Origin of the sequence: Streptomyces sp. JJ66 (assembly GCF_019303495.1) — a bacterium.
In the GTDB taxonomy this organism is placed as follows: domain Bacteria; phylum Actinomycetota; class Actinomycetes; order Streptomycetales; family Streptomycetaceae; genus Streptomyces.
Genome location: NZ_JAEVFI010000001.1, coordinates 54,965 through 112,635 on the forward strand (window position 1 = coordinate 54,965; position 57,671 = coordinate 112,635).

49 protein-coding genes (2 of these 49 running past the window's edge) are annotated in these 57,671 nt (G+C 72.9%); 31 read left to right on the forward strand and 18 right to left on the reverse strand.

Features of this window, described 5'->3' with window-relative positions; all coding sequences use genetic code 11:
- The 6 genes from JJV70_RS00275 to pssA form a co-directional block, all read left to right on the forward strand.
- Positions 1 to 1,900 carry the 3' portion of a protein meaA gene (locus tag JJV70_RS00275; protein WP_219045431.1) on the forward strand. The gene continues 131 nt to the left of window position 1, outside the view, so the window shows 1,900 of its 2,031 coding nt (coding positions 132-2,031); its start codon lies beyond the left edge, outside the window; the stop codon is at positions 1,898 to 1,900.
- Entirely contained in the window at positions 1,897 to 2,862 is a 966-nt protein-coding gene (locus JJV70_RS00280; RefSeq protein ID WP_219045432.1) for a CoA ester lyase, read from the forward strand. The genes JJV70_RS00275 and JJV70_RS00280 overlap by 4 nt, the downstream gene beginning before the upstream one ends.
- 3 nt (positions 2,863 to 2,865) lie before the next feature.
- On the forward strand, positions 2,866 to 3,387 hold the full coding sequence (locus JJV70_RS00285; RefSeq protein ID WP_219045433.1) for a MaoC family dehydratase: 522 nt from the start codon (positions 2,866 to 2,868) through the stop codon (positions 3,385 to 3,387).
- Position 3,388: 1 nt separating this feature from the next.
- On the forward strand, positions 3,389 to 4,594 hold the full coding sequence (locus tag JJV70_RS00290; RefSeq protein ID WP_219045434.1) for an acyl-CoA dehydrogenase family protein: 1,206 nt from the start codon (positions 3,389 to 3,391) through the stop codon (positions 4,592 to 4,594).
- 178 nt (positions 4,595 to 4,772) lie between these two features.
- The gene (locus JJV70_RS00295) at positions 4,773 to 5,420 is read left to right on the forward strand and encodes a phosphatidylserine decarboxylase (protein WP_219045435.1); all 648 of its coding nucleotides are present in this window, start codon (positions 4,773 to 4,775) and stop codon (positions 5,418 to 5,420) included.
- Positions 5,407 to 6,267 carry a CDP-diacylglycerol--serine O-phosphatidyltransferase gene (gene pssA / locus JJV70_RS00300; RefSeq protein ID WP_374227219.1) on the forward strand — a complete coding sequence of 287 codons (861 nt, stop codon included), beginning with the start codon at positions 5,407 to 5,409 and terminating at the stop codon, positions 6,265 to 6,267. Before JJV70_RS00295 ends, pssA begins: the two co-directional genes overlap by 14 nt.
- Before the next feature lie 69 nt (positions 6,268 to 6,336).
- Here pssA and JJV70_RS00305 read toward each other — a convergent pair whose 3' ends face one another.
- The 4 genes from JJV70_RS00305 to JJV70_RS00320 form a co-directional block, all read right to left on the reverse strand.
- A complete protein-coding gene (locus JJV70_RS00305; RefSeq protein WP_219045436.1) occupies positions 6,337 to 7,473 on the reverse strand; it encodes a glycerate kinase in 1,137 nt (378 codons plus the stop codon).
- A 298-nt stretch (positions 7,474 to 7,771) separates the two neighbouring features.
- Entirely contained in the window at positions 7,772 to 9,193 is a 1,422-nt protein-coding gene (locus JJV70_RS00310) for an NAD(P)/FAD-dependent oxidoreductase (protein WP_219045437.1), read from the reverse strand.
- A gap of 12 nt (positions 9,194 to 9,205) precedes the next feature.
- Positions 9,206 to 10,033 carry an inositol monophosphatase family protein gene (locus JJV70_RS00315; protein ID WP_219045438.1) on the reverse strand — a complete coding sequence of 276 codons (828 nt, stop codon included), beginning with the start codon at positions 10,031 to 10,033 and terminating at the stop codon, positions 9,206 to 9,208.
- A 289-nt stretch (positions 10,034 to 10,322) separates the two neighbouring features.
- A complete protein-coding gene (locus JJV70_RS00320) occupies positions 10,323 to 11,144 on the reverse strand; it encodes an SDR family oxidoreductase (protein ID WP_219045439.1) in 822 nt (273 codons plus the stop codon).
- A gap of 517 nt (positions 11,145 to 11,661) precedes the next feature.
- Between JJV70_RS00320 and JJV70_RS00325 the strand changes: the two genes are divergently transcribed.
- From JJV70_RS00325 to JJV70_RS00345, 5 genes are all read left to right on the forward strand, one after another.
- On the forward strand, positions 11,662 to 12,165 hold the full coding sequence (locus JJV70_RS00325; protein ID WP_219045440.1) for a VOC family protein: 504 nt from the start codon (positions 11,662 to 11,664) through the stop codon (positions 12,163 to 12,165).
- Positions 12,162 to 13,118, forward strand: coding sequence for an L-tyrosine 3-hydroxylase (locus JJV70_RS00330; RefSeq protein ID WP_219045441.1), 957 nt, complete (start codon positions 12,162 to 12,164; stop codon positions 13,116 to 13,118). Before JJV70_RS00325 ends, JJV70_RS00330 begins: the two co-directional genes overlap by 4 nt.
- 55 nt (positions 13,119 to 13,173) lie before the next feature.
- Positions 13,174 to 14,061 carry an LLM class flavin-dependent oxidoreductase gene (locus JJV70_RS00335; RefSeq protein ID WP_219045442.1) on the forward strand — a complete coding sequence of 296 codons (888 nt, stop codon included), beginning with the start codon at positions 13,174 to 13,176 and terminating at the stop codon, positions 14,059 to 14,061.
- Positions 14,058 to 14,927: a PhzF family phenazine biosynthesis protein gene (locus JJV70_RS00340; protein ID WP_219045443.1), complete on the forward strand. Its 870-nt coding sequence runs from the start codon at positions 14,058 to 14,060 to the stop codon at positions 14,925 to 14,927. Before JJV70_RS00335 ends, JJV70_RS00340 begins: the two co-directional genes overlap by 4 nt.
- A gap of 197 nt (positions 14,928 to 15,124) precedes the next feature.
- Complete coding sequence (locus tag JJV70_RS00345) at positions 15,125 to 16,840, forward strand: gamma-glutamyltransferase family protein (RefSeq protein WP_219045706.1); 1,716 nt, start codon at positions 15,125 to 15,127, stop codon at positions 16,838 to 16,840.
- Between the two features lie 71 nt (positions 16,841 to 16,911).
- On the opposite strand, the gene JJV70_RS00350 is transcribed toward JJV70_RS00345, so the two are convergent.
- On the reverse strand, positions 16,912 to 17,781 hold the full coding sequence (locus JJV70_RS00350; protein WP_219045444.1) for a hypothetical protein: 870 nt from the start codon (positions 17,779 to 17,781) through the stop codon (positions 16,912 to 16,914).
- A 339-nt stretch (positions 17,782 to 18,120) separates the two neighbouring features.
- Between JJV70_RS00350 and kynU the strand changes: the two genes are divergently transcribed.
- From kynU to JJV70_RS00425, 15 genes are all read left to right on the forward strand, one after another.
- Positions 18,121 to 19,338 carry a kynureninase gene (gene kynU, locus JJV70_RS00355; RefSeq protein ID WP_219045445.1) on the forward strand — a complete coding sequence of 406 codons (1,218 nt, stop codon included), beginning with the start codon at positions 18,121 to 18,123 and terminating at the stop codon, positions 19,336 to 19,338.
- Positions 19,335 to 20,156, forward strand: coding sequence for a tryptophan 2,3-dioxygenase family protein (locus tag JJV70_RS23340; RefSeq protein WP_308294613.1), 822 nt, complete (start codon positions 19,335 to 19,337; stop codon positions 20,154 to 20,156). Before kynU ends, JJV70_RS23340 begins: the two co-directional genes overlap by 4 nt.
- A 135-nt stretch (positions 20,157 to 20,291) precedes the next feature.
- Positions 20,292 to 21,032: a methyltransferase gene (locus JJV70_RS00365; protein WP_219045446.1), complete on the forward strand. Its 741-nt coding sequence runs from the start codon at positions 20,292 to 20,294 to the stop codon at positions 21,030 to 21,032.
- On the forward strand, positions 21,029 to 22,222 hold the full coding sequence (rffA, locus tag JJV70_RS00370; protein WP_219045447.1) for a dTDP-4-amino-4,6-dideoxygalactose transaminase: 1,194 nt from the start codon (positions 21,029 to 21,031) through the stop codon (positions 22,220 to 22,222). The genes JJV70_RS00365 and rffA overlap by 4 nt, the downstream gene beginning before the upstream one ends.
- Positions 22,219 to 23,484, forward strand: a complete 1,266-nt coding sequence (locus tag JJV70_RS00375; protein WP_219045448.1) for a class I SAM-dependent methyltransferase — start codon at positions 22,219 to 22,221, stop codon at positions 23,482 to 23,484. Before rffA ends, JJV70_RS00375 begins: the two co-directional genes overlap by 4 nt.
- On the forward strand, positions 23,481 to 24,593 hold the full coding sequence (locus JJV70_RS00380; protein ID WP_219045449.1) for a methyltransferase: 1,113 nt from the start codon (positions 23,481 to 23,483) through the stop codon (positions 24,591 to 24,593). The genes JJV70_RS00375 and JJV70_RS00380 overlap by 4 nt, the downstream gene beginning before the upstream one ends.
- Entirely contained in the window at positions 24,590 to 25,444 is an 855-nt protein-coding gene (locus JJV70_RS00385; protein WP_219045450.1) for an alpha/beta hydrolase, read from the forward strand. Before JJV70_RS00380 ends, JJV70_RS00385 begins: the two co-directional genes overlap by 4 nt.
- Positions 25,445 to 25,539: 95 nt before the next feature.
- The gene (locus JJV70_RS00390) at positions 25,540 to 26,181 is read left to right on the forward strand and encodes a dTDP-4-dehydrorhamnose 3,5-epimerase family protein (RefSeq protein ID WP_219045451.1); all 642 of its coding nucleotides are present in this window, start codon (positions 25,540 to 25,542) and stop codon (positions 26,179 to 26,181) included.
- Complete coding sequence (rfbA, locus tag JJV70_RS00395; protein ID WP_219045452.1) at positions 26,178 to 27,143, forward strand: glucose-1-phosphate thymidylyltransferase RfbA; 966 nt, start codon at positions 26,178 to 26,180, stop codon at positions 27,141 to 27,143. Before JJV70_RS00390 ends, rfbA begins: the two co-directional genes overlap by 4 nt.
- A gap of 51 nt (positions 27,144 to 27,194) precedes the next feature.
- Positions 27,195 to 28,379: a glycosyltransferase gene (locus JJV70_RS00400; protein ID WP_219045453.1), complete on the forward strand. Its 1,185-nt coding sequence runs from the start codon at positions 27,195 to 27,197 to the stop codon at positions 28,377 to 28,379.
- Between the two features lie 48 nt (positions 28,380 to 28,427).
- Positions 28,428 to 29,519, forward strand: a complete 1,092-nt coding sequence (locus JJV70_RS00405) for an FAD-dependent monooxygenase (RefSeq protein ID WP_219045454.1) — start codon at positions 28,428 to 28,430, stop codon at positions 29,517 to 29,519.
- 123 nt (positions 29,520 to 29,642) lie between these two features.
- Positions 29,643 to 31,976, forward strand: a complete 2,334-nt coding sequence (locus JJV70_RS00410) for an excinuclease ABC subunit UvrA (RefSeq protein WP_219045455.1) — start codon at positions 29,643 to 29,645, stop codon at positions 31,974 to 31,976.
- 166 nt (positions 31,977 to 32,142) lie between these two features.
- Positions 32,143 to 33,957: a non-ribosomal peptide synthetase gene (locus tag JJV70_RS00415; protein ID WP_219045456.1), complete on the forward strand. Its 1,815-nt coding sequence runs from the start codon at positions 32,143 to 32,145 to the stop codon at positions 33,955 to 33,957.
- A complete protein-coding gene (locus JJV70_RS00420) occupies positions 33,950 to 38,626 on the forward strand; it encodes a non-ribosomal peptide synthetase (RefSeq protein ID WP_219045457.1) in 4,677 nt (1,558 codons plus the stop codon). Before JJV70_RS00415 ends, JJV70_RS00420 begins: the two co-directional genes overlap by 8 nt.
- 64 nt (positions 38,627 to 38,690) lie before the next feature.
- Positions 38,691 to 40,133 (forward strand): NAD(P)/FAD-dependent oxidoreductase, encoded by a 1,443-nt coding sequence (locus tag JJV70_RS00425; protein WP_308294614.1) that lies wholly within the window; start codon positions 38,691 to 38,693, stop codon positions 40,131 to 40,133.
- 171 nt (positions 40,134 to 40,304) lie between these two features.
- On the opposite strand, the gene JJV70_RS00430 is transcribed toward JJV70_RS00425, so the two are convergent.
- Positions 40,305 to 41,198 (reverse strand): response regulator transcription factor, encoded by an 894-nt coding sequence (locus JJV70_RS00430; RefSeq protein ID WP_219045459.1) that lies wholly within the window; start codon positions 41,196 to 41,198, stop codon positions 40,305 to 40,307.
- A 291-nt stretch (positions 41,199 to 41,489) separates the two neighbouring features.
- Here JJV70_RS00430 and rfbB point away from each other — a divergent pair, with 291 nt between their 5' ends.
- Together rfbB and JJV70_RS00440 are read left to right on the forward strand one after the other, a co-directional pair.
- Positions 41,490 to 42,503, forward strand: a complete 1,014-nt coding sequence (gene rfbB, locus JJV70_RS00435; protein WP_219045460.1) for a dTDP-glucose 4,6-dehydratase — start codon at positions 41,490 to 41,492, stop codon at positions 42,501 to 42,503.
- 169 nt (positions 42,504 to 42,672) lie between these two features.
- Positions 42,673 to 44,211 carry an MFS transporter gene (locus JJV70_RS00440; protein ID WP_374227227.1) on the forward strand — a complete coding sequence of 513 codons (1,539 nt, stop codon included), beginning with the start codon at positions 42,673 to 42,675 and terminating at the stop codon, positions 44,209 to 44,211.
- Here the strand turns inward: JJV70_RS00440 and JJV70_RS00445 are convergent.
- The 10 genes from JJV70_RS00445 to allB form a co-directional block, all read right to left on the reverse strand.
- Positions 44,187 to 44,627, reverse strand: a complete 441-nt coding sequence (locus tag JJV70_RS00445) for a DUF6278 family protein (protein WP_219045462.1) — start codon at positions 44,625 to 44,627, stop codon at positions 44,187 to 44,189. The two genes, JJV70_RS00440 and JJV70_RS00445, sit on opposite strands and share 25 nt — an antisense overlap.
- Before the next feature lie 149 nt (positions 44,628 to 44,776).
- Positions 44,777 to 45,562 (reverse strand): exodeoxyribonuclease III, encoded by a 786-nt coding sequence (locus tag JJV70_RS00450; RefSeq protein WP_219045463.1) that lies wholly within the window; start codon positions 45,560 to 45,562, stop codon positions 44,777 to 44,779.
- 87 nt (positions 45,563 to 45,649) lie between these two features.
- Entirely contained in the window at positions 45,650 to 46,312 is a 663-nt protein-coding gene (locus tag JJV70_RS00455) for an MBL fold metallo-hydrolase (RefSeq protein ID WP_219045708.1), read from the reverse strand.
- Between the two features lie 107 nt (positions 46,313 to 46,419).
- Positions 46,420 to 46,962: a hypothetical protein gene (locus tag JJV70_RS00460; RefSeq protein ID WP_219045464.1), complete on the reverse strand. Its 543-nt coding sequence runs from the start codon at positions 46,960 to 46,962 to the stop codon at positions 46,420 to 46,422.
- On the reverse strand, positions 46,959 to 48,146 hold the full coding sequence (locus JJV70_RS00465; protein ID WP_219045465.1) for an ROK family glucokinase: 1,188 nt from the start codon (positions 48,144 to 48,146) through the stop codon (positions 46,959 to 46,961). Before JJV70_RS00465 ends, JJV70_RS00460 begins: the two co-directional genes overlap by 4 nt.
- On the reverse strand, positions 48,146 to 48,955 hold the full coding sequence (locus tag JJV70_RS00470) for an ATP-binding cassette domain-containing protein (protein ID WP_219045466.1): 810 nt from the start codon (positions 48,953 to 48,955) through the stop codon (positions 48,146 to 48,148). The genes JJV70_RS00465 and JJV70_RS00470 overlap by 1 nt, the downstream gene beginning before the upstream one ends.
- Positions 48,952 to 50,025, reverse strand: coding sequence for an ABC transporter permease (locus JJV70_RS00475; protein ID WP_219045467.1), 1,074 nt, complete (start codon positions 50,023 to 50,025; stop codon positions 48,952 to 48,954). The genes JJV70_RS00470 and JJV70_RS00475 overlap by 4 nt, the downstream gene beginning before the upstream one ends.
- Complete coding sequence (locus tag JJV70_RS00480) at positions 50,022 to 51,008, reverse strand: substrate-binding domain-containing protein (protein WP_219045468.1); 987 nt, start codon at positions 51,006 to 51,008, stop codon at positions 50,022 to 50,024. Before JJV70_RS00480 ends, JJV70_RS00475 begins: the two co-directional genes overlap by 4 nt.
- Positions 51,009 to 51,162: 154 nt before the next feature.
- Positions 51,163 to 52,278: an allantoicase gene (gene alc / locus JJV70_RS00485; protein ID WP_219045469.1), complete on the reverse strand. Its 1,116-nt coding sequence runs from the start codon at positions 52,276 to 52,278 to the stop codon at positions 51,163 to 51,165.
- Positions 52,275 to 53,633, reverse strand: coding sequence for an allantoinase AllB (allB, locus tag JJV70_RS00490; protein WP_219045470.1), 1,359 nt, complete (start codon positions 53,631 to 53,633; stop codon positions 52,275 to 52,277). The genes alc and allB overlap by 4 nt, the downstream gene beginning before the upstream one ends.
- Before the next feature lie 307 nt (positions 53,634 to 53,940).
- Here allB and JJV70_RS00495 point away from each other — a divergent pair, with 307 nt between their 5' ends.
- Both JJV70_RS00495 and JJV70_RS23345 read left to right on the forward strand, forming a co-directional pair.
- The gene (locus JJV70_RS00495) at positions 53,941 to 54,759 is read left to right on the forward strand and encodes an IclR family transcriptional regulator (RefSeq protein ID WP_219045471.1); all 819 of its coding nucleotides are present in this window, start codon (positions 53,941 to 53,943) and stop codon (positions 54,757 to 54,759) included.
- A 57-nt stretch (positions 54,760 to 54,816) separates the two neighbouring features.
- Positions 54,817 to 55,299 carry an SSI family serine proteinase inhibitor gene (locus JJV70_RS23345; protein ID WP_308294615.1) on the forward strand — a complete coding sequence of 161 codons (483 nt, stop codon included), beginning with the start codon at positions 54,817 to 54,819 and terminating at the stop codon, positions 55,297 to 55,299.
- A 12-nt stretch (positions 55,300 to 55,311) separates the two neighbouring features.
- Here the strand turns inward: JJV70_RS23345 and JJV70_RS00505 are convergent, their stop codons facing one another.
- Together JJV70_RS00505 and JJV70_RS00510 are read right to left on the reverse strand one after the other, a co-directional pair.
- Positions 55,312 to 55,644 carry a DUF5955 family protein gene (locus JJV70_RS00505; protein WP_219045472.1) on the reverse strand — a complete coding sequence of 111 codons (333 nt, stop codon included), beginning with the start codon at positions 55,642 to 55,644 and terminating at the stop codon, positions 55,312 to 55,314.
- 340 nt (positions 55,645 to 55,984) lie between these two features.
- Positions 55,985 to 57,298: a cytochrome P450 gene (locus tag JJV70_RS00510; RefSeq protein ID WP_257573114.1), complete on the reverse strand. Its 1,314-nt coding sequence runs from the start codon at positions 57,296 to 57,298 to the stop codon at positions 55,985 to 55,987.
- A gap of 62 nt (positions 57,299 to 57,360) precedes the next feature.
- Here JJV70_RS00510 and JJV70_RS00515 point away from each other — a divergent pair, with 62 nt between their 5' ends.
- Positions 57,361 to 57,671: the 5' portion of an NTP transferase domain-containing protein gene (locus tag JJV70_RS00515; RefSeq protein WP_219045473.1), read on the forward strand. The gene runs 301 nt beyond the window's last position; only the first 311 of its 612 coding nucleotides appear in the window; its start codon is at positions 57,361 to 57,363; its stop codon lies off the right edge, out of view.

Consider the following 57,671-nt stretch of genomic DNA (forward strand, 5'->3'; position numbering starts at 1 on the left):
GGGTCTGTCGGTCGCCTTCGACCTGCCGACGCAGACGGGGTACGACCCCGACCACGTGCTGGCCCGCGGCGAGGTGGGCCGGGTCGGCGTGCCCGTCTCCCACCTGGGCGACATGCGGCGGCTGTTCCAGGACATTCCGCTGGAGCAGATGAACACCTCGATGACCATCAACGCCACCGCCATGTGGCTGCTGGCGCTCTACCAGGTGGTCGCCGAGGAGCAGGGCGCCGACATCGGCGCCCTGCAGGGCACCACGCAGAACGACATCGTCAAGGAGTACCTCTCGCGCGGGACGCACGTCTTCCCGCCGGGACCCTCCCTGCGGCTGACCACCGACATGATCGCCTACACGGTGAACCACATCCCCAAGTGGAACCCGATCAACATCTGCAGCTACCACCTGCAGGAGGCCGGGGCCACGCCGGTGCAGGAGATCTCGTACGCGATGTCCACCGCGATCGCGGTGCTGGACGCGGTGCGCGACTCCGGGCAGGTGCCGGCCGAGCGGATGGGTGACGTCGTCGCGCGGATCTCGTTCTTCGTCAACGCCGGGGTGCGGTTCGTGGAGGAGATGTGCAAGATGCGGGCGTTCACCCGCATCTGGGACCGCGTCACCCGCGAGCGGTACGGCATCGAGAGCGCCAAGCAGCGCCGGTTCCGCTACGGCGTGCAGGTCAACTCGCTGGGGCTGACCGAGGCGCAGCCGGAGAACAACGTCCAGCGCATCGTGCTGGAGATGCTGGCGGTGACGCTGTCCAAGGACGCCCGCGCCCGCGCCGTGCAGCTCCCGGCCTGGAACGAGGCGCTGGGGCTGCCGCGGCCGTGGGACCAGCAGTGGAGTCTGCGCATCCAGCAGGTGCTGGCGCTGGAGAGCGACCTGCTGGAGTACGACGACATCTTCGCCGGATCGCACGTGATCGAGGCGAAGGTGGACGCCCTGGTGGCCGAGTGCTGGAGCGAGATCGAGCGCATCCAGGAGATGGGCGGGGTCATGGCCGCCGTCGAGTCCGGTTACCTCAAGTCGCAGCTCGTCGCCTCGCACGCGGAGCGGCGGGCGCGGATCGAGGCGGGCGAGGAGAAGATCGTCGGCGTCAACTGCTACGAGGCCACCGAGCCGAGCCCGCTGACAGCGGACCTGGACACCGCCATCATGACGGTGGACCCGGCCAACGAGGCGAACGTCGTGCGGGCGCTGGACCGGTGGCGCGACCAGCGGGACGAGCCGCGGGCCCAGGAGGCGCTGGCCGCGCTGAAGAAGGCCGCCGCCGGGGAGGCGAACCTGATGCCCCCCACCGTGGAGTGCGCCCGCGCGGGCGTGACCACCGGCGAGTGGGCGTGGGCGCTGCGCGACGTGTTCGGCGAGTTCCGCGCGCCGACGGGCGTGAGCAGCGCCCCGGTGGCGGTCGCCGCCGAGCAGGGCAGCGCGCTGGCCGAGGTGCGGCGCAAGGTCGCCGTCACCGCCGGGGAGCTGGGCGGCAAGCTGCGGCTGCTGGTCGGCAAGCCGGGCCTGGACGGCCACTCCAACGGCGCCGAGCAGATCGCCGTGAGGGCCCGCGACGCCGGGTTCGAGGTGGTCTACCAGGGCATCCGGCTCACCCCGGAACAGATCGTCTCGGCGGCCGTCGCCGAGGACGTGCACTGCGTGGGCCTGTCCATCCTGTCCGGCTCGCACGCCGAGCTGGTGCCGGACGTGCTGGACCGGCTGCGCCAGGCGGGGGCGGCGGACATGCCCGTCATCGTCGGCGGCATCATCCCCTCCGCCGACGCCGACGCCCTGAAGGCCGCCGGTGTCGCGGCGGTCTTCACGCCGAAGGACTTCGGCATCACGGAGATCATCGGCCGTATCGTCGATGCGATCCGCACCGCGAACCAGCTCGACCCCCTGGAGGTCCCCGCATGAGCACCCCCGTCAACCGCCTGCGCCCGCGTCGTTCCTGCCTCGCGGTACCGGGCAGCAACCCGCGCTTCCTGGAGAAGGCGCAGGGCCTCCCGGCTGACCAGGTGTTCCTGGACCTGGAGGACGCCTGCGCGCCGCTGGCCAAGGAGGGCGCGCGGCACACCATCGTGGACGCGCTGAACAACGGCGACTGGAGCGGCAAGACCCGCGTCGTGCGGGTGAATGACTGGACCACACACTGGACCTACCGCGACGTGGTGACCGTCGTGGAGGGTGCCGGGCCGAACCTGGACTGCGTCATGCTGCCGAAGGTGCAGGACGCCACCCAGGTACAGGCGCTGGACCTGCTGCTGACGCAGATCGAGAAGACGATGGGCTTCGAGGTCGGCCGCATCGGCATCGAGGCGCAGATCGAGAACGCCAAGGGCCTGGTGAACGTGGACGCGATCGCCGCCGCCTCACCGCGCCTGGAGACGATCATCTTCGGCCCGGCCGACTTCATGGCGTCGATCAACATGAAGTCGCTGGTCGTGGGCGAGCAGCCGCCCGGCTACCCGGCCGACGCCTACCACTACATCCTCATGCGCATCCTGATGGCCGCCCGCACCCACGACCTGCAGGCCATCGACGGCCCCTACCTGCAGATCAAGAACGTGGACGGCTACCGCGAGGTGGCCGGGCGTTCGGCGGCGCTGGGCTTTGACGGCAAGTGGGTGCTGCACCCGGGCCAGGTGGACGCGGCCAACGAGGTGTACTCGCCCTCCCAGGAGGACTACGACCACGCCGAGCTGATCCTGGACGCGTACGAGTACTACACCTCCGAGGCGGGCGGCAAGAAGGGTTCGGCGATGCTCGGCGACGAGATGATCGACGAGGCCAGCCGCAAGATGGCGCTCGTCGTCGCGGGCAAGGGCCGCGCCGCCGGCATGACCCGTACCAGCAAGTTCGAGGCCCCGGAGGCGTAAGCGATGCAGTTCGGCCGCACCTATGAGGAGTTCGAGGTCGGTGCCGTCTACAAGCACTGGCCGGGCAAGACGGTCACCGAGTACGACGACCACCTGTTCTGCCTGCTGACGATGAACCACCACCCCTTGCACATGGACGTCAACTACGCCGAGAAGACGACGGACTTCGGCAAGAACGTGGTGGTGGGCAACTACATCTACTCGCTGCTGCTGGGCATGTCGGTGCCGGACGTCTCGGGCAAGGCGATCGCCAACCTGGAGATCGAGTCGCTGCGGCACGTGGCACCGACCTTCCACGGCGACACGATCTACGGCGAGACGACGGTGCTGGACAAGACGCCGTCGAAGTCCAAGTCGGACCGGGGCATCGTCTACGTGGAGACCAAGGGCTACAAGCAGGACGGGACGCTGGTGTGCGTCTTCCGCCGCAAGGTCATGGTGCCCACCGAGGAGTACATCACGCAGCGGGGCGGCGAGCAGCCGGGGCGGCCACAGCTGGCCGAGCACCCGAAGGGCGGTAAGTGACATGGGACGTCTGGCGCAGACCGAGGGGCTGACCGACATCCAGCGGGAGATCGTCAGCACCGTCCGTGGTTTTGTCGACAAGGAGATCTTGCCGGTCGCCACGGAGCTGGAGCACAAGGACGAGTACCCGACTGAGATCGTCGAGGGCCTGAAGGAACTCGGCGTCTTCGGGCTGATGATCCCCGAGGAGTACGGCGGGCTGGGTGAGTCGCTGCTGACCTACGCGCTGTGCGTGGAGGAGATCGCCCGCGGCTGGATGAGCGTGTCCGGCATCATCAACACCCACTTCATCGTCGCCTACATGCTCAAGCAGCACGGCACGCGGGAGCAGAAGGACTACTTTCTGCCGAAGATGGCGGCCGGTGACGTCCGGGGCGCGTTCTCCATGTCCGAGCCGGCGCTTGGCTCGGACGTGTCGGCCATCTCCTCCAAGGGCGTGCGGGACGGGGAAGAGTTCGTCCTGACGGGCCAGAAGATGTGGCTGACCAACGGCGGTTCGTCCTCCCTGGTCGCGGTGCTGTGCCGCACCGACGAGGGACACCCCGAGGGGACCGCGCCGCACAAGTCGATGACCACGTTCCTGGTGGAGAAGGAGCCCGGTTTCGGCCAGGTCAAGCCGGGGCTGACGATCCCCGGCAAGATCGACAAGATGGGCTACAAGGGCGTGGACACCACCGAGCTCATCATGGACGGCCTGCGCGTCCCCGCCGACCGGGTCCTGGGCGGCCAGACCGGGCGCGGCTTCTACCAGATGATGGACGGCGTCGAGGTCGGCCGGGTCAACGTGGCCGCGCGCGGCTGCGGAGTGGCCCAGCGGGCCTTCGAGTTGGGCGTCTCCTACGCCCAGCAGCGCAGCACCTTCGGCAAGCCCATCGCCCAGCACCAGGCGATCCAGTTCAAGCTGGCCGAGATGGGCACCAAGGTGGAGGCCGCGCACGCCCTGATGGTCGGCGCCGCCCGCAAGAAGGACTCCGGGCAGCGCAATGACCTGGAGGCGGGCATGGCCAAGTACCTGGCGTCCGAGTACTGCAAGGAGGTCGTGGAAGACGCCTTCCGCATCCACGGCGGCTACGGCTTCTCCAAGGAGTACGAGATCGAGCGCCTGTACCGGGAAGCCCCGATGCTGCTCATCGGTGAAGGTACGGCGGAGATCCAGCGCATGATCATTGGGCGGCGCCTGCTGGAGGAGTACCGACTCCAGGACTGAGTGACGTTATATCCGGTTTCGGGGTGTTTCCTTCGAGGGGAAGGTCACACCCCGAACCGCGCTTCCCGGGGCCGACGAGGGCGCTGGCTTTCCCAGTTGCCGTCCGCAGCCGATATCATGCGGGGAAAAGCCGTGGTCCACCGAATCCGCGCGGCACCCTCCGCTACGAAGGTCTTCCATGCCCCACCGCTCATCTCCCGCACCCCGTGGTCGCGTCCGCATCGCTCGCGGAGCCACACCGTGGTTCCTCCCGACGCTCGCCACCGCGGCCGTCAGCCTCGCCGCCTCCCGGCGTTCCGGCGCGGCCCGGGTGCTCGCCGTGCCGGCCACCGCGCTCGCCGCCGGCATGCTGTGGTTCTTCCGGGACCCCGAGCGGGACATCGCCGAGGGCCGGGTCATCTCCCCGGCCGACGGCGTCGTGCAGTCCATCATGCCGTGGCAGGACGGCCGCACCCGCGTAGCGATCTTCATGAGCCCGCTGAACGTCCACGTCAACCGCGCGCCGATGGCCGGCACCGTGAGGTCCGTGGAGCACATTCCCGGTGGATACGTTCCGGCTTTCAACAAGGAGAGCGAGCACAACGAGCGGGTCGTCTGGCACTTCGACACCGAACTCGGCGACATCGAGATGGTGCAGATCGCCGGCGCCGTGGCACGGCGGATCGTCCCGTACGTGCCACGGAGCACCAAGGTCGAGCAGGGCGAGCGGATCGGCCTGATCCGCTTCGGCTCCCGCGTCGACGTGTATCTGCCCGAGGGCGTCGAGGCGGCGGTCGAGGTCGGCCAGACGACGACCGCGGGGGTGACACGCCTTGACCGTGACTGATCCCGACAGTCCCCGTACTTCCCCGGCGTCCTCGGCCTGGGGCCTGGAGGACGACGACGACGAGATGCCGCTGTCGATGCGCCTGTCGATCGCGGACACCCTGACCCTGGGCAACGCGACCTGCGGGTTCATGGCGGTGTACTTCACTACCACCGGGGTGCTGATCCCACACCTGACCGGCAGCGGCGACGGCGGCATGGCCCGCTCCAGCGCGGCCACGGCCGTCATGCTGATGCTGCTGGCCTCGGTCTTCGACCTGTTCGACGGCATCGTGGCCCGCAAGCTGCGCGCGTCCGCGATGGGCGCCGAGCTGGACAACCTGTCCGACCTCATCAGCTTCGGGCTGGCACCGGCGTACTTCGTGCTGGTGTGGGGCATGGTCGCCACCGACGCCAACCAGCATGTCTCGGCGCTGGCCGCGATCGTGGTGCTGCTGGCGGTGGTGCTGCGCCTGGCCCGGTTCTCCTGCGTCACCCTGCGTGACGGCATCTTTCAGGGCATGCCAAGCCCGTTCGGTGCACTGACCGTGGTGTCGATCGTGCTGCTGGAGCTGCCGTTCGTGCCGACGCTGCTGGCGATCATCGGCACGGCGTGGCTCATGGTCAGCCGTGTGGAGTACCCCAAGCCGCGCGGGCTGCTCGCCGTCGGGATGCTGACGTGGATTCTGCTGTCCATGGGCATGCTGGCCGCGTGGGCGCTCGGCACCCCGGGCGGCGAACTGCTGCTCCAGACCGGGTGCGCGCTGCAGCTGGTGCTCGGTGCGGTGATCCCGCTGTTCGCCACGGCCCGGCGCGTCAACACCTTCCGGGTGGACCGGCGGGCAGCGCGGACCGCCGCGCAGGGCTAGCACCTGGGGCTTTCCGCCCGCTCATCCGCGACACTGGGTCGCGGGTGAGCGGGCGTTTCGCTGGCCGGGTTACAGGTGGGTCTCAGCGAGCTGGACGGCGATCTCTTCCAGCAGGGGACCCGCGCCCGCCATGGACTTCTCCGGGTCCGGTTCCAGGGAGGACAGGGCGTAGACGGCCTCGATGCCCGCCTCCGCGACCCGCGACTCCTCGATCGCCAGACGGCCGCAGACAGCCACCACGGGCTTGCCCGCGGCCCGTGCCGCCGACGCGACACCCGCGGGCGCCTTGCCGTGCAGCGTCTGGGCGTCCATCGAGCCCTCCCCCGTGATGACCAGGTCCGCCCGCTCCAGCGCGGGAGCGAAGCCCAGCACCTCCAGCAGCACCTCGATGCCCGGCCGGAAGGTGGCGTCCAGGCCGACCAGCGCGCCGTAGCCGATGCCGCCAGCCGCACCGGCGCCCGGAGCCTGGGCACACTCGGTGGCCCTCGGCCCGATCGCCTCGGCCAGCGCGGAGGCGTAGTGGGCCAGCGCGGCGTCCAGCGTCGCGACGTCCTCCTCGGAGGCCCCCTTCTGCGGCCCGTAGACGGCCGGAGCGCCCTGCGGGCCGGTGAGCGGGTTGTTCACATCGCTGGCGAGCACGATCTCGACGTCCTTCAGGCGGGGATCCAGGCCCGAGAGGTCGGCGGTGGCCAGCTCGCTCAGCGGGCCGCCGCCGGGGGCGAGCGGCTGTCCGTCAGCGTCCAGGAAGCGGGCACCCAGCGCCGCCAGCATGCCCGCACCGCCATCGGTGGTGGCCGAGCCGCCGACGCCGAAGACGACCGTCTTCGCGCCCGCCTCGACTGCGGCGAGCAGCAGCTCGCCGCTGCCGTAGGTGGTGGCGGTGAGCGGGGCGAAGCGGCCCTCGGGCAGCAGTTGCAGACCCGACGCCTCGGCCATCTCGACGATCGCGGTGTCCCCGCGCAGCGCGTACGCCGCCGTCACCGGGGTGCCGAGCGGACCCGTGACGGTGACCTCGCGGCGCTCGAAACCGCCCGCCACCGCCGCGACGACCGTGCCGTCACCGCCGTCGGCCACGGGCAGGGCCTCGACCTCGACATCCGGGCGGGCACGCCGCAGCCCGGCCGTCACGTGCTCGGCGACCTGCACGGCCGTCAGCGAGCCCTTGAACTTGTCCGCGGCGATCAGCACGCGCCCTGTGTGCGTCATGTAGGTCGTCCCTTGCTTTCGAACGGGCAGTCGCGCCGCGTCCGACTTTATCCGAGGCCGGGTTCCGGTGCGGTGTGCCCCTGTCCCCTCCCCAGCCCCCGGCCGGGGACCGTGCCTTCCCGGAACCCGGGTCGGACGGCCCCGGTCCCCGGCTGCCGCGCCGCCGGGCGGCACGGCCTGCGGCCAGGTCCTGGGGCTCCCCGGCTCGCGGACCGGAGCCGGGGGCCACACCCTCGCACAGCGGGAAAGCCACAGGGGAGCCGGGCGCAGCGTCCGCCGGTTTCCGGGAGCGGGGAGTTCAGGGGGTGGCGCGCAGGCGGCGCCAGATGGCCTTGGCGGCGTTGTGGCCGGACATGCCGTGGACGCCGGGGCCCGGCCACGTGGCCGCGGAGCACAGGTACACCGCGGGGTGCCCGGTGGCGTAGGGGACGCGGGCCAGGCGCGGGCGCAGCACGGTCTGCAGGCCGGTGAAGGCGCCGCAGGCGATGTCGCCGCCGACGTAGTTGGGGTTGCGCGCGGCCAGCTGCGGCGGCCCGGCCACCGCACGGGCCAGCACGAGGTCGCGGAAGCCGGGGGCGAAGCGTTCGATCTGCCGCTCGATCGCGTCGGTGAGGTCGCCGTCCCAGCCGCCCGGGACGTGGCCGTAGGCCCAGTAGACGTGCTTGCCGTCCGGGGCGCGGCCGGGGTCGGTGAGGGTGGGCTGCGCGGTGATGAGGAACGGCACCTCGGGCGCGTGGCGGCTGCCGGAAGCGGCGGTGAGCGCGGCGCTGATCTCGGCGGTGTTCGCGCCGAGGTGGACGGTACCGGCACGGCGGACCTCGGGCGCGGTCCACGGGACGGGGCCGTCCAGCGCGTAGTCGATCTTGAACGCGGCCGCGCCGTGCCGGAAGCGGGAGAAGGCGTCTGAGAGCCCGGCGATGCGGGCGAGAGCCAAGGGCGCGGTGTCGAAGACGTAGGCGCGGGCGGGCGGGAGTTCGTCGAGCCGCTTGACCTCCACGCCGGTGTGCACGGCGCCGCCCAGGTCCCGCAGGTAGGCGGTGAGCGCGTCGGAGATGGCCTGGGAGCCGCCGCGCGCGAGCGGCCAGCCGTGCTCGTGCGCGGCGAGGGCGAACACCAGGGCCAGACCGGAGGTGGCGGGTGTGCTGAGGGGGGCCATGACGTGCGCGGCCAGTCCGGCGAACAGCGCGCGGGCCCGGTCGTCGCGGAAGCGGCGCAGCAGCCAGGAGACGGGCGGCAGACCGACGGCCCCGAACCGGGCGAGGGTAACCGGGTCGCGGGGGAAGCCGTCCCAGGGGACGGTGAGGAAGTCCGCCGCGAGCGTGTCCCAGCGGCCGGTGTAGGGGGCGAGCAGCCTGCGGTACGTCCCGGCGTCCCGTGGCCCCAGCGAGGCGGCCGTCTCCCCCACCGAGTGCGCCAGGACGGCGGCCGTGCCGTCGGTGAAGGGCTGGGCCATCGCCAGCTCGGGGTGGAGCCAGGTGAGGCCGTAGCGTTCCAGCGGCATGGCCCGGAACGCGGGCGAGCCCACCCCCAGGGGGTGGACGGCCGAGCAGGGGTCGTGCCGGAAGCCGGGCAGCGTCAGCTCCTCGGTACGGGCGCCGCCGCCGACGGTGTCTTTCGCCTCGAACACCTCGACCGTGAAGCCCCGGCGGGCCAGCTCGACGGCCGCGGTGAGCCCGTTCGGCCCGGCTCCCACGACCACCGCATCGCGCATGGACGGCACGTCAGCTCTCCCTCATCGCCCGGGGTGCGCTCCTGACAGCACCGAGAGGATACGCCCCTGGGTGGCCGCGTCCCGGGCGGCGACGAACGGCAGGGCGTTGCCGCCGGTCAGGGTGAACGCGGTGCCGTCGCTGGTGGCATGGGTGCCGCCCGCCTCGGCGACGAGCAGCAGCCCGGCGGCGTGATCCCACGGGTTCTCCCATCCGTAGGCCGTGGCGTCGAGTTCGCCGGTGGCGACCTTCAGGTACTCCAGGCCCGCCGAGCCGCTGGGGCGCGGGGCGATGCCTTCGACGCGCAGCCGCAGCAGGGCGCGGCGACGGTCCTCGTCGATGAAGTCGGGGTGGTCGGTGGCGACCCGCAGCGGGGCCCCGGCTTCGGGCGAGCCGCAGGTCAGCGCGCGGCCGTCCAGCGCGGCGCCGCCGCCGCGCCAGGCGGTGGCCAGCTGGTCCCGGGCGGGCGCGTACGTCCAGGAGGCCAGCAGCTCACCACGGTGGGCGAGGGCGACCAGGGTGCAAAAGCCCTCCTCGCCGCGCACGAACTGGCGGGTGCCGTCCACCGGGTCCACGATCCACACCGGCGCGTCGCCGTGCAGGGCGTGCAGGGCGGACGGGTCGGCGTGCACGCCTTCCTCGCCGACGAACGCCGAGCCCGGCAGCAGCGCGGGCAGCGACTCCTCCAAGTGGGCCTCCGCGCGCCGGTCGGCGATGGTGACCAGGTCGTGCGGGCCCGCTTTTTGCAGCACGTCGTCGTCCGCGAGCTGCCGCCAGCGCGGCATGATCTCTTCGGCGGAGGCCTTGCGGACGGCCGCTTCGACCCCGGCGGTGAGCGCGTCGTCGATCATGTGCCTATCCAACCACGCCCCCAGGACACCGGGCGGGGCGGGCGAGGGGCGTCCGGTGCTCAGGGCTCAGCTCACCTTGGCGCCGTGGGCATCGAGCGCGGCCTTTGGGGCGCCGACGACGGGCGTGCTGACCGGGCCGGTCCTTCCGCCGCTTCGTCACGGGGCACCGGCTGAAGCCGCAGACGGTGGAGTGGTCCGTCGCCTGCTGGGTCCTCCTGCCCGCGTGGGCCCGGAGCAACGGACCCACGCGGGCAGAAGGACGCGTGGCGCGTGGGCGGGGTGGAGGGCTTCAGCCGGTCCAGCTGCCCGCTGCCGCGGCTGCGGCCGCGTACTCCTCGAACGGCCGCGCGGGACGCCCCGCCACCCGCACCACGGTGTCCTGCGGTTCGGCGTCGCCCAGGGCCCGCAGGGCGGCGAACGCCGCGAGGTCCTCGGCGGCGTCCTGCGGCGAGCGCCCGATCTCGGCCTGCTGGGCGAGGTAGGCGTCCTCCTCGCCGTGGAACGTGACCGGCCGCCCCGAAGCCCGGGTGATCGTGGCACACGCCTCGGCGAAGGACAGCGCGCGCGGCCCAGTGACCTCGTAGGTGCGCCCGGCGTGTTCCTCGGGCGCCGTCAGTACGGCGGCACAGACGGCGGCGACGTCGTCGAGGTCTACGAAGGTCTGCTTGCACGAACCGACCGGGACCGCCAGCTCGCCCCCGAGCACCGCGGCGCGGAAGGCTCCCTCGTCGAAGTTCTGGTCGAACCAGTCCGACCGCACCACCGTCCACTCGGCGCCGCTGTCGCGCACGGCCCGCTCCGCGGCGAGCAGCCGCTCGTCGTGTATCACCTCAATGGCGCGGCTGGACAGCAGCACCAGATGGCGGACTTTGCTGTCCACGGCCTGGGCGACGAAACGCGGGTTCAGCCCGACGCCGTCAGGGGCGAGCAGAAAGGCGCCGCGCACGCCGTCCAGTGCCGGTTCCCAGGTGGCCTCGTCGGTCCAGTCGAACGGTGTGGGGCCACGCCGCGAGGCGGCTCTGACCGGCGCCCCCAGGCCGCGCAGCTGGGCGGCGACCCGGCGGCCGACCGAGCCCGTGGCTCCCGTGACGAGAACAGGTGCAGTATCCATATAGTCGGCAACGATAGCCGGGTGGGAGGCCCGAAGGGCCGCGACAACGCCCCGCTCCACGCCGACTTCGCGCCAATTTCCGCCAGCACCTCCGCTGAGCAGGACGCACAGCACTGTCTGTAGCTCCCTTCACCAACACCTGAAGCTGTTCTGATGGTTCTGCGTTGACGGCCCAAAAGCGGCGAAGATATGTTCCGGTAATCTCACCAGCGCCGTGTACGCGGAGCGCGAAGCCCGTGCCTGCGTCAACAAGCGGAAAACGCAGGGGCCGCAGCACATTTCCCTGGTCGCGCGGGGCCTGCTTTTGTGTGGTACCGCTCTTCGCACCGCCCGCGTCGTGCGTCCTGCCGGAGGGCACGGCCAGGGCTCCCGCACGGCGTTCGCCGTTCCCGGCGGAAAGCCGTGGCATCCGCATTCGGCCCCGTGATTACCGCGCGCCGCCGCGAGCGGGCCCCGTGATCCACCGCGACGCAGCGCGGCGTTCACCCTCCCGCAGCATCCCGGAAGGACGAAAGCCATGTCCCAGCCAGAGCACGCCACGACGACGCGGCCAGCCCCGGCGGGCCTGCGGCCGGCCATCCACCACGTCGGTGTGCAGACCGCCGACCTGGAGAACTCCATCACCTGGTACCAGGAGTTCTTCGGGGCCGAGAAGCGGTGGGAACTCGACCACTTCTCCGACCTCACCCTGAGTCGGCTGCCGGGCATCGGCCGCCTGGTCGAACTGGCCGTCGGTGACCTGCGCTTCCACCTGTTCGACCGGGCCGGGCACACGCGCCGCGTACCGCCCGCCGAGTCGTTCCAGTTCCAGCACGTGTGCCTGCGCGTGGACACGCCCGCGGAGCTGGAGACGGCCCGGGACCGCTGGCTGAGGCTGTACCGGTCGGGCCGGTTCACCTTCGCCAGCTCCGAGCAACCGACCGACATCGTCATCGACGACGACGGCGTGCGCAGCCTGTACGTGCTCGACGTCAACGGCCTGGAGTACGAGTTCGCCCACGTGCCGGAAGGAAGCCGATGAGTGCGCTCACCTCACCGCCCCGCACGACCGCGCAGCCAGTCGCGGCCTGGGACTTCGGGGACTTTCCCTACGGTCTGGAGCCGTTGGTGATGCCCCCCGTCGGCCAAGCCCCCGCCGACGCGGAACACCAGCCCCTGACCGTACCCCCGTGCGATCCGGAACGGGTGTGCGTGGAGCTGTCGGTGCTCTCCGGCCAGGAGCCTGCCGGCCCTGCCCTGCTCGCGGCACCGCCCATCGCCGCCTACGACCAGCTGTTCTGGTTCCGGTGGATCACCGGCCACCAGGTGACCTTCGCACTGTGGCACCTGACGGGCCGCCTGATCGCCGAGGCATCCGCGCACGGGGCTCCCCAGCCGGGTGTACTGGAACGGCTGGAAACCTACACCCACGCGTACTGCGCCATGCTGCTGTACAGCGGATCGTGTCCACGCGGCGTCTACCAGAGTCTGATCCGGCCGGTGATGTTCCTCCAGCACCGGGCGTTCAGTGGCACCTGGGCTCCCGACTTCGCGCCAGTGCGCGCCCTGTACCGCGGTCGGCCGCTACCGTGGCTGAACGACGAGCGGGCCGCCGGGCTGCGGGCCGCGATCGACACCCACCGCGCGGTCCATGACAGCGTCGCCGCCCGCCTGGTGCCCAGCGGGCACTCGCTGCTCCAGCAGACGATGGCCCAGACGCCGGTCCGTCCCTCCGAGCGGACCGCCGCGCTCTACGACAACTTCTTCATGACCCTGCGCGGCCCGGTGTCCGACGCCGCCGTGGCCGCCCAGCTGCTGCGCAGACTGCGGGCGGTAGCCCTCGACCTGGCCGGCAACGGTCTGTACCCGCTGGGCCGGGACGACGACGCCGAGGTCTGGCACGGCTCGGTGGCCGCCTGCGAACGCCGCATCGGAGCGATCCTGCCCGAGGCCGCGCGCCACGCCGCCCGGCTGGTGGACGGGCCGAAGCGCTGAGCCGCCTGCCGCCTGCCCGACGCCGGGCAACCGAACGGAAAGGAGAGCGGGGCACATGCGCCACGGAGTGCTGCTGCTGCCCGAACACCGCTGGTCACGAGCCCGGGAGCGCTGGCTGCTGGCCGAGGAGCTCGGTTACGACCACGCCTGGACCTACGACCACCTGATGTGGCGCTGGTTCCACGACCGGCCCTGGTTCTCGGCCGTCCCCACCCTGGCCGCCGCTGCCGAGGCCACCTCCCGCATCGGCCTGGGCACGCTGGTGGCCAGCCCGAACTTCCGGCACCCCGTGGACTTCGCCAAGGAGCTGGTCACCCTCGACGACGTCTCGGGCGGCCGGATCGTGTGCGGGGTGGGCGCCGGGGCCGACGGCTACGACGCCCGGCTGCGCGGTGACCGCCCCCTGAGCCAAAAGCAGCGCGCCGCCCGGTTCGGGGAGTTCGTCGAGCTGCTGGACCTGCTGTTGAGCCACCGGCACACCAGCTTCGCCGGCCAGTGGTACACGGCCACCGACGTGGTGGTGGAACCCGCGTGCGTCGCCCGGCCGCGCCTGCCGCTCGCGGTGGCCGCCGCCGGGCCCCGGGGCATGGCGCTCGCGGCCCGGCACGCCGACATCTGGGTCACCAGCGGGCCGCCGAACGTCTTCGAACCCGAGCGCTACGACCGGCTGGTGCCGCTGCTCAAGGATCAGCTGGCCGCATTGGACGCGGCGTGCGCGGCCCAGGGACGGAACCCGGACACACTGCGCCGCCTGCTGCTGACCGACGCCGCGGTGGGCGGCGTCCTGGAGTCCACCGGGTCCTACCAGGACGCGGCCGGGACCTTCGCGGACCTCGGCTTCACCGATCTCGTCGTGCACTGGCCCCGCCCGGACTTCCCGTACGCGGGAAGCGAAGAGGTGCTGACGGAGTTCGCCGCCGCCGAGCTGGGAGGTAACCGATGACGTGCCCGTTCGAGGTGGTCGGGATGTTCGGCACCCGGCCGGGCGGGGGCAGCCCGCTGGCCGTGGTCCACGACGCCGACGGGCTGGATGACACCACCCTGCGCCGGATGAGCGGCCTGCTGCGCACCGACGAGACCGTGTTCGTCCTGCCACCCACCACGGCGGACGCCACCCACCGGGTCCGGGTCTTCACCGCGCGCGGGGAGTCGCCCCACGGCGGCCACTCGGCGGTGGGCACGGCGGTGGCGCTGGTCCGCTCCAGACGGCTGGCGCCCGGACGCGTCGTCCAGCAGTGCGGGGAAAGCCTGCTGGAGCTGGAGGCGGACGCCCGGCAGGCGACGGTCACCGCTGCCGGGCCATGGCCGAGTCGCGCGCTGGAGGCCGGGCCGCTGCTGGACGCCGTCGGACTGCGCGAGCGGGACCGCGCGCCGGGTTCGGTGCTGGCCGCCGGGTTCGGCCCGCTGTTTCACCTGCTGCCCGTGCGCGCCGACGCGGTGTCCGCCGCCCGGCCCGACGAGGCGGCCATGGCGGAAGGCGGACTGCCGGACGTCTTCGTCTTCCACTGGGACGAGGGCTCGCGCACCGCCACCGCGCGGCTCTTCGCCCCCGGGTACGCCATCGGGGAGGACCCGGCGTGCGCGTCGGTCGCGCTGGCGCTCGGGGTGTGGCTGGCGGACCGCGAGCTGACCAGCGCGCAGGGCGCGTTCCGCATCGAGCAGGGAGCCGAGCTGGGACGCCCCGCCGTGCTGGAGGGCACGATCAGCGGCGGGAGCGCGGGCGGTCTCACCGTGACCGTCACCGGCCAGGCGCCCCGGGAACTGGCCGGTCACCTCGCTGTACCGGCCCCGGACCCCACCGCGGCCTGACAGCGGCCCCCGGCCCCGGCCCCCCGGCTCGCTGTCGCTGCCGCCGGTCCCATCCCCGCGTCCGCGTCCAGCATGGCGGCGCGTCGTAACGCTGCCCGCCGATCCGCAGGAGGTTCGCCTTGTCGCGTCCCGAACTCCACGGCACCCGAGGTGCCGTGTCCACCACCCACTGGCTGGCGTCCGCCTCGGGCGCCGCCATGTTCGATGAGGGCGGGAACGCCTTCGACGCCGCGGTCGCCGCGGCGTTCGTCATCCAGGTCGTCGAGCCGCACCTGAACGGTCCGGCCGGGGACGTGCCGATCCTCGTGCACGACGGGCGGCGCGGCACCGTGGATGTCATCTGCGGGCAGGGCCCGATGCCTGCGGGCGCGACGGTCGAACACTTCCGCGGCCTCGGGCTGCGGGCCGTCCCCGGGGCCGGGCTGCTGGCGGCATGCGTGCCGGGGGCTTTCGGCGCGTGGCTCACGCTGCTGCGCGACCACGGGCGGCTGCCGCTGGCGACCGTCCTGGCCCCCGCCGTGCACTACGCGCGCGAGGGGTTCCCGCTGCTGCCGAAGGCCGCGGCGATGATCGAGGTCATGGCTCCGCTGTTCCGCGCCGAGTGGCCCGAGTCCGGCGCGGCGTACCTGCGGCCGGACGGCAGCGCCCCGCGTGCCGGGGAGCTGCTGCGGAACCCGGCGCTGGCCGCCACCTACGAACGGCTGCTGGCCGAGGCCGCGACGGCGCGCGGAGGCCGGGAAGCAGGCATCGAGGCGGCGCTGCGCGGCTTCTACGAGGGATTCGTGGCCGAGGCGATCGACCGGTACGCCCCCCGTACTGCGGTGCTCGACGCCACCGGGCACCGCAACCAGGGGGTGCTCAGCGGCGCCGACCTGGCTGGCTGGCGGCCCCCGGTGGAGGCTCCGGTGGCACGCGAGTACCGGGGACACCTGGTACACAAACCGGGGCCGTGGTCGCAGGGGCCGGTGTTTCTCCAGCAGCTCGCGCTGCTGGAGGGTGCCGGGCTGGATACCGTTCGGTTCGGCTCGGCCGACCACCTGCACACCGTGGTGGAGGCCGCCAAGCTGGCCTTCGCCGACCGGGAGGCGTGGTACGGCGACCCCGCGTTCACCGACGTCCCGCTGGAAGGTCTGCTGGATGCCGGCTACGCCGCCGAACGGCGTGCGCTGATCGGGCGGGAGGCGTCCGCCGAACTGCGGCCCGGCTCCCCCGCCGGGCGCCCGCCCCGTCTGCCGGACCTGGCCGGGGACCCGGACGTGCGACGCGGCCATGGCTGGCGCGACCAGCTCGCCGACGGCATCCCGGCTGTCGTCCTGCTCTCCCAGGCCAAGGGCGACACCTGCTGCGTGACGGCCTCGGACCGGGAGGGCAACATGGTCGCGGCCACACCCAGCGGCGGCTGGCTGAAGAGTTCACCGGTGGTCCCGGGGCTCGGCTTTCCCCTCGGCACCCGGGGACAGATGGCCTGGCTGGACCCCGGACACCCCAACGCCCTGGCCCCGGGCAAGCGACCGCGCACGACCCTCAGCCCCTCGCTCGTGCTGCGCGACGGGGCGCCGTACCTGGCCTTCGGCACACCCGGCGGCGATCAGCAGGACCAGTGGACGCTCAACGCGTTCCTCGCCCACGTCGACTTCGGCCTCGGCCCGCAGGAAGCGGTGGAGGCCCGCACGTTCCACACCGATCACGTCCCGTCGTCGTTCACGCCCCGCACGTTCCGGCCCGGCACGCTGGTGGCCGAGCGGGGGTTCGACGCCGCGGTGCTCGCCGAGCTGCGCGCCCGTGGACACGAGGTGCGCGAGGTGGAAGCCTGGTCCCTGGGCAAGGTGTGCATGTCCGGGGCCCGGGCCGACGGCGGCGTGCTGGCTGCCGCCAGCCCACGGGGCCGGCAGGCGTACGCCGTGGTCCGGTAGGGCGAGTCGGCGCGCGACGGGCACGGGGGAGGTCACCGCCGCTGCCCGTCACGGCTCAGGCCCCTCGCGGGTCAGACTCCTGTGCCCGCCAGGGCGCGGCGGACGTCTTCGGCGGCGTAGTACGTGCGTCCGGCCAGACGGCGCCGGTCCCAGTTGCGTTCGCTGGCCAGCCGGTACACGCTGCCCCGCGGTATGCCCCACAGGGCGGTGACGTCGGCGGAGCTGAGCCAGCGCGGCGCCCGGCGGGTGTGTGCGGTGTCCTGCGCCGACGCTGGTCCGCCCCGGGCGTCAGCGGCCCGGGACGCGGCCGCTAGCCGGTCCGCTCCGCTCCAGTTGTGCTCCGGGTCGGCGTCGCAGGTGGCGTGGGCTGGACGGTGCCGTCCACGGGCCCCGCGCGCGGTGAGCCGTCCGTCGCAGCCGGGCGCGGGGCAGGGGCCCAGGACGCCCCGCGCGGGGCTCTCCTCGGGGCGGGCGACGCGCCGCGTCTGCTCGACCAGCCGGGCCGTCTCCTCGGCGAACTCCCCGGCGGCCGGGTGGCGGACGACGAAGCCGAGCCGCTCGTGCAGGAAGGCGCACAGGTCCGGCACACAGCGCCGGGGCGGCCGCGTGCCCGTGCCCTGCACGACCAGCCCGGCCCAGGAGGACAGGACAGCGAGCACGCCGTGGCGCACGTCCGCCGCACCGGCGTGCAGCAGCGACGCGGGGCCGCGTCCCGGAGCCGGGGGCCTGGTCCACGCCGGGGCGGCGCCGCGCAGGTGGCGCTCGCCGCACTCGCGGTAGAGCGACGGCAGCCGGGTCAGATCGGCGGCCAGACGGCTCCGGCATTCCAGGCACAGCCGGGTCCCGAGAACGGCCCGGCCGCCGCCCACGGCGGAGTCCGCGCACCGCGGACCCGCGCAGCGCTCTCCGTCCTGACAGCCGGTCACCTGCGCCATGGTCATTTCTTCTCCCTTGCCGCCGTCGGATTCCCGCGCGCGGATTCCCCCGCGGGCGATTTCGCGTTCGCTCCCGCATCTTTCCCGAAGCCGGGCGCCTTCCGCAGGCGAAAGCGACACTGGGCAGCCTCGTGAGGAGATCCTGAGAAGCCCGTGCAGATTCTCTGACACAGCCCTGAAAATCCCTTGACCGAGCCACTGTTGACGCGTTCCGCGCGGCGAAGATAGACATCTCTACAGTGCGCTTCGACTGTGCCCACCAGCCGTCCGGCGGGGTCCCCCAGCGGTACCCGTCAGCCCTCGGTACGGCGGGGGCACCACCACGCAAGACGAGGAGCACCACCAGTGGAATTCACTCGCGAGTGGGCGGAAAAACGCGACGCTGAGGACCAGCTCTCCGGATTCCGGGAAGAATTCGCGCTGCCCGCAGGTGTCATCCAGCTGAACGGCAACTCACTGGGACCGCTGCCGCGTGCGGTGCCCGGTGCGCTGGACCAAGTGGTGCGGCGGGAGTGGGGCGAGCACCTCATCCGCGGCTGGTTCGAGGACGGTTGGTGGGACGCGCCGGAACGGGTCGGAGACCGCGTCGGGCGGCTCGTGGGCGCCGCGCCCGGACAGACCGTCGTCGGTGAGTCGACATCGGTGCAGCTGTTCAACGCGCTGACGGCCGCGGCCCGGCTGCGGCCGGAGCGCACCGTGCTCGTCTCGGACGCGGGCAACTTTCCCACCGACCGCTACCTGGCCGTCTCCGTCGCCCGGATGCTGGGGCTCCGGCTGGTCCAGACGCCGGTCGCCGCCCTGCCAAAGGTGCTGGAGCGGCACCGCGGCGAGGTGGGGGCGGTGCTCGCCGGGGCGGTGGACTTCCGCACCGGCGAGCTGTGGGACGTCGCGGCGCTGACCGCGCGGGTGCGGGACGCCGGCGCGGTGACGGTGTGGGACCTCAGCCACGCGGCCGGCGCGGTACCGCTCCACCTCGACGAGGCGGGCGTGGACCTGGCGGTGGGCTGCGGCTACAAGTACCTGTGCGGCGGACCCGGAGCACCAGCGTTCCTGTACGCGGCGGCCCGGCACCACGAGGCGCTGGACCTGCCCGTCACCGGCTGGCACGGCCACGCGCGGCCCTTCGAGATGGCCGACACCTTCGTCCCCGCCCCCGGCATCGCGCGGGCCCGGACCGGCACGCCGCACCTGCTGTCCCTGCTCGCGCTGGAGGCCGCCCTCACTCCGCTGGAGGCCGCCGGGGTTGCCGCTGTCCGCGAGAAGAGCCTGCGGCTGGGCGACTACCTGATGAGCCTGGTGGACGGGGCGGGCACCACCACGCGGACGCGGGAACGCACCGGTGCGTGGCCGGAGGTGGTCACGCCGCGGGCACCCGCACGGCGCGGCAACCAGGTCACGCTGCGGCATCCCCGCGCCCCGCGCCTGTCGGCCGAGCTGATGGCGCGCGGGGTGGTGACCGACGCGCGCCCGCCGGACCTGATCCGGCTGTGCCTGAACGGACTGTACGTCTCCTACACGGACGTCTTCGACGCCGTGACGCACCTGCGGGAGGTGACCCGGTGAACCAGCACAACCGGCACGACCAGCACGGCCAGCACGACCAGCCCAACCAGTATGTCGCCTACGCCCGCATGGACGCGCTGCACGCACTCCAGGAACCGCGCACCTCCTCGCCGTTCGAGATGTCGTTCATCTTGATCAGCCAGGTCAAGGAGCTGCTGTTCCGGATGGTGCACCTGGAGGCCGACCAGGCCCGCGCCCGCCTGGCCGAGGACCGCCCCGAGGCCGCCTGCCGGGCACTGACCCGCACGGTGCGCAACCAGCGCGTCCTGACCGGGTGCTGGGAAAGCATGAACGCGATGCCCGCCGATGAGTTCCTCGGCTTCCGGGACACCCTCGGCCAGGCGTCCGGCACGCAGTCGTTCATGTACCGGCTGCTGGAGTTCACCCTCGGCAACCGGGCGACGGCCGTGGTGCGTTCCGCGGACCTCACCGCCTTCCCGGTCCTGCGTGCAGAGCTGGGGCGCCCGAGCCTGTACGACGAGGTACTGCGCTTCCTCGCCCGCCGCGGGCTGCCCGTACCCGAGTCCGTGGTCGCACGCGATCCGGCCGTCCCGTACACACCTCACGACGCGGTCGAGAAGGTCTGGCTGAGCGTGTACCACGATCCGGACGGACATCGCGCGGCCTACGACCTCGCCGAACAGCTCCTGGAGGTCGCCTACCAGTTCTCCCGCTGGCGGGCCACCCACCTGCTGGTGGTGGAGCGGATGCTCGGCGGCAAGCGCGGCAGCGGCGGCAGCGACGGCGCGGCGTGGCTGCGCACCGTCAACGAGCACCGGTTCTTCCCCGAACTGTGGACCATGCGCTCTCTGCTGTGAGCCACCCCCGGACCCACCGTGTGCACCGGTAACGGACGCCCGGCACCGGACGGCCTCCACCGCCGCGATAGCCGCCGCGAAACCAGACCCACGACCCCACCGGCCCGACCGGCCCGACCCGAAGGGACCCGCGCGATGAACGAACTCGGCCTCGTCATGGGGCAGGAAGCCTACGCGGCCGCCGTGGCCCAGCAGGACCGCGAGCTGGAGTTCACGCTGCTGGGCCGTCAGTGGCACCAGCTCAGCGGGGTGCTGGGCGGCGAGTACAACCACGCCACCGGCCTGTTCGCGTCCTGGCTGCCGCACGCGGGCGTGCGGCGCATGCTGGAGATGGGCTGCGGCTGCGGCGTCGCCTCCGTCGTCGCGGCGCTGGAGGGCGTGCCGGAGGTGACCGCGCTGGACATCAACCCGGCGGCCGTGCGGACGACCGAGCTGAACGCCCGCCGCCACGGGGTGGCCGACCGTGTCCGTGCCCGCGTCAGCGACCTGTTCGCGGCCGTGCCGCCCACGGACTCCTTCGACCTGATTTTCTGGAACTCGCCGTTCATCGAGACGCCACCGGGCCAGGCGCACGACTCCGACCTCGCCTACCACTTCTTCGACCCGGGCTACACCCTGCACCAGCGGTTCCTCACCGAGTCGGCCCGCCGGCTCACCCCCGGGGGCCGGCTGTTCCTGGGGTTCAGCCACGCGATGGGCAACGCCGGCCGGCTCCGCGAGGTGGCCGGTGCGGCCGGGTTCACGGTGCGGACCTACCGGCAAGAGGCGTTCGACGTCCCCGCCGCGGAACTCGGCTCGTCGCCGGTGTACGCCACGCACGCCGACGCGGCCGGACAGATCCGGATCGACTTCACCCTGCTGGAGCTGCGCCGATGACCACCACACCCGTGACGGCACCCACCGTGCCGTTCCACGTGCCGCACGTCGCCGAGCGCCAGGACGCCTACCTGCGCCACGTCCTGGAGACCGGGGAGCTGGACGGGGACGGCCCCTACACCGCTCGCGCCACCGAACTGCTGGAGCGGCTGACGGGCTCCCCGCACGCCCTGCTGACGCCCTCGTGCACCCACGCACTGGAGATCGCGGCGCTCCTGCTGGACCTCGCCCCGGGCGACGAGGTGGTGATGCCCTCGTTCACGTTCGCCCCCACCGCGAGCGCCTTCGCCCTGCGCGGCGCCGTGCCCGTCTTCGTTGACTGCCGACCCGACACGCTCAACCTCGACGAGACGCTCCTGGAGGCGGCCATCACCGACCGCACCCGGGCGATCGTCGCCGTGCACTACGCGGGCGTGGCCTGCGAGATGACAGCGATCGAACGCGTCGCACGGGATAGGGGCCTGCCCGTGATCGAGGACAACGCCCACGGCCTGGGCAGCAGTTACCACGGCAGACCGCTGGGCGGCCTGGGGACGCTTGCGGCGCTGAGCTTCCACGCCACGAAGAACGCGCACTGCGGCAAGGGCGGGGCGCTGCTGGTCAACGACGAGACGCTTGCCGACCGGGCCACCATCATCCGGGACCGGGGCACCAACCGGCGGCAGTACTTCCAGGGACGGGTGGACAAGTACCGCTGGGTGGACCTGGGTTCGAGTTACATCCTGCCGGAGCTGCTGGCCGCGCTGCTGGCGGCCCAGCTGGAGGAGTTCGAGGTGATCCAGCGACACCGGCACGCGGTGTGGCACCACTACCAGACGCGGCTGGCCGACTGGGCCGGGCGGGAAGGCGTCGCGCTGCCCACCGTACCGCCCGGCCGCACCCACTCGGCACACCTGTACCACCTGGTGCTGCCGTCCGCGGCGGACCGCGCGGCGCTGCTGTCCCACCTGGCCGAGCGCGGGGTGCGGGCCACGTTCCACTTCCAGCCGCTGCACACCTCGCCCGCCGGGCTGCGGCACGGGCGCACAGCTCCGGGCGGCTGCCCGGTCTCCGAGCGGGTGGCCGACCGGCTGGTGCGGCTGCCGCTGCATACGGGGCTCGACGAGGCCCAGGCCGAGCGGGTCGTCGCGGCCCTGCGTTCCTTCCGCACCGGCGCGACGGGCGCCGCCGACCGAGAGGACTGGTCATGACCGAGGACGCCGTCCGGTTCGTCACCCGCTGCCGGGTCTGCGGGGCCGGGGAGTGGCAGGAGGTGATCTCGTTCGGCCGGGTGCCGCTGGCCAACGGCTTCCTGGAGCCCGCCGCCACCTATCCCGACGAGCCCGCCTACCCGCTGGAGGTCGTCTCGTGCCGGTCGTGCCGCCTGCTGAGTCTGACCGCCGTGGTGGACCCGCAGGTGCTCTACCGCACCTACTCCTATGTCACCTCCGACTCCGAAACGATGGCCCGGCATCTGCGCGAGGTCGTGCGCCTGCTGCGGGACCGTTTCGCGCTGCCCGCCAACGCGCTGGTCGTCGAACTCGGCAGCAACACCGGGGACCAGCTGCTGGCGTTCCGTGCCGCCGGGGCCCGGGTGGTGGGGGTGGACCCCGCCCGCAACCTGGCGGCGATCGCGGAGGACCGCGGGGTGCCTACCGTCCCGGAGTACTTCGACTCGGCCACGGCGCGCGCCGTCGCCGACGAACACGGGAAGGCCGCGCTGATCCTGGGCCGTCACGTCTTCGCCCACATCGACGACCTGGCCGACGTACTGGCCGGGGTGCGTGAACTGCTCGCCGAGGACGGGGTGTTCACCGTCGAGGTCCCCTACGCGGTCGATCTGCTGGAGGGACTGGCGTTCGACACCATCTACCACGAGCATCTGTCGTACTTCCTGATCAGCACACTCGACACGCTGTTCGCCCGGCACGGGCTGCGTACGCTGCACGTCGAGCGCCTGGCGGTGCACGGCGGCTCGGTTCTGGTGTCGGCGGGACACGCCGAGGGGCCGTGGCCCACCGGACGCGGCGTCGGCGAGCTCATCGAGCGGGAGCGCTCCGGCGGCCTCTTCGACGACGCGGCCTACACCGAGTTCGCCGCCCGGGTGCGCGACACCTGCGCGCGGCTGTCCAACCTGGTGCGGCGGCTGACCTCCGACGGGCGCACCGTGGCCGCGTACGGGGCGTCGGCCAAAGGCACCACCCTGCTGAACGTGTGTGGGCTGAGCAGCGAGGAGATCGCCTTCTGTACCGACACCACCCCGCAGAAGCAGGGCCGTGTCACGCCCGGCACGCACATCCCCGTCCTGGCGCCCGAGGCGGTCACCGCCCCGCCGGACTACTACCTGCTGCTGGCCTGGAACTACGCCGAGGAGATCATGCGCAAGGAATCCGACTACCTGCGGGCGGGGGGCGGCTTCGTCGTCCCCGTACCCGAACCCGTGGTCCACGCGTGGACGGAGGCGGGGCGATGACCTCCGTCACGACGACGGGCGACGACGCGAGCCGGGACCCGGACCGCACGCCTGAGGCGGCCGGGCACGACGCGGCGGAGAACCTGGGCCAGCTCGTGCCCGTGCTGTTCGGCTACGCGGCGTTCCAGCAGCTCAACGCGGGCTGCGCACTGGGGCTGTTCGACCTGCTGGAAACCGAAGGACCGCTCCCGGCCGCCAAGGTGGCCGACTCGCTCGGCCTGACGCCCCGGGCGGCCGACACCCTGCTGCTGGGCACCACGGCGCTCGGACTGACCAGTGTCACCGAGAGCGGCTACCGCAACGGACCGCCGGTGGCCGCGGCGTTCGCGGCACACCTGTGGCCGGTGCTGCGCGACATCGTGGAGTTCCAGGACCGGGTGTCCTACCTGCCGGCCGCGGACTACGCCGAGTCCCTGCGCACGGGCGAGAACGCCGGCATCCGCCACTTCCCCGGCGAGTCCCGCGACCTGTACACGCGGCTTGCGGGCGTGCCCGGTCTGGAGGAGCTGTTCTACCGCTGCATGCACTCCTGGTCGCGGCTGTCGAACCCGGTACTCATCGAGGACACCGACTTCTCGGGCGCCACCCGGGTGCTGGACGTGGGCGGCGGTGACGCGGTCAACGCCCTCGCCCTCGCCCGCGCCCACCCCGAGCTGCGCATCACCGTACTCGACCGGCCCGGCGCGCTGGAGGTGGCCGATCGCAACATCCGCGAGGCCGGTCTGGCCGACCGCGTCACCACCAGCGCCGCCGACATCTTCGGTGACCCCTACCCGGGCGGGCACGACTGTGTGCTGTTCGCCCACCAGCTGGTGATCTGGTCGCCCGAGCAGAACCGCACCCTGCTGAAGAAGGCGTACGACGCCGTGGAACCGGGCGGGCGGGTGCTGGTGTTCAACGCCTTCAGCGACGACGACGGGGCCGGGCCGCTGTACGCGGCGCTGGACAACGTGTACTTCACCACCCTGCCGTTCCGGCACTCCACCATCTACCGCTGGGCGGAGCACGAGGGCTGGCTGCGGGACGCGGGGTTCACCGACATCACCCGCACCCGCGGACACGGCTGGACCCCGCACGGCGTGGTCAGCGGACGCCGTCCGACGCCGTGACCGCCTCGCACCGTATCGGGGCCCGCCGTCAGGCGTGGGACGCGGAGCTGTCCCCCAGCACCCGGGCGCGCGACGCCCGGGGCACGCTGGCGCGGTACCGGACGCGGAGCCTGGCCGCGCTGCGCGAGCTACGCCACCGTGCGAACGTGCCCTACGGACCCCACCCGGCGGAGCGGCTGCACCACTTCCCACCGCACCAGCCGGGGGCGCCGCTGGTGGTGTTCGTCCACGGCGGGCACTGGCAGGAGTCCAGCAAGGACGACGCCTGCTTCGCCGCGCCCGCGCTGCTGGCCGCGGGCGCGGGGTACGTGGCGCTCGGCTACGGCCTGGCGCCCGCCCGCCGCCTGCCGGAGATGACCGCGTCCGTGTACCGCGGCCTGAGGTGGGTGCGGGAGAACGCCGCGCGGCTCGGCGGCCGCGCGGACGCCGTGTACGCGGCGGGAAGTTCGGCCGGAGCGCACCTGGTGGCGATGGCCACCGCAGACCGCGACGGTGTGCCCCTCGCCGGGACAGTACTGCTGAGCGGCCTGTACGACCTGCTGCCGGTGGTTGACAGCTACGTCAACGACGCGCTGGGGCTGGATGCCGCCACGGCCCGGCAGCTCAGCCCGCTGTACCGCCGGGCGCCGCGCGCCGGGCACGTACTGCTGGCCCGCGGGCAGCACGAGACCGACGAGTACGCCCGGCAGCAGGACCGGTTCGCTTCGGCGCTACTGGCCCGGGGACACCCGGCCCGCGTCCTGGTCGCCGAAGACCGCGACCACTTCGACCTGCCGCTGGACCTCGGCGACCCCGCGACGGTGCTGGGCCGCACGGTGCTGGACCTGCTGGCGCACGGCCCCGGCCGCTGACCGGAAGCGCTGCGGCCCGGCGCCCCGGGCGGGGTGGTGCTCGGCGGAATCCGCCTCGGTCACGTCCCTCAGCAGCACCCCGACAGGAGGCACGCATGCGGACACGGGAACTCGCCGTCGCCGGGGCCGTGGAAGTCACACCCCCGGCGTTCGAGGACGAGCGCGGCCTGTTCAGCCCGCTGTACCAGGAGGGTGACACCCCATGGGCGGGGGGCGCGGCGCGGGAACCGTTCCGCGTCGCCCGCACGGCGCTGAGTGTCAACCGGGCGGGTGTAGTGCGCGGCGTGCACTACACCCGCCCGGAGGCGGTGGGCACCGCCAAGGTGGTCTTCTGCCCCGCGGGTGAGGTGCTGGACCTGGTGGTGGACGTGCGCGAGGGCTCGCCCACCTTCGGCCACTGGGACTCCCTGCACCTCGCCTCCGGCCGGCCACGCGCCCTGTACTGCCCGCCAGGGGTGGGGCACGCCTTCGTGTCGCTGGCCGAGGAAAGCGTCCTGGTGTATCTGCTCTCCACCCCCTACCGACCCGAGGACGACCTGGCCGTCACGGTGTACGACCCCGTGCTGGAGCTGCCCGTACCGAGGCGTCGGGACGCGCTGATGTCGCCACGGGACCGGGCCGCGCCGACGCTCGCCGAGGCCCGCGCGCGCGGGCTGCTGCCGCCGTACCGGGAGACCGGCGCGACGAAGACCGCGCCCACCTCCGAAACCGCCGACCGAAGGAGGACGCAGGCATGAAGGGCATCATCATGGCCGGCGGGTCCGGCACCCGGCTCAAACCACTGACCGGGGTGCTCTCCAAGCAACTGCTGCCCGTCTACAACAAGCCGATGGTCTACTACCCGCTGTCGGTGCTCATGCTGGCCGGGATCAGGGACATCCTGATCATCTCCTCCCCCGCCCACCTCCCGCTCTTCCGTGCGTTGCTGGGCGACGGCAGCCACCTGGGGCTGCGGCTGGACTACGCCGAGCAGGCCCACCCCGGCGGCATCGCCGAGGCGTTCCTCATCGGCGCCGACCACATCGGCGCCGACGCGGTCACCCTGGTGCTGGGCGACAACCTCTTTCACGGCCCCGGATTCTCCGCGCTGCTGCGCGAGCGGGCGCGGCGGCTGGAGGGCTGCACGCTGTTCGGCTACCCGGTGCGCGACCCGCAGCGCTACGGCGTCGCGGAGATCGACGCGGCGGGGCGGCTGATCGGCGTCGAGGAGAAACCGCGCAAGCCACGGTCCGAACTGGCCGTCACCGGCCTGTACATGTACGACCGGCACGTGGTGGACATCGCCCGGGGTCTGACCCCCTCGGCGCGGGGAGAGCTGGAGGTCACCGACATCAACCAGGCGTATCTGGAGCGCGGCCAGGCCGAACTGGTGCAGCTCGGACGCGGTTTCGTGTGGCTGGACACCGGGACGCACGACGCGCTGCTGGAGGCCGGGCAGTACGTCCAGATCCTGGAGCAGCGCCAGAGCGTGCGTATCGCCTGCGTCGAGGAGATCGCCTACCGGATGGGCTTCATCGGGGCGGGCCGCCTGCTGCGGCTGGGCCGGGAACACGCCGACACCGATTACGGCACCTACCTCGTGGAGCTCGCCGAACGCTCCGCGCGGGACCAACAGGTGCCCCACGCTCCGCCACCCGGCCTCGTCGCCGACCCCACAGGCCTGCCCCCGTTCGCGGCGACCCGCTCGCCGGGACCCTGACCAGCTCTGCCCGGGACCGACGTCCCTGACCGGGACAGTAAGGAGCCCACCGTGCGTTTCCTGTTCACCTCCATGCCCGTCTCCTCGCACCTGATGCCGCTGGTGCCGCTGGCGCACGCCGCCCAGGCGGCCGGTCACGAGGTGCTGGTGGCTACCTGCGGCCCCGGCACGCGCACCGCCGTGGCCGCGGGCCTGGTCACCGCCGACGCCGGTGCCGCCCAGGACGCGCGGGAGCCGTACGACGAGCTGCTGCGTACCCTGGAGCGCGGCCAGGCCGGTTCCGCTCCCGATGACGCCACCTCCCTGGCCGTGCACGGCGCCGCCTTCGGGGAAGTCGGGGCCCGCATGCTGGACGACCTGGTGTCCCTCGCCCGCGACTGGGACGCCGGCGCCGTGGTCTACCCCGGCATCCACTCCGCCGCGCTGGTCGCCGCCCGCGCCGCCAACATACCCGCCGTCCTGCACGGGTACGGGACGCCGCTGCCCACCTTCGGCCCGGCCCTTGAGTACCTGGCGCCGCACGCCGAGCGCTTGGGCGTGGAGAAGGTGACCGAGGCGGAGATCGAAATCGACGTCCTGCCCGGGTCGCTGGCGAACTTCACCGACGTGCCCAGTGCCATTGGCCGCCCGGGGCACCGGCTGCCGATGCGGTACGGCTGCTTCAACAACGGCGGCACGCTGCCGCACTGGGCGCTGCGCCGCGGTGAGCGCCCGCGGGTGGTGGCCACCTGCGGCTCGTCGGCCAGCATGACCCGCGACGGCGCCCTCTACCGCGACATCATGCTGGCCACCGAACGGCTGGGGGCGGAGATGGTGCTGCTCACCGCGGACGCCGACCTGCCCGAGCTGCCCGCCACGCTGCCACCGCACGTGCGGCCGGAGCGCTGGCTGCCGCTGCGGCCCCTGCTGGACCGCTGCGACGCGATCGTCCATCACGGCGGTTCGGGCACCGTGCTGAGCGCGTTCGCCGCGGGCCTGCCACAGGTGGCGCTGCCGATGCCGGGCACGGTGAACGTCAGCAACGCGCAGACCGTCTCCGCCCGGGGCGCGGGGCCGACGCTCGACATCGACGCGGACGCCGGTCCCGAGGCGGTCACCGACGCGCTGGAGCGGGTGCTGCACGACGCGGCGCCCCGTCGTGCCGCCGCCGAGGTGGCGCGCGAGATGGCCGCCATGCCCGCCCCGGCCACCGTCGTCCACCAGGTCACCGAACGCATCGGCGCGGCACGGGCCTGACACCGCGGCGCCGCCGCCATGACGCGTCCAAAGAGCGAGGAGGAGCACGTGAGGATCGCCGTCGTCGGCGGTGGCCCGGCCGGGCTGGCGTTCGCCGCCTTCGCCCGGCGCACCGCCAGAGCGCACCAGGTCACCGTCTGGGAACGCCGCCACGGGGAGGACACGTACGGGTTCGGCGTCGTCCTGCCCCCCGCCGCGCTGGACACGCTGGAGCAGGGCGACCCGTGCCTGGCCGACGGCCTGCGCCCGCACCTGGCGGACCTGTCCCGGGTGACCGTGCACCGGCACGGCCGCTCCCACACCCTGCGCGGCCCGGCCCTGGGCGCCGTGGACCGCAGGACCCTGCTGGGACTGCTGCGCGGGCGCTGCGCCGACCTCGGAGTACGCCTGCGGTACGGGGAGTTGGCCCCGCCTGCGGCGTCGCTGACCACTGGGTACGACCTGGTGGTGGCCGCTGACGGGGCCCGCTCAGCCGTACGCGGCGAGCTGGCCGCCCACTTCGGCACCGGCGTGGACCGCCTGGCACCTCACTACACCTGGCTCGGCGCGCAGCGAGCGTTCGACGGGCTCACCTTCCTGGTGGCCGACTGCCCGCACGGCCTGGTGACCGCCCACGCCTACCCCTACGCACCGGGCCGCAGCACCTTCCTGGTGGAGGCGGCCCACCGGCCGGATACCGCGGAAGTGGAGCGCCTGTTCCGCCGCGAGCTGGAGGGGACCCGGCTATTGGAGAACCGCTCCCGGTGGCAGCGGTTCCCCCTCGTGCGCAACGACAGGTGGTCACACGGGAACGTGGTGCTGCTGGGCGACGCGGCCCACACCGCGCACTACTCGGTGGGCTCCGGGACCCGGCTCGCCCTGGACGACGCGCTGGCCCTGATCACCGCGGTGCGGGACGCGCCCTCCGTCCCAGCCGCGCTGAAAGCCTACGAGGTCGCGCGCCGCCCGGTGGTGGAGCACACCCAGTGGATGGGCCGGGCCAGCGCCGCGTGGTTCGCCGGGCTCGGTGACGCACCGGACACCTCCCCCGAGCGGTTCGTCACCGACCTGCTCACCCGGGGCGGCCGGATTTCGCTGGCCGACCTGGCGGCGGATGGCGCGGGGCGGGTACCGGCGGGCACAGTGGGAAACCGCTCGTGACCGCGCGGTGAGGGCTCCGGGCGAGGTCGGCGCTCCGGCGCCCGCACTTTTGGCAGCACCAGGTGCCCCGGCACGACAGCACCAGTACGAGACCAGTACGAGATCAGCAGGAGGACGGCCCCCATGGGCAAGGACAGGCAGCACATCGTGGTGACGGGGGCCCGGGCCAACAACCTCAAGGGGCTGACGCTGCGCATCCCGCTGGGCGCGCTGACGGTGGTGACTGGCGTCTCCGGCTCGGGCAAGTCCTCGATCGTCTTCGACACCATCGCCAAGGAGTCCCAGCGGCAGCTGAACGAGGTGTTTCCGGCCTTCATCCGCAACCGGCTGCCGCGCCACGAACGGCCGGAGTTCGACCTGATCGAGAACCTCTCCCCCGCCATCGTCGTCGACCAGAAGCCGGTCGGCGGGGGCAGCCGTTCGACGGTGGGCACCATGACGGAGGTCCACCCGGTGCTGCGGGTGCTGTTCTCCCGTTACGGCGAGCCCAGCGCCGGACCGTCGAATCTGTACTCGTTCAACGACCCGCACGGCATGTGCCCGGACTGCGAGGGGCTGGGCACCACGCTGCAGCTGGACCTCGACCGGCTGCTGGACCGTGAGAAGTCCCTGAACGAGGGCGCGATCCGGCACAGCGCGTTCGCCGTGGGCACCAACTACTGGAAGCGCTACGCGCAGATCAGCCGGTACGAGAAGGGACGCGCCCGGGACAAGGACCTCAAGCCGGTGTTCGATCCGGACAAGCCGCTGGCCCGGTACACCGAGCGGGAGATGGACCTGCTGCTGTACGGCGAGGGTTTCCAGACCACGCGTCCGGACGACTTCAACAACGTGGCCATCAACGACTACGAGGGGCTGGTACCGCGGTTCACCCGCCGCTTCGTCAAGCCCGGCCTGGAGTCGCTGAAGGACAAGGAGCGCCGCGCCACCGAGGAGGTCGTCAGCGAGCGGACCTGCCGGGCGTGCGGCGGGGCCCGGCTGGCGAAGGCCGCCCGTGAGTCGCGCATCGACGGCCGCAACATCGCCGACTTCTGCGCGATGGAGGTCGGTGACCTCATCGCCGAACTGGAACGGGTCGCCGACCGGTGGCCGGGGCCGGTGGTGCCCGCCGCGCTGGCCGCGCTGCGGCGCATCGAGTCGGTGGGCCTGGGCTACCTGACCCTCGACCGGCCCACGCGAACCCTCTCCGGCGGCGAGGGCCAGCGGCTGAAGACGGTGCGTCACCTGGGCTCGGCGCTGACCGGGATGACGTACATCATGGACGAGCCCAGCGTCGGGCTGCACGCACACGACGTGGACCGCCTCAACCGGCTGCTGCTGGACCTGCGCGACAAGGGCAACACCGTACTGATCGTCGAACACGACCGCGACGTCATCGCCATCGCCGACCACGTCATCGACGTCGGCCCCGGCGCGGGCACGCACGGCGGCGAGATCGTGTTCACCGGTACCGTGGCGCAGCTGGCGGACAGCGACACCCTCACCGGCCGGCACTACCGCGCCCTGCCCGGCCTGAAACCCAGCCCGCGCACCCCCACCGGCAAGCTGCCGGTGCGCGGGGCACACCTGCACAACCTGCGCGGGGTGGACGTGGACTTCCCCACCGGCGTGCTGACCGCCGTCACCGGGGTGGCCGGATCGGGCAAGTCCACGCTGGTGTCCGAGGTGTTCACCGCCGAGCACCCGGAGGCGATCGTGCTCGACCAGTCCGGTGTCGGCATCAACCCGCGCTCGACTCCGGCTACCTACACCGGTATCTGGGACCCGGTGCGCAAGATGTTCGCCAAGGCCCATGGCGTGGACGTGGGCCTGTTCAGCTTCAACGCCAAGGGCGCCTGTCCCCAGTGCCGGGGACGCGGCACGATCACCACCGACCTGGCCTTCATGGACCCGGTCACCACCGTCTGCGAGGTCTGCGCGGGACGCCGGTACCGGGCGGAGGTGCTGGAGTACCGGCTGGGCGGCCGCAACATCGCCGAGGTACTGGACCTGACGGTGGAGGAGGCCGGCGCCTTCTTCGACGACCCGGCGATCGTGCGCCGGCTGCGACCGCTCGCCGATGTCGGCCTGTCCTACCTGACGCTGGGCCGGCCGCTGTCGATGCTCTCCGGGGGTGAGCGGCAGCGCATCAAGCTCGCCGCCCGGCTGCACGAGAGCGGCAGCGTGTACGTCTTCGACGAGCCCACCACCGGCCTGCACATGGCAGACGTCGGCAACCTGCTGGCGCTGCTGGACCGGCTGGTGGACGCGGGCAACACCGTCATCGCCATCGAGCACGACCTGGACGTCGTCAAGCACGCCGACTGGGTCATCGACATCGGCCCGGGCGCAGGCGAGCACGGCGGCCGCGTCGTGTTCACCGGTACCCCCGCGCAGCTGGTGGACGACGCGGACACCACGACCGCCCGCTACCTGCGCGCCTCGCTGCCGAAGGAGGACGCGGGCTCCAACGGCTGAGCCACCGGCGGCGACGGCACCGCCTGGGGCCCGGTCCCCCGACATGGCGTCGGGGGACCGGGCCCCGTCGCGTCCACGGCCCCGGGCGGAGCCGCGGACACGCTTCCCATGCCGCTCCCCCCGCCGCCGGACGGGGCCCACCTCACCGATCACTGCTGGAGGACACGTGCACACCGACACCCAGGTGACCGACCTGCCAGACGTCCCGAGCCTGCCCGCGGCCTTCGAGGCCGTCGTCACCGGGACCGCCGACCGCACCGCGCTGGAGTTCGGCGAGTCCGCGCTCACCTACGGCACGCTCAACGCGTCCGCCAACCGCCTGGCCCGCAGGCTGGAGCGGGAGGGGGTGGCACCCGGCACCCGCGTGGGCGTCCACCTGTCCCGCTGTCTGGAGCTGTATACCGTCATCCTGGCCGTGCTGAAGGCCGGGGGCGTCGTGGTGCCGCTCAACCCGGCGCACCCGGTGGACGTGCGTCGCGCGGTCGTGGCGCAGGCGGCGCCACCGCTGACGCTGCGGGACGTGCCCGCGGGGCTGGGCTCCGTCACGGCCGAACGCGACGCCCACGAGCTCCTCGCCGACAGCCAGGACCTGGACGGGAGCAACCTCGGCATCGAGGTGGACCCCTACAGCACCGCCTTCTTGCTGTTCACCTCCGGCTCGACCGGCCACCCCAAGGGGGTAGAGATCACTCACCGCGCCATCGCCCGGGTGGGCAGCTACAGCGGTGAGGTGAAGGTGACGGCTGACGACTGCTTCCTGCAGCTCGCCCCGTACTCCTTCGCCGCCTCCACCACGGAGATCTGGCTGAGCCTGCTGCACGGGGCGCGGGTGGTGGCCGCGCCGCCGCAGCTGCCGTCCCTGCCGGAGCTGGCCCGGATCATCACCGAGCGTTCGGTGACGTTCCTGAACCTGCCCTGCGGGCTGTTCAATCTCCTGGTGGACGGCCACCCGCAGGCCCTGCGCGGGGTGCGGACGGTCATCGTCAGCGGGGACTTCCCCTCCCCGCCGCACCTGGCCCGGGCGCTGGAAGCCGTCGGCGGCACCATCTACAACGCCTACGGCTGTACGGAGAACTCGGCGCTGACCGCCGTCCACGCGCTGACCGAGGACGACGTGGCGGGCGGCCCGGTGCCCGTGGGACGTCCGCTGCCCGGCGTGGGAACGCACGTGCTGGATGAGTCGCTGGCCCCCTGCGCCCCCGGTGAGGTGGGCGAGCTGTGCCTGAGCGGCGCCGGGCTGGCCCGGGGCTACCTCGGCCAGCCGGAGCTGACGGCACAGAAGTTCCCCACCCGGGGCGGCACCCGGCTCCTGCGCACCGGCGACATGGCCCGGCTGACGCCGCAGGGCGAGGTCGTCTTGGCGGGGCGGGCCGATCAGATGGTCAAGATCCGCGGTTTCCGGGTCGAGCTGCGCGAGGTGGAGCTGGCCGCCGAGAAGTCCGACTCCGTCGAGCGGGCGGTGGTGCGCGCGGTGGACGCGCGGGACGGGCTGAAGGAGTTGGTGCTGTTCTGCACCACCGTCACCGGCGAACCGCCAGCCACCGAGGCGCTGCTGGGCGAACTGCGTGGTCGGCTGCCGGACTACATGGTGCCCGCGCGCGTCCACCACCTGACGGAACTGCCGCTGAACCACAACGGGAAACTGGACCGCATGGCCCTGCGGGAGCCGCGCGCCGTACTCGTGGAGCCTGACCGCGAGGGCGGCGAGGCCCGGCCGGCGGGCGCCGAGGATGCCGTGGCGTCCGTGATCGTCAACCTGCTGGCCAGCGCGACCGGACGCGAGCCGATCGGTACCGGCGACTCCTTCATGCTCTCCGGGGCCAACTCACTGCAGATCATCCAGCTCGCCGCCCACCTGCACGACGTGATGGGCGTCGAGGTACGGGCGGAGGACATCTTCCGCCTGGACAACGCCGAGGCGCTCGCGGACCACGTACGGGCGATACGCGAGCGGCGGACGGAGGTGCCCGCCCATGACTGACCCCCTGCTGACCGTGCTCGTCGACCGCTGGCGGCAGACCGCCGGCCGGCCGGACGCGAGCGCCGACGACGCCTTCACCACTGACGCGGTGGCCGCGTACACCAGCGGTCTGGGCCCCCTGCTGGGGGTGGAGCTGGACCCGGCGGAGGTGGCCGCCTGCGCTACGCCGCGCGGGCTCGCCGGTTTGTTGCGCGCCCGGCGCGCGGCAGACCGGCGGGCTGAGACGAAAGAAACCGGGGAGGCCACAGCGGCGGCGTCCCGGACCGCTCCGGCGGCGGACTGGCCGGCCACCGACAGCCAGGCGGGTATCTGGTATGTCTGCACGGCGGATGAGGACGCCACCGCCTACAACTCCCCTGTCATGGTGCGCTGTGCGCAGCGCCTGGACCCGTGCGAGCTGCGCCGTGCACTGCGCGCGGTCGTGGCCCGGCACGAGAGCCTGCGCACGACCCTGGATGTGGCGGCGGACGGGCGGGTGACGCAGCACGTCTCGCCCGAGCCCCGCTTCGGGTTCGCCACCTTCGCCGCGCACGATGAGGAAGAAGTGCGGCGGCACACGGCCGAACTGGCCGCGATGCCGATGGACCTGCGCACCGGCCCGCTGCTGCACGTGCTGTGCCTGGACGCCCAGGACGCCGGCACGGTGCTGCTGGTCAACGTGCACCACGCCGTTTTCGACGGCTTCTCCTGGTCGGTGCTGCTGACGGAGTGGCTGACCGGCTACCAGCGGCTGACGCGGGGCGAGGAGGTCGGCGACGCCCCGGCACCGGCCCAGTTCCGCGAGGTCATCGCCACCCGGGAACGCCGCCTGGGCCCCGCCGCCGAACGGGAGGCGCTGGCGTACTGGTCCGGCAGGCTCGCGGACGCCCCGCCCCCGCTGGCCCTGCCGCTGGACCGCCCCCACGACCCCGGGCGCGGACGCCGGGCGGGCGCCGTCCGCACCGTGCTCGACGCACCGCGCGCGGCCCGCCTGCGCCAGCGCGCCGCCGCGGAAGGCGTGACGCCGCTGATGGCCCTGCTCAGTGCCTACGCGCTGCTGCTCCACCGGCACACCGGACAGGACGACGTGACGGTCGGCCTGCCGGTCTCCCTGCGGGACGGGGCCGCCGCCCAGCAGGCCGTGGGGCACCTGGTCAACACCGTGGTGCTGCGCCACACGCTCGCCGCCGACGACACCGGGCACACGGTGCTGGCGCGCGGCCGCCAGGAGGTGCTGGGCGCACTGCGCCACAAGGACCTGGCGTTCGAGCGGGTCGTCGAGGCGGTGGGCCCGGGCCGGGAGGGCGGCGGTCCGCCGCTGTTCCAGACGATGGTGACGATGATGCCCCGGGAGCGGCGTTCACTGGAGCACCTGGGTCTGGGCGTCGAAGACTGGCGGCATGTCACGGGAACACCGAAGTACGACCTTGTCCTGATCATCGAGGAGGGCGATGACACCTTCGAGCTGACCTTCGAGTACGACGCCGCCCTGTTCGACGCCGACACCGTCGAACGCGTCGCCCGCCGCTTTCGCACCCTGCTGGCCGACTTGCTGGAGCACCCCGAGCGTCCGGTGCGCGAGCTGCGCTGGATTCCGGCCGAGGAGCTGGCCGAGCTGGAGGCGGTGTGGCACGGCGCCCAGGACGAACGAATCGGGCGGCAGCCGGTGCACGTGCTGTTCGAGGAGCAGGCCCGGCGCACCCCCCACACCGTCGCCCTGGAGGCCGTGGACGGCACGGCGGTGAGCTACCGGGAGCTCGACGCGGACGCGAACCGGCTCGCACACGCTCTGCGGGAGCGGGGCGCCGGGCCGGGGACGCGGGTGGCGATCCGGCTCGAAAGGGGGGTGGAGGCTGTCACCACGCTGCTGGCGGTGCTCAAGGCCGGGGCCTCCTTCGTCCCGCTGGACCCGGCCTACCCGGCCGAGCGCACGGCGCTGATGCTGGCCGACTCCCGGCCGCGGCTGCTGGTCGCGCGGGGGCGGCCCGAGGGCACCGGACCCAAGGGGCCCGAGTTGTTCGACCTGGCCGCCGAGTCAGGCCGCCTCCACCGTCAGCCGGACACCGCCCCTGACGTCACCCGCGAGCCCGGGGCAGAGATGTACGTCGTCTACACCTCCGGTTCAACCGGGCGGCCCAAGGGCGTCGTCATCAACGACCCGACGATCACCAACCTGGCCTACCGGCAGCGGGAACTGTCCGGACCGCACGCCGATGCCCGCACGCTGCAGTACATGTCGCTGTCCTTCGACGTCTCCTTCGAGGAGATCTTCGGCACCCTGTGCGCGGGCGGGACGCTGGTACTGACCGACGAGGAGATGCGCGCGGACCTGCACCGGCTGGCGGTTTACCTGCGGGAGCGCCGCGTCGCCCGGCTCTTTTTGCCGTACGTGGCGCTCCAGGAGCTGGCGTCGGTCGTGGTGCGGGTCGGCCTGACGCTGCCGGAGCTGGCCGAGGTGTACACCACCGGGGAACAGCTCGTGGTCACCCCGCAGCTGCGGGAGATGTTCGCCGACCGCACCGGGGCGGCCCTGCTCAACGTCTACGGGCCTTCCGAGGCGCACCTGTGCACCGCGTACCGGCTGTCCGGGGACCCGGCCAGCTGGCCCCGGACGCCGCCGATCGGCCACGTCGTGGGCGGGGTGCGTCTGTACGTGCTGGACGCGGACCGGCGGCCGGTGCCGTTCGGCGTGCCTGGCGAGCTGTATGTGGGCGGCCCCGTCGTGTCGCCGGGCTACCTCCAGCTGCCTGAGCAGACCCGGGAGCGCTTCCTGCCCGACCCGTACGCCGATACTCCCGGCGCCCGGTTCTACCGCACCGGGGATCTTGTGCGGTGCAGGCCACGCGAGGGATTCACGCACCTGGGGCGCCTCGACGAGCAGATCAAGATCCGCGGCCACCGGATCGAACCCGCCGAGGTGGAAGCCGCGCTCAACGCCCTGCCCGAGGTGACGGCCTCCGCCGTGGTGGCCGTCGAGCACGGGGCCGGGGACCGGCGGCTGGTGGCGTTCCTGTGCACCCGGCCGGAGCCCGCCGGGGCGTTTGGCGCGGAGCTGGACGGAGTCGGGCTGGACCAAGGCGTCCTGGACGAAGTGGAGTTGCGGCGGCAGCTGGCCCGGGTGCTGCCCGCGCACCTGGTGCCCTCCCGGTTCGTGCGGCTGGACCGGTTGCCCACCGGGCCCAGCGGCAAAGCGGATCGCGCGGCCCTGGCCCGCCGGGCGGCACAGCTGCCCGCGCCGGTGCGGCAGGCAGCCAAGCCCCGGGGAATGTCCGCCACCGAGCAGGAGGTCGCCGCCGTCTGGCAGGAACTGCTGGAGGTGCCGGCGATCGGCGCCGAGGACGACTTCTTCGCCCAGGGCGGGCACTCGCTGCTGGCCGTCCGGCTGCGCCAGGCCCTCCAGGACGCGTACGGCGTGCCGCTGCCGCTCGGCACGCTGCTGGCCGTGCCCACGGTGGCGGGGATGGCGGCGCGGGTGGAGCAGGCGCTCACCGGCCAGACCAGCGACACCGGCGGACCCGACCTGTGGGCCGACACCCGGCTGCCCGACGGGCTGGACCCCGCGCACGCCAGGACCCCTGCCGATCCGCTGGCACCGCGCGAGGTACTGCTGACCGGCGTCACCGGCTTCCTCGGCGTCTACCTGCTGCGTTCGCTGCTGGAGCGGGGCTGCGTCGTGCACGCTCTGGTGCGCGCGGCGTCCACGCAGGAGGCGCTGCGGCGCATCACCGAGACCGCACGCGCCTACCGCGCGCTGGACGGGCTGGACCTGACCCGGGTGCGGGCCGTACCCGGCGACCTGTCCCGGCCCCGGTTCGGGCTCTCGCCCCAGGCGTACCGGGAACTGGCCGGCCGGGTGGAAGCGGTCTACCACTCCGCGGCGCATATCAACTTCGCCGCCCCGTACGTGTCGGTGCGGCCGACGAACGTGGACGGTTTCGTGCGGGTGGTGGAGTTCTGCGCGGACACGGTGCTCAAGCCGCTGCACCACATGTCCACGCTCGCCGTCTTCCCCCCGGGGTCGTCCGGGCAGGTCATCGACGAGGACAGCGAACCGGGAAGCCCCAGGGGGCTGGGCATCGGCTACGCGCAGAGCAAGTGGGTCGCCGAGCGGCTGGCGTTGGGGGCCCGGGAGCGGGGCGTGCCGGTCACCGTCCACCGCATCGGCCGGATCGGCCCCGACACCGCCACCGGAGCGTGCCGGACGGATGACTTCTTCTGGCTCCAGGTCAAGAGCTTCCTGCGACTGGGGCTCGCGCCGCAGGAGCCGGGGCCGCCGGTGGACCTGCTGCCGGTGGACGTGGTGGCCGATGCCGTCGTGCGACTCTCGCGCTCCCCGGCCGCGTACAACCGCACGGTGCACGTCTTCCACCCCGTGGGCATGGACTGGGAGACGGTACTGGAAGCCGTCGGTACCGTGGCCGGCCGGCCGCGCACCGTGCCAGTCCAGGAGTGGCTCACAGCGCTGGAGTCGGCTCCCGCCGAGGCGGGCGGCCACTCACTGGCGAGCCTGGTGCCCCTGTTTCGCGAGGGCGCCATGGAACTGGGCGACCACCGCTACACCAACGACACCACAGTCGCTCTGCTGAAGGATCTCGGCCTGGAGCTCCCGGCCGCCGATCCTTCCTGGATCACCGCGATGATCCGCTACTTCACCGAGATGGGCCAGATCGCCGCCGCGGACAGGCCGTGAGCGGCAACGGGGGCGGTGCGAGCCAGTGAGGCCGTCCGCCGACTTTCGACGGAAGGACGCCACCGTGTCAGAAACCAGGCGACGCGTCAGGATCGTCATCGTGGGTGCTGGTCCCGTCGGCTGCCTGCTCGCCATCGAGTTGCGCCGACGGCGTTTCGAGGTGGAGCTCCACGAGAAGCAGACAGCCGACCGGGTGGCCCTCGACCAGGGCGGCCGCTCGTTCAACCTCACCCTTACCCACCGTGGGACCAGCGCGCTGCGCCCCGCGCTGCGCGACCGCGTCTACGCCGTGGGGTCGGTGCTGCAACGCCGGATCATCCACCACCGGGACGGCACGCTCACCCACCAGCCCTACGGCGCCGGACCTCACCACCACCTGCTGTCCGTGCCGCGCGCGGCCCTGCACCGGACCCTGCTGGCCGCCGCCCAAGAGGCTGGCGCGGCCGTGCACTTCGGGCACTCCTGCATCGGTGCCGACGCCCACCGCGGTGAGGCCGTGTTCGTCACCGGGGAAGGCACCGTCTGCCGGGCGAGCGGGGACCTGCTGATCGGCTGTGACGGCGCCAACAGCGCGCTGCGGTACGCGCTGTCGAAGTCCGGCGCCCGTATGCAGATCCACCAGGAGTACATTCCGCACGGTCACGTGGAGCTGGGCATGGCGCCCGGCGCGGCCCGGGACCTCAGCCCGGACGGGATGCACCTGTGGCCGCGCGGTGACCACTTCCTGCAGGCCCAGCCCAACCACGACGGCAGCGCCACCACGACGCTGTTCATGCCCGTGGACAACCGGGGCGGCGAGCTGCGGTTCCGCTCCTTCGCCAGCCGGGAGGCGGTACGGCCGCACTTCGCCCGCGAGTACCCGGACATCGCGGCGGCCCTGCCCACGGTGAGCGAGGACGTGTGGGACGCGCGTCCCGCCCTGCTCAAGGTTGTCCGATGCGCCCCGTACCACTACGGGCGCGCGGTGCTGGTAGGCGATGCGGCGCACACGATCGTCCCCTTCTACGGACAGGGCATCAACTGCAGTTTCGAGGACGCCGACGTGCTGTGCGGCCTGCTGGACCGTCACCTGGGCCAGGCCGGGGACCGCCACGCCGCGATCCGGGCGGCGGTGGCCGAGTTCAGCGCCCAGCGGGTAGGTCCGGGGCAGGCGATCGCCGACCTGTCCCTGGCCAACCTGCGGGAGCTGAGCGCCCACGTCGATGACCGGCGGTTCCACCTGCGCAAGGAGATCGAGCGCAGGCTGCACCAGCGCTATCCGCGGGAGTTCATCCAGCTCTACCAGCTGGTGGCGTTCACCCGGGTGCCCTATGACGAGATCGTGCGGCGCAGCCAGTGGGACCAGCGCGTGCTGGACCTGATGTGCGAGCGGTACGACCCGGCGACGCAGAGTGAGCTGATCCTGCGCGCCTACCCGGAGTTCGCGCGCGGTGTGGAAGCTGGGGAACCGCCCGTACCAGCGCTCTCCGCTGGCTCCGCCGCGCTGACCCGTCCAGGAGATGTGTGAGGGCGAAGAACCCCGCGACGTCGAACTCGACCCCCGCTTTTGTCCCGGGCGCGCTCGGCCCGCCCCGTGAGCCAGCACACCGCGGCGGCTCACCGGGGCCGGGCTGTGCCGGGCCGCCAGGGTGCGCCCGGAGGCGGGGCGGGAGGGTGTTAGCCCTCACCTGGGGCCGGGTCACTGAGACTCGCTGGCGGTTTGTGTGCTGACCAGGCGCGGGCGCGGGTAGACGCGCTCGGTGACGCCCTCGGGCTGTGCGGCGGCCAGCGCCTCCGTCCCCGTGCCGACGGCCGCGTCCCGACCCGCGCCCACGGCCACGTCCACGTCCACGTCCACTGCCGACGCGCACATGCCGAAGCGGAACCCGATGCCCCGGATAGTGGTGATCCAGTCACTGTCCCCCAGCTTCCCGCGCAGGCTGCTGACGTGGGTGTCTATCGTCCTGCTCGCCTGGGCGCTGATGCGGTTGTCCGAGGGGTAATCCCACACCGCGCTCATCAGCTCCTGCCGCTCGAAGACACGCTCCGGCTCGGCGGCGAGCGTGTGCAGCAGGTCGAACTCCTTGCGGGTCAGCGTCAGCGAGCGGCCGTTTAGGGAGGCTTCGCGCCGGACCGGTTCGATCAGGAGCGGGCCGTACCTCAGCTGGTCATCCCCAGCCCCGCCCCGGCTGAGTTCGGCGGCGGTGCGCCGGGGGCCCGTGCGGCGCAGCACCGCCTTGATGCGGGCGACAAGTTCGCGGGGGCGGTAGGGGCGCTCGACGCAGTCGTCACACCCCATCTCCAGCAGCAGCACCCGGTCCACTTCGGCCGACGCTGAGGTGAAGGCGATGATGGGGATGTCACTGTCCCGCCGGATGCGCTGGCACACCGAAACACCGTCCAGGTCGGGCAGATCGGTGTCCAGCAGCACGAGGTCGAACTCACGATGCGCGGCCAGGACCGCGGCCCCGCTGGTGGCGACGTCCGCGACGTATCCGTGCCGGGTGATCTCCTGCTCCAGCGAACCCGCCGACGAGCAGTGGGAGGCCACCAGGATTCTCGCGCTCGGTCCGTCCGGATCGGTGACGGGCACCGGGCCTGCTGCGGGTCTCGCGGTGCCCCTGGAAAGCTGACGCACGTCATGGTCGTGGACGGACAACTCGGCCTCCTCAGTCCCGTGGAGTCTGCTGCCGTGGGGGAGTCAGCACCCTACTCAGCGCCACCTTCCCCACACCGGGTTTCTCAACCACCAGTTAACCACCCGAAGTTGGGACTGGTCAGAGGGGAGGGCCGGACGGGCAAGCCCCGGGTCGCGCCGGGTGGGGTTCACTCGCATTCCGCTTCGTATCCGGAGGCGTGTCTTCCGGAAGAGAGGACACTCGCTGTGGCCACCCATATCCTCGTCACCGGCGGCGCCGGCTTCATCGGATCGCACTACGTCAGGACGCTGCTCGCCACGAACCGCGAGGTGCGCGTCACCGTATTGGACCGGCTGACCTACGCCGGTGACCGCGCCAACCTGGCCGCCGTTGAGGCCCATCCGGGCTTCCGCTTCCTACCCGGCGACATCGGCGACCCGGCGATCGTCGAGGACGTCATCGGCGGCGTGGACGGCGTGGATCACGTGGTGCACTTCGCGGCCGAGACCCACGTGGACCGGTCCATCAGCGGCGGGCAGGAGTTCGTGCGCACCAACGTGCTCGGCACCCACGTCCTGCTGGACGCGGCGGTGCGGCACGGCGTCCGGCGGTTCGTGCACGTCTCCACCGACGAGGTGTACGGCTCCATCCCGCACGGCTCCTGGCCGGAGGAGCACCCGCTGCGGCCCAGCTCGCCGTACTCGGCGTCCAAGGCGTCCAGCGACCTGCTCGCGCTGGCCAGCCACACCACCTACGGGCTGGACGTATGCGTCACCCGCTGCTGCAACAACTACGGGCCCCGCCAGTACCCGGAGAAGCTCATCCCGCTGTTCGTGACCCGGCTGCTCGCCGGGCAGTCCGTACCGCTGTACGGCACCGGTGCCAACAGCCGGGAATGGCTGCACGTCGACGACCACGTCGCCGCCCTGGAACGCGTGCGGACCGCCGGACGCGCCGGGCACGTCTACAACATCGGCAGCGGGGTCGAGCTCACCAACCGCGAGCTGACCGCGCTGCTGCTCGACGCGTGCGGCGTGGGCTGGGACCGGGTGGAGCCGGTCACCGACCGCCCCGGCCACGACCTGCGCTACGCGGTGGACTCCGCGAAGATCCGTCGCGAACTGGGCTGGGAGCCGCGGCGCGAGTTCCGTGCCGCGCTGGCCGAGACCGTCGCCTGGTACCGCCGCCACGGCGGCCCACCCCGCCCGGCGCCCAAACCGCGTCCCGCCGAGGTGACGCCCCCGGCCGCCCACGCCTGAGCCTCCCAGGCCCGGCGGCGCCCGCCGCCGTCCGACCCCCGCCCGCCCGACCGAAAGGGAAGCGCCGTTGCCCTCCGACCGGCCCCACCGGCCCGCCGAGTCCGCTGTCTCCCCCGGCCTCACCGTCTCCCCAGAGCCGTCCCCGCCCCGCGCCGGGGCGCGGGAATGGCTGGGGCTCGCCGTCCTGGCCCTTCCCGCCATGCTGATCGTGATGGACATGACGGTGCTGCACCTGGCCGTGCCGCACCTCAGCGCCGACCTCGCCCCCAACAGCACCGAACTGCTGTGGATCACCGACATCTACGGGTTCCTGGTCGCGGGCTTCCTCATCACCATGGGCAACCTCGGTGACCGGCTGGGACGGCGCCGGCTGCTGCTCGTCGGGGCCGCCGCGTTCGCCGTGGCCTCCGTGCTCGCCGCCTACGCCGACAGCCCCGCCGGACTCATCGCCGCCCGGGCTCTGCTGGGGCTGGCCGGCGCCACCCTGATGCCGTCCACACTGTCGCTGCTGCGCACGATGTTCCCCGACGACCGCCAGCGCACCATCGCGATCTCGGCGTGGATGATGTCCTTCACGGTCGGCGCCTCCATCGGGCCGCTGGTGGGCGGCGTGGTCCTGGAACACTTCTGGTGGGGCGCGGTCTTTCTCCTCGGCGTTCCGGTGATGGTGCTGCTGCTCGTCCTCGGTCCCGTCCTGCTCCCGGAGCACCGGACGCCCTCGGGCAGGCGGCTCGACCTGGCCAGCTCGCTGCTCTCACTGGCCGCGGTGCTTCCCGCGGTGTACGGCCTCAAGGAGATGACGCGCGACGGGGTGGATGTCATCTCCGCCCTGGCCGTGGTGCTGGGCGTGGTCTGCGCCGTGACCTTCCTGCGCCGTCAGCGACGCCTCGACGACCCCCTGGTGGACCTGGGCCTGTTCCGTGAGGCCCGGTTCCGGGTGTCGCTGGGCACGCTGGCCGCGCTGTCGTTCGTGATGTTCGGCATCAACCTGTTCATCGTCCAGTCCCTCCAGCTGGTGCACGGCCTGTCGCCGCTGGAGGCCGGATTGTGGATTCTGCCCGGCAGCGTCGGCGGCGTCCTGGGCACGGTGGTCGCCACGGTGGTGGTCGGGCGGGCGCGGCACGCCTACGTCATGGCGGCGGCCCTGGCACTCGCCGCGGCGGGACTGGCACTGGTCGCCTGCACGGGACGCGACGACTTCGCCCTGCTGGTGACCGGACTGGCCGTCATGTCGGCGGGCATCGCCCCGGCCCTGAACCTCGGTACCGACCTGGTAGTCAGCTCCGCTCCCCCGGACCGCGCGGGGGCCGCGTCGGCGGTCTCCGAGACGAGCAACGAGTTCGGCGGCGCACTGGGCCTGGCGGTGCTCGGCAGCGTCGGCATCGCCGTCTACCGCACGCGGGTGGAGGACACGCTGCCCGAGGGCGTGCCGCCCGAGGCGGCCGGACCCGCGGCCGACACCCTGGCCAAGGCACTGGAACAGGCCCGGCAGCTGCCCGACGAGGTGGGGACGGCGCTGGCGGAAACCGGCCGGGTGGCCTTCGCCGGTGGCCTGAGCGTCATGGCCACGGCCGCCGCCGTGCTCGTGGCCTGCTGCGGCGTGCTGGTCGCCACTACCCTGCGGCACGTCCGGCCCGGCGGGCCACCGGCCGGGGACCCGGACCCGTCGGCGCCGGACCCCGCTCAGGGTTCGGCGGCTTCCGCGTAGCACTGGTACAGCTCGGGCGTGCCGCCACAGGCCCACGCCTGGCCCGCCTCGACGACCTCGATCTCGCGCCCGGAGGCGAGCCGCACGACGGGGTGCCCGTTCGGCCACAGCACCCACCGCACGCCCGGGACCGTCCGCACCAGGACCGTGCCCAGGTACAGCCCCGCGTCGTTGCCCAGCCAGCTGAGGGTTTCCGGATCGTCGCGCCACCGGGGCAGCAGCTGGTCGAGGGCCTCCAGTGACGCGGCGGTGTCGTCCAGCCGCACCCCGAGGTCGGCGGCCTGGGTCCGCAGCAACTCGCATTCGGACAGCAGCTGGGCCACTCCCTCCGGGTCTTGCTCACCGTGGGACACGACCGCCACCCCGCGGGCCATGCCGTGCCGCTTGCGCCAGTTGTCCAGGAAGGAGAGGTTCATGGGCCTAAGGGTCCCACCGCCCGTTGCGGCGGCGCCACCGGCACGCGGCACCGGCCGGGCCGCGCTCGTGACCCGGTAGAGACCCCATGGCCGGCTCGATCGGCCTGCGCGCCGGCTCGTCCCGCCCGGGGCGCGGGGTACGGCGTCGGCTACAGCTCCAGGTCCACCACGACGGGTGCGTGGTCGGAGGGGCTTTTGCCCTTGCGGGCCTCGCGGTCCACGTAAGCGTCGGTGACGGCCGCGCGGAACGGGGCGTTGCCGTAGACGAGGTCGATGCGCATCCCGCGGTTCTTGGGGAAGCACAGCTGGCGGTAGTCCCAGTAGGTGAAGGGCACGTCGTACTTCAGCGCACGCGGGTAGACGTCGTCCAGACCGGCCTCGCGCAGAGCGGCGAGCCGGGCCCGCTCCGCGTCGGTGACGTGCGTGGCGCCCTCGAACTGGGCGATGTCGTACACGTCGGCGTCCGTGGGGGCGATGTTGAAATCGCCCAGTATGGCAAAGGGGCGCTCGCCCTGTGCCTCCTGCTCGGCGATCTTGTGCAGGGCGTCGAGCCAGCGGAGCTTGTACGCGTAGTGCGGGTGACCGACCTCCCGCCCGTTGGGCACGTAGACCGACCACACCCGCACTCCGGCGCACACCGCGCTCACCGCGCGCGGCTCGTGCTGGTCCTCGAACTCCGGACCGCCGATCAGGCCGGTCACGGGCTCCTCGATACCGACGCGGGAGAGGATCGCGACGCCGTTCCAGCGTCCGTCCGCGTGCACGGCGGCCTCGTAACCGGCCTCCCGCAGTGCCTCGCCCGGGAACTGCTCCTCGGTGCACTTGAGTTCCTGCAGGCACAGCACGTCGGGCGACGTGGCCTCCAGCCAGGCCAGCAGCCGTTCGATTCGGGGGTTGACGCCGTTGACGTTCCAGGTGGCGATGCGCGTAGCCATGGAGCCCAACCTACCGGGCGCCACCGACAGCGCGGTGCCGGGCGCCGGTATCCCGCTCCCCGGCGCCCGGCGGGGCGGCCGCGCCGGTCACACGCTGGCCGACTCCCCCGGGGCCAGGTGCAGGTGCTCGGCGCCGCCGGTGCCGGGTCCGTTCGGACCGAGCATGCGCCCGTAGATGCCCAGACCGGCCTCCGACAGCAGCCCGTCGTGCACGTCGTAGGCGCGGCGCGGCTTCACCTCGCGCACGTAGTCCACCACCTCGGACAGCTTGCTCCACGGCGCGTGCACCGGCAGCAGCAGCGTCTGGACCGGGCGGCCGGGCACGGTGAGCGCGTCGCCGGGGTGGAAGAGGGCACCGTCCACACCGTCCACGCCGTTGACGAGGTAGCCGACGTTGGTGACGCGCGGGATGTCCGGGTGGATCACCGCGTGCAGTTCCCCGTGCACTTCGATGTCGAAACCGGCGGCCTGGAAGGTGTCGCCGTGGCCGACGGTGTGCACCCGCCCGGGGAAGGCCGCACCCAGCTGCTCGGCGACACTGCGCAGCGTCCACAGCTGGGCCGCCGGGTTGGCCTCCAGGGCCGCGCGCAGGCGCTGCTCGTCGAAGTGGTCGGGGTGCTCGTGGGTGACGAGCACCGCGTCCGCCCCCACGGCGGCGTCCGGTTCGCTGAAGTTGCCCGGGTCGATGACGAGCGCGCGCCCCTCCCGCTCCAGGCGGACGCAGGCGTGGCCCTTCTTCGTCAGTCGCATGTCCATGGGGGCATTGTGCGGCATGCGCCGCTGAGGGGGCCTCACCCCCTCCCGCCCACCCGGTGGGCGGCTGCACGGCGTCCGGTTCCGGGCGGGCGCGGAAACGCTCAGAACGTGACCGTCGAGACGACGTAGACCTGCGGGCGTTCCGGCTTGCTCATGTCCACGGTGACGGCGACCCTGGGGCGCAGGCCGGGCAGGTCCACCGTGGTGTGGACGTAGTGCCGCCCGGGGTGGTCGAGGTCCCAGCCGACGGCGTCGGCCTCGCGCCCGGTCACACCGGGCGCCTGCGAGGACAGCTCCCCGGGGCTGGTGCCGAGGCTGCCCAGGAACGTCTCCAGCTGCTCCGGCGAGGTGCGGAACTGCACGTACAGCGAGCTGGTGTCCCAGCTGTTGGCCTCGTAGTAGCCGACGTAGGTGGAGCCTGGGGGGATGGGCACCTCGAACACGCGCCGGGTCACTTTGCGCGGCCAGTGCCACATCAGGCCGGTCGCCGAGGCGATGGTCTGCTTGTTCTTGCCGCTGTCCCGGCTCTGGTGGGCGGACAGCGCCAGGTACCCGGCCGGGATCGCGATGAGCAAGGCGACGACGATCGCGGTGAGCCAGCGGCGGCGGGGGCGCAGGGGCGGCGGGTAGCCGGGCGCCGTCACCGGCTCAGCTCCCGGCCCGTCCGGTCGGAGCGGGAGGTGAGGCCGAGCTGCGCGGCGGCCCGCTCGTAGCGCTCGTAGCGCTCCAGCCGGCGCCGGGTGGCGCGGCGGAAGCGGCGGGCGACGAGGCGGGCCAGGTCCGCGGCGCCGACCATGCCCGCCTCGGGGCCCAGTTCGGCGCGCACGATGCGGGCCTCGGGCCGGTAGCCGCGCCCGGTCAGATGGCGGCGGAAGGAGGCGCGGGCCGGTTCGATGAGCAGGTCGTCGGCCGCGCTGACGCCGCCGCCGACGACGAAGCAGGACGGGTCGAGCGCGGCGGCGAGGTTGGCCAGGCCGACGCCGAGCCAGGTGCCGATCTCGCCCAGCAGTTCCACGCACATCGCGTCGCCCTCGCGGGCCAGGTCGGTGATGAGCGGCCCGGTGATCTCGCGCACCTCGCCGCCCACCCGGTCCACGATGTTGTGCGCCACCGGCGAGTCGGCCGCCGCCAGTTCACGTGCCTCGCGCACCAGCGCGTTGCCGGAGCTGTACTGCTCCCAGCAGCCGCGGTTGCCGCACGGGCAGCGGTGTCCGGCCGGGACGACCTGCATGTGGCCGAACTCCCCGGCCACCCCGTACGTGCCGCGCTTGACCCGGCCGTCCTCCAGGATCGCGCCGCCGATACCGGTGCCGAGCGTGATCATCACCAGGTGGTTCTCGCCGCGTCCGGCGCCGAAGCGCCACTCGCCCCAGGCGGCGGTGTTGGCGTCGTTGTCCACCATGACGGGGACGGCCAGCCGTTCCTGGAGCGCCGCGCGCAGCGGCTCGTCCCGCCAGGCCAGGTGGGGGGCGAACAGCACGCGGGAGCGGTCGGCGTCCACCCATCCGGCGGCGCCGATCCCGACGGCGTGCACGTCGTGCCGGTCGGAGAGGTCGAGCACGAGTTCGGTGATGACGTCCTCGACGACCTTGGGGCTCTTGGACTTGTCCGGCGTCTCCGCGCGCACCTTCTCCAGGATGACGCCGTCCGCGTCCACCACTCCGGCCATCACCTTCGTACCGCCGATGTCGATGCCCACGGTGGGCACCCGGGGTGCGGAGAGGTGGGAGCGCCGCTCGCGGGGGGCGATGGTGCCGCGCGTGGCGATGGTGTGCAGCACGGTGGCCCGGGTCGAGCCGTGGGCGGCGCGGTCACGGTACGTACTCATCAGCTCGATTGTGCCTCACCCTGAAGGCCCCGCAGCTCGTGGCGGAGCTGGTCGAGCTCGCTGCCCCCGGCCATCTGGCGGGTCAGCTCCTGAAGCGTGACGTCCGCCCGGGCGTGGCTGGCGGCCATGGCGCCGCGTTTGAGCAGCACGAACCGGTCGCCGACGAGGTGGGCGTGGTGCGGGTTGTGGGTGATCAGCACGACGCCCAGGCCCTCGTCCCGGGCGGCGGCGACGTACCGCAGCACCGTGCCGGACTGCTTGACCCCCAGCGCCGCCGTCGGTTCGTCCAGCACCAGCACGCGGGCGCCGAAGTGGACCGCGCGGGCGATGGCCACGCACTGCCGCTCGCCGCCGGAGAGGGTGCCGATGGGCTGGTCCACGTCGCGCAGGTGGATGCCCATGCGGGCCAGCGCCTCGCGGGTGGTGGCCCGCATGCGGGTGGCGTCCAGGCGGCGGAAGGGGCCGCGTCCGGTGTGCTGTTCGGAGCCGAGGAAGAAGTTGCGCCACACCGGCATCAGCGGCACCACGGCGAGGTCCTGGTAGACGGTGGCGATGCCCCTCTCCAGTGCCTCGCGCGGCGACGCCAGGCGCACCGGTGCGCCGTCGATGCGGTAGGTGCCGCCGTCGTGCTGGTGCAGCCCGGAGACGATCTTGATGAGGGTTGACTTGCCGGCGCCGTTGTCGCCCAGGACGCAGGTGACCTCCCCCGGCGTCACGGTGAGCGACACGCCGTGCAGGGCGCGTACGGTGCCGTAGGACTTGGTGATGTCCTCCAGCGCGAGCACCGGCTGAGCGGCCGGGCCGGTCATCGGGTGGCCTCCGCCCGGCGCCGGACCCAGGCGTTGAGCAGGGTGGCGAGCAGCAGCATGGCGCCGAGGAAGAACTTGAACCAGCTGTGGTCCCACTGCGCGTACACGATGCCCTTCTCCGTCATGCCGAAGATCAGCGCGCCGACGGCCGCGCCCGCCGCGGAGCCGTAGCCGCCGGTGAGCAGGCAGCCGCCGATGACGGCCGCGGCGATGTAGATCAGCTCGTTGCCGACTCCCTCGCCGGACTGCACGACGCCGTAGGTGAACAGCAGGTGCTGTCCCGAGATCCACGCGCACAGCGCGACGCCAAGGTAGAGGCCGATCTTCGTACGGGCGACGGGGACGCCGACGGCGCGGGCGGCGTCCGCGCTGCCGCCGGCGGCGAAGATCCAGTTGCCCGCGCGGGTGCGCAGCAGCACCCAGGTCGCCAGCGCCATCAGGCCGAGCCACCACAGCACGGTGACGCGCACCCGCACCTCACCGCCGATGACCAGCTGGGAGGCGAACAGGGCGCTGGCGCTGGGGTAGCCCTCCATGTCGGAGATCGTCTTGGTGGCGACGCCGCCGGAGATGAGCTTGGTGGCGCCCAGGTTCAGACCGGTCAGCATGAGGAACGTACCGAGCGTGATGATGAAGCTCGGCAGTTTCGTGCGGACCAGCATCCAGCCGTTGAACAGGCCGAACCCGAGCGTCACCAGCAGCGACACCCCGACTCCGGCCCACACGTTCGCCGTCAGCTGGTAGCTGAACATCGAGGAGACCAGCGCCGAACTGGTGACCATGACTCCGGTGGACAGGTCGAACTCGCCGCCGATCATCAGCAGCGCCACCGGGACCGCCATGATGCCGATCGTGGACGCCCCGTAGAGCACCGTGGACAGGCTGCCCGGGCGCAGGAAGCTGTCGGCGACGAGGGCGAAGAACACGAACACCGCGAGCGCGCCGACGACGGCACCCAGCTCCGGCCGGGCCAGCAGGACGCGGGCGGCCCGGCGCCGCCCGGGCACGGGGCCGGTGGGTCCGTCCGGGCGCGGGGGCGCGGCCGGGGCGGAGGCGGTACCGGCCGTCACCGGGTGCCCCGGGCGGTGTACTCGGCGAGGGCTTCGGCATCGTCCCCGGTGAGGATCTGCGGGCCGGTCCGCACGGGTTCGCCGCCGCCCAGCATGGTGGCGTTGTAGCGGTGGAGCCACAGCAGATCGACGGCTTCGTAGCCCTGGAGGTAGGGCTGCTGGTCCACAGCGAAGGTCACGGTGCCCTCCCGCAGGCCGGTGACGACGGCCGGGTTGAGGTCGAACGTGGCGATCTGGGCCTCGCTGCCCGCCTGGCCGGCGGCGCGCGCGGCGGTGGCGGCGAAGGGCGCGCCGAGGGTGACGACGGAGTCCACGCCGGCGTCGGACTGCAGTTCCGCTTCGATCGAGGACTGCACCGAGGGCATGCTGGTCCCGTCCACGTACAGGTTCTCCACGGGACCGCCGAAGGTCTCCCGCACCCCGTCGCAGCGCTGCTCGTGGCCCACGTTGCCCTGCTCGTGCAGCACGCACACGGCCTTGGTGCGTCCGCGCTCGTTCAGCTCCGCACCGACGGCCCGGCCCGCGGTGACCTCGTCCTGGCCGATGTGCGCGAGCGCGCCGAATCCGGCGGAGACGTCCTGTCCGGAGTTGACGGTGACCACGGGAATCCCCGCGGCCACCGCCTCGCGGACGACGGCCTCCATCGCCTCCGGCTTGGCGAGGCTGACGATCAGCCCGTCCACCTTCTGGTCGATGCGGGCCTGCGCGAGCTGTGCCTGCTCACCGGCGGCGGGATCGGCGGAGTAGAGGAACTCGATGTTGTCCTTGACGGCGGCCTGCTCGGCGCCCGCGCGCACGATGTCCCAGAAGGTGTCGCCCGCACCGGAGTGGGTAACCATCGCGAACGTCCACCGCGGCGTGTCAACGGCCGCCTTCCCCCCGGCTGCCTGCCGCTCGCGCTCCTCCTCGGCGCGCTTGCCGCCGGTGCCGCTGCACCCTGCCGCAGCCAGGGCCAACGCGAGCAGGGTGGCGGTGGTCGTCATCAGCCGGCTGCTGCGTACGCGCCTGGTCACACGCGGTCAGTCCTTTGGTAGCGGTCCCGTTTCCAACCGCACAAGTATCGGACAACGCGCGCCCGCGCCAGGGGGCGGGGTGCCCGGCCCCTCCCCCGGCCGGACGCTGGGGGAGGGGGTGGAGTCAGCCGCCCAGCTCCTGGTGCCGCGCGGCGAGGGTGTCCGCGCCGGCGGCGGTCAGCGAGCCGAACAGCCGCAGGCGGGAGATGCCGCCGTCGGGGAAGATGTCCAGCCGGACGTGGGTGAGTGCCGGGGCGTCCTTCAGCAGGAACCGGTGCACGGCGTCGGGCTGCAGCTTGACGCGGTCCAGCAGCTCCACCCACGCGCCGTCGGCGCCGTTCTTGCCCACCAGCGCGGCCCACCCCGCCGAGTTGCCCTTGAGGTAGGCGGTGTCGATCTCCACCGCGCGGATGACGGCCTCGGCCGTCAGCGCGTAGGCGATCCAGTCGTTGCCCTGGTCGCGGCGGCGGCGGGTCTCCCAGCCGTCGTCCATCTTGCGGGAGCGGCCGGGCTGGATCGTGTTGGTGGCCGGGGAGTAGAAGCGGTCGGAGGCGTCCTCGACGGCGCCGCCGTTCTCCAGCGCGACGACGTCGAAGGTGCCCAGCGCCGTCAGCCACGCCGGGTCGGGCACGACCTCGCCGTGCACACGCAGGCGGGCGATGCCGCCGTCGGGGTGCTGGTTGACGCGCAGGTGGGTGAAGCGCTGTTCGACGTCCACGGCGAAGCCGTTGGCCGCGTGGCCGCCGACCGCGGTACGCGGGACGAGCGTGGTCCACTTCACATCGTCGGCGAGCAGGTCTTCGGGGGAGGCGGAGACCGGGGCCGCCGTCGCCTCGATGGACACCGACTGCGGGTAGTTGCCGCGAAAGTGCGCGGTGTCCACGACGATGCCCCGGATCACGCCGGGCGCGCCGAGGCGGACCAGCGCCCAGTCGTGGTCGTCGTCGGCCGGGTGCGGGACATCGGCGATGGTGCCGCGGCGGCGGCGGGTCTCCCAGCCGTCCATGATCTTGCCCTTGTGGCCGAAGTGCTCGGGGTCGAACTCGGCGCGCCCGGGCAGCAGCATGTTCTCGCGCTGGGCGAAGAACTCGTCGTTGGCGGCGATGACGCCAGCGCCCAGGCGCCGGTCGGCGAGGTCGGCGAGCTGGGTGAAGGGAAAGTCCGCGGTGCGGTAGTCCGCGTACGGGTCGCCGCCGCCGTACGGGTTCGCGTCGCCGGTGAAGCGGGGCTGGGCGGTCATGCGGAGGTCCTCTCGATGAGTCGGCCGGTCTTGGCGATGGTGCGACCGTGGTCGGTGATCTGCTCGCCGCGCAGCCAGCTGGAGCGGACGACGCCGTGCAGCGTCTTGCCCGCGTAGGCGGTGACCTGGTTGCGGTGGTGCAGCTCGGCCGGGTCAACGGTGAAGGTCTCGTCCGGGGCGAGCACGGCGAAGTCGGCGTCCCGGCCCGGCGCGATGGCGCCCTTGTCGCCGTGCAGCCCGGCCAGCTCGGCGGGGGCGGCGGACATCCAGCGCACGACGTCGGCGAGCGCGTGGCCGCGGCGGCGGGCCTCGGTCCACACGGCGGGCAGGCCGAGCTGGAGCGAGGAGATGCCGCCCCACGCCTGTCCGAAGTCGGGCACCTTGAGGCTCGCGGTGCAGGGCGAGTGGTCGGAGACGACGCAGTCGATGGTGCCGTCGGCGAGCCCGGCCCACAGGGCGTCCTGGTTGTGCTTCTCGCGGATGGGCGGGCAGCACTTGAACTCGGTGGCACCGTCGGGCACTTCCTCGGCGGTGAGGGTGAGGAAGTGCGGGCAGGTCTCAACGGTGACCCGGACGCCCTCGCGCTTGGCGGCGGCGATCATCGGCAGCGCGTCGGAGGAGGACAGGTGCAGGACGTGGACGCGGGCGTCCAGCTTGCGGGCCAGATCGATGAGCAGCGCGATGGCGTCGTTCTCGGCGGCGCGGGGCCGGGAGGCGAGGAAGTCGGCGTAGCGCGGGCCGTGCGGCTGGGGGGCGGAACCGAGGTGGGCCGGGTCCTCCGCGTGCACGATGAGCAGGCCGTCGAAGGAGGCGATCTCGGTGAGCGCGGCCTCCAGCCCAGCCGCGTCCAGCTCGGGGAACTCCTCCACGCCCGAGGGGGACAGGAAACACTTGAAGCCGAAGACCCCGGCCTCGTGCAGCGGGCGCAGCTCCTTCACGTTGCCGGGGATGGCGCCGCCCCAGAAGCCGGTGTCCACGTGGGCCTTGCTGCGGGCCACGTCCTGTTTGACGGCCAGGCCCGCGGCCGTGGTGGTGGGCGGCAGGCTGTTGAGCGGCATGTCCAGGAGGGTGGTGATGCCACCGGCGGCCGCGGCCTGGGTCGCCGTCCAAAAGCCCTCCCACTCGGTGCGCCCGGGGTCGTTGACGTGGACGTGGGTGTCCACGAGCCCGGGGAGCAGCACGTCGTCACCGAGGTCCACGATCCGGTCGGCGCCACCTGGCAGGGCGGCCTCGTGGGGCAGGACGTCGGTGATCCGCCCGTCGCTGACGAGGACGGACGCGGCCCGGGTGGCTTCCGGCGTCACGACGCGCGTCGAGCGCAGTACGAGATCAGGACTGGACGGGGTGGCGGTCAACCGGGCCCTCCTTCGTGAGTTTCAACTTTCTGTTGAAAGAGTCTTCACTTCCGGAACGGACACGTCAAGAGTCCCCCGGGCTGGGCGGGGGCGAAGTGGGGGAGATTAGAGGTTTCCACAAAATGGATCATTTTTTTCGCATCACGGAATGTAGTTCCGGCTAGCGGGGGCACCGATGAGCACGCGGCAGAACTGGACAAACGCCCCGGACCGGCGATAACCCCATGGTGGGGGCCCTGCGACCGGTCCGCCCCGGACGGCTGTGGACCGGTAGCATGCGCCCCATCCGGCCGAAAGGAAACGCGACGTGCCGCCGTCCGAGCGCAAGACCTCTTCCGCCCCCGCGGCGTCCGGGGGTGTGCAGTCCCTGGAACGCGCCTTCGACCTGCTGGAGCGGATGGCCGACGCGGGTGGCGAGGTGGGCCTGAGCGAACTGTCCGGCACCAGCGGACTGCCGCTGCCCACCATCCACCGGCTCATGCGCACGCTCGTGGCCTGCGGCTACGTCCGGCAGCAGCCCAACCGCCGGTACGCGCTCGGACCGCGCCTGATCCGGCTGGGCGAGAGCGCCTCCCGCCTGCTGGGCACCTGGGCGCGACCGTACCTGGCGCGGCTGGTGGAAGAGACCGGCGAAACGGCGAACATGGCGCTGCTGGACGGCGACGAGGCCGTGTACGTCGCCCAGGTGCCCTCCCGGCACTCCATGCGCATGTTCACCGAGGTCGGACGCCGGGTGCTGCCGCACTCCACGGGCGTGGGCAAGGCGCTGCTGGCGGGACACGACCCGCAGGAGGTGCGCGCCCTGCTCGCCCGCACCGGCATGCCGGCCGCCACCGAGCGCACCATCGTCACGCCAGAGGGGTTCCTCCAGGCCCTGGAGCTGACGCGCGAGCGCGGCTTCGCGCTGGACGACAACGAGCAGGAGGTCGGCGTGCGCTGCATCGCCGTCCCCGTGCCCGACTCCCCCACCGCCGCCGCGATCTCCATCTCCGGCCCGGCCGGGCGGGTCACGGACGCCGCGACGGACAAGATCGTGCCGCTGCTCCAGGAGGTCGCCCGCGAGCTGTCCGCCGCGCTGGCCACCACCGCCGCCCCCGTGAACGGCAACGGCACGCCCGGCGCCTGAGAGCACAGCCCGGCGCCCCGGAGCGCAACTCCGGGGCGCCGGGCTCGTTGACCGGGTGTGCCTGTCAAGCCGACCCCCGCCCGAGCCGCCGCCCTAACCGGTACCGCCCCCGCCACGGCCCGAACCGGTGCCGCCCGGCGCACCGGCACCCGGCTCACCGCGCTGCTGGCCGCCACCCTGGTGTGCGGTGGCATCCCGGGCCCGGCCCGGGCGGCCGGCGCCTGGGAGCACCTGTTCCTGACCGTGGGCGGCGCGGACGCCACCTGGGTGCGCGGCGTCGAGCTGCGCTGCGACCCCGCCTCGGGCTACCACCCGCGCGCGGAGCAGGCGTGTGCCGCGCTGGCCGCCGCCCACGGCGACATCGCCAGCATCGCGACCCCGGACGACGCCTACGCGGGCGCCCGCCGGTGCGGCCGTGCGCCCGACCCGGTCACCGCCACGGCGTCCGGCTCCTACCGGGGGCGCCCGGTCCAGTGGCGTGCGAGCTACCCGAGCCCGTGCTTCCTGCACGCCGACACGGGTTCGCTGTTCCGCTTCTGAAGGGCCGGGCGCTCAGCCGCGCGGTGGCGGTGCGCCGAACAGGGCTATGGCTCCGCGCAGCTCGCCCAGCGGCTCGGCGAGCGCGCTGACCGAGCCCAGCGCGCTGACGGTGAGCAGCAGGGCGTGCCGCAGCCGGGTCAGCTCTACCGGTCCGGCGGCCATCGCCTCGATCACCGCCAGCTGCTCCTCGGCCACGTCCCGGTCAGCCAGTGTCCCGGGATGCGCGGCCAGCTCGCGGCCCATCCGGGACACGGCCAGCCGCAGGGCCGCGATGCGGGGATCGGCCGCCACGCCGACGGTCTCCGCCCGCCACGCACGCTGGTGCCGCACCGCTGTCGGTTCCATCGAATCGCCTCGCAACGTCTGTCCCCACCTGGAAGCCGGCTCGAATCGCGCATGCTCAACATCCCGCCTCCCGTGGCGGTGGTCAGCCGCCGGAGGCTGGGGAGGGACAGTAAACGCCACCCTCCGCGCATACGTCCACACGGATTGCTAAAACCAGCCGCGCCCCGGGCGCCGGTCAGCGCCGTCACCCGAGGACGCCTCAGCACAGGCCGCCTCCCCCAGGCAGCGGGCCCGCGTCCCTACTCGGCCGAAAATCTCCAACACCGGCCAGCGGACGCTCCCCCGCGCAACGAAACGCACAGCGCCGCCCTCCGCGCGCGCCGCCTGACGCCCCACCCGGTCACCTCCCCGGTGGCGGCGCGGCCGGTGGGCTGAAGGTGAACGGGAGGGAGCGGACGCGGTGGTCGAAGGTGGAGGGGGCCAGGACCGGTGGCGCGGTGGCCCGGATGTCCGGGGTGCGGGTCAGCAGTTCGCGCAGGAGGGCCGTCATCTCCCGTTTCGCCAGGTGGGCGCCGAGGCAGTAGTGGGGGCCGCCTCCGCCGTAGCCGAGGTGGGGGTTGGGGGCGCGGGTGATGTCGAAGGTGTGCGGGTCGGGGAAGACGGTCTCGTCGCGGTTGGCGGAAGCGAAGAAGAGGACCACCTTGTCGCCGGGGCGCAGCAGGCGTCCGCCGATGGCGTACTCGGTGGCCACGGTACGGCGGAACTGGATGATCGGAGTGGCGTGGCGGACGATCTCGTTCACCGCGCCCTCGGCGTGACGCTCGAAGTCGGCTGCGAGCAGGGCGCGTTGTCTGGGGTGGTCGGTAAGCAGGGTGAGGCCGTGGGCGAGCGCGTTCCGGGTGGTCTCGACACCGGCGACCATGAGGAGGGAGAAGAAGGCGCCGAGCTGGCGGGCGGTGAGTGCCTGTCCGTCGAGGTCGGCGTGCACCAGGGCGGATACCAGGTCGCCGGTGGGGTGGCGGCGACGCTCCCGCGCGAGCCGCCCGATCATCCACCGCATCCGGGCGAGCGCGCGCAGGCCCTTGCCCGGGACGCGCAGCCGGGAGCGGGCGACGCCGATGTTCTCCGACGCGTGGTTGACGCGGGCCAGGATCTCGGGGCGGTAGCGGTCGGGGATGCCCATCATGGTGCAGATGACCTCGAACGGCACCCGGGACGCGACAGCGGTGACGAAGTCGGCGGGCCGCTCGGCGATCATCGCGTCCACGGTGCGGGCGCACACGGTGTCGATATCACGCTCGGCGTCGGCGAGGACGCGCGGTGAGAAGGCCCGGGAGACGGTGCGGCGCAGGCGGGCGTGCTCGGGGTCGTCGAGGTTGACCATGGAGTCACCGAACAGGGCGCGCACCCAGCGGGCCGGTTCGGGCGTGGTGACGCCGGGCGCGCTGACGAAGACACGCGGGGTGCGGCTGGCCTCGACCACGTGGGCGTGCCGCACGAGGGCGTAGACGTCGCGTCCGGTGGCGGGATCGGTGAGCCGGGCCGGGGCCTCCAGGCGGCGCAGGGCGGCGAAGGCGGCGTGCTGGGCGGCCGGTGGCTGGTGCCAGAAACGGGGGTCGGTGGGGTTGGTGAGGAGGGGCGGGGCGCTGGTGGGGGAAGGGGCCACGGGTGTCGCGTGCGGGGTCATGGGGCTGGTGGGTGGCGTGGGTGTCATGGCCGTCATGGTCACCGGCGGCCGGGCGCGGGGCGGGTCAGGCGCTCCGTAGGGTCAGGGGCATGGACGAGCGGGAGCGTGGGAATCGGGTGGCCGGGCTGCTGCTGGCGGCCGGGGGCGGGCGCCGGCTGGGCGGCCGGGCGAAGGCGCTGCTGCCGTACCGGGGGCGGCCGTTGGTGGAGCACGCGGTGCGCACGCTGCGGGCGGGCGGCTGCGGGCCGGTGTACGTGGTGCTGGGCGCGGCGCGGGAGCGGGTGCGCGCGGAGGCGGAGCTGGCGGGGTGCGTGGTGCTGGACAACCCGCGGTGGGAGGAGGGCATGGGCTCGTCGCTGCGGGTGGGCCTGCGGGCGCTCGGCGGAAGCGCCGCGCACAC

Excerpts from the sequence above, each read along its gene's own strand:
- JJV70_RS00285 (WP_219045433.1), top strand. The coding sequence starts at position 2,866 with ATGCAGTTCGGCCGCACCTATGAGGAGTTCGAGGTCGGTGCCGTCTAC.
- JJV70_RS00465 (WP_219045465.1), bottom strand. The coding sequence starts at position 48,146 with ATGAGTACGTACCGTGACCGCGCCGCCCACGGCTCGACCCGGGCCACC.
- JJV70_RS00340 (WP_219045443.1), top strand. The coding sequence starts at position 14,058 with ATGACGTGCCCGTTCGAGGTGGTCGGGATGTTCGGCACCCGGCCGGGC.
- JJV70_RS00450 (WP_219045463.1), bottom strand. The coding sequence starts at position 45,562 with ATGGCTACGCGCATCGCCACCTGGAACGTCAACGGCGTCAACCCCCGA.
- rffA (WP_219045447.1), top strand. The coding sequence starts at position 21,029 with ATGACCACCACACCCGTGACGGCACCCACCGTGCCGTTCCACGTGCCG.
- JJV70_RS00445 (WP_219045462.1), bottom strand. The coding sequence starts at position 44,627 with ATGAACCTCTCCTTCCTGGACAACTGGCGCAAGCGGCACGGCATGGCC.
- JJV70_RS00505 (WP_219045472.1), bottom strand. The coding sequence starts at position 55,644 with ATGGAACCGACAGCGGTGCGGCACCAGCGTGCGTGGCGGGCGGAGACC.
- JJV70_RS00345 (WP_219045706.1), top strand. The coding sequence starts at position 15,125 with ATGTTCGATGAGGGCGGGAACGCCTTCGACGCCGCGGTCGCCGCGGCG.
- JJV70_RS00295 (WP_219045435.1), top strand. The coding sequence starts at position 4,773 with ATGCCCCACCGCTCATCTCCCGCACCCCGTGGTCGCGTCCGCATCGCT.
- JJV70_RS00330 (WP_219045441.1), top strand. The coding sequence starts at position 12,162 with ATGAGTGCGCTCACCTCACCGCCCCGCACGACCGCGCAGCCAGTCGCG.
- JJV70_RS00390 (WP_219045451.1), top strand. The coding sequence starts at position 25,540 with ATGCGGACACGGGAACTCGCCGTCGCCGGGGCCGTGGAAGTCACACCC.
- JJV70_RS00305 (WP_219045436.1), bottom strand. The coding sequence starts at position 7,473 with ATGACGCACACAGGGCGCGTGCTGATCGCCGCGGACAAGTTCAAGGGC.
- JJV70_RS00375 (WP_219045448.1), top strand. The coding sequence starts at position 22,219 with ATGACCGAGGACGCCGTCCGGTTCGTCACCCGCTGCCGGGTCTGCGGG.
- JJV70_RS00420 (WP_219045457.1), top strand. The coding sequence starts at position 33,950 with ATGACTGACCCCCTGCTGACCGTGCTCGTCGACCGCTGGCGGCAGACC.
- JJV70_RS00410 (WP_219045455.1), top strand. The coding sequence starts at position 29,643 with ATGGGCAAGGACAGGCAGCACATCGTGGTGACGGGGGCCCGGGCCAAC.
- JJV70_RS00470 (WP_219045466.1), bottom strand. The coding sequence starts at position 48,955 with ATGACCGGCCCGGCCGCTCAGCCGGTGCTCGCGCTGGAGGACATCACC.
- JJV70_RS00380 (WP_219045449.1), top strand. The coding sequence starts at position 23,481 with ATGACCTCCGTCACGACGACGGGCGACGACGCGAGCCGGGACCCGGAC.
- JJV70_RS00315 (WP_219045438.1), bottom strand. The coding sequence starts at position 10,033 with ATGATCGACGACGCGCTCACCGCCGGGGTCGAAGCGGCCGTCCGCAAG.
- JJV70_RS00335 (WP_219045442.1), top strand. The coding sequence starts at position 13,174 with ATGCGCCACGGAGTGCTGCTGCTGCCCGAACACCGCTGGTCACGAGCC.
- JJV70_RS00480 (WP_219045468.1), bottom strand. The coding sequence starts at position 51,008 with ATGACGACCACCGCCACCCTGCTCGCGTTGGCCCTGGCTGCGGCAGGG.
- JJV70_RS00455 (WP_219045708.1), bottom strand. The coding sequence starts at position 46,312 with ATGCGACTGACGAAGAAGGGCCACGCCTGCGTCCGCCTGGAGCGGGAG.
- JJV70_RS00365 (WP_219045446.1), top strand. The coding sequence starts at position 20,292 with ATGAACGAACTCGGCCTCGTCATGGGGCAGGAAGCCTACGCGGCCGCC.
- rfbA (WP_219045452.1), top strand. The coding sequence starts at position 26,178 with ATGAAGGGCATCATCATGGCCGGCGGGTCCGGCACCCGGCTCAAACCA.
- JJV70_RS00280 (WP_219045432.1), top strand. The coding sequence starts at position 1,897 with ATGAGCACCCCCGTCAACCGCCTGCGCCCGCGTCGTTCCTGCCTCGCG.
- alc (WP_219045469.1), bottom strand. The coding sequence starts at position 52,278 with ATGACCGCCCAGCCCCGCTTCACCGGCGACGCGAACCCGTACGGCGGC.
- JJV70_RS00290 (WP_219045434.1), top strand. The coding sequence starts at position 3,389 with ATGGGACGTCTGGCGCAGACCGAGGGGCTGACCGACATCCAGCGGGAG.
- JJV70_RS00320 (WP_219045439.1), bottom strand. The coding sequence starts at position 11,144 with ATGGATACTGCACCTGTTCTCGTCACGGGAGCCACGGGCTCGGTCGGC.
- JJV70_RS00350 (WP_219045444.1), bottom strand. The coding sequence starts at position 17,781 with ATGACCATGGCGCAGGTGACCGGCTGTCAGGACGGAGAGCGCTGCGCG.
- JJV70_RS00325 (WP_219045440.1), top strand. The coding sequence starts at position 11,662 with ATGTCCCAGCCAGAGCACGCCACGACGACGCGGCCAGCCCCGGCGGGC.
- JJV70_RS00510 (WP_257573114.1), bottom strand. The coding sequence starts at position 57,298 with ATGACACCCACGCCACCCACCAGCCCCATGACCCCGCACGCGACACCC.